The organism is Haloferax marisrubri (assembly GCF_001469875.2).
GTDB lineage: Archaea > Halobacteriota > Halobacteria > Halobacteriales > Haloferacaceae > Haloferax > Haloferax marisrubri.
Genome location: NZ_LOPW02000017.1, coordinates 485,410 through 541,121, shown reverse-complemented (window position 1 = coordinate 541,121; position 55,712 = coordinate 485,410). Strand labels below are relative to the sequence as shown.

At 67.7% G+C, this 55,712-nt stretch carries 54 protein-coding genes and 1 pseudogene; 34 read left to right on the top strand and 21 right to left on the bottom strand.

Annotated elements, in window-relative coordinates:
• Positions 1-54: 54 nt before the first annotated feature.
• From AUR65_RS14920 to AUR65_RS14890, 7 genes are all read left to right on the top strand, one after another.
• Positions 55-750, top strand: a complete 696-nt coding sequence (locus AUR65_RS14920) for a nucleotide exchange factor GrpE (RefSeq protein ID WP_058567615.1) — start codon at positions 55-57, stop codon at positions 748-750.
• Between the two features lie 134 nt (positions 751-884).
• Positions 885-1,664, top strand: a complete 780-nt coding sequence (locus tag AUR65_RS14915) for an alpha/beta hydrolase (RefSeq protein WP_199180617.1) — start codon at positions 885-887, stop codon at positions 1,662-1,664.
• Positions 1,665-1,853: 189 nt separating this feature from the next.
• A complete protein-coding gene (gene dnaK, locus AUR65_RS14910) occupies positions 1,854-3,725 on the top strand; it encodes a molecular chaperone DnaK (RefSeq protein WP_058567613.1) in 1,872 nt (623 codons plus the stop codon).
• A gap of 151 nt (positions 3,726-3,876) precedes the next feature.
• On the top strand, positions 3,877-5,016 hold the full coding sequence (dnaJ, locus tag AUR65_RS14905) for a molecular chaperone DnaJ (protein WP_058567612.1): 1,140 nt from the start codon (positions 3,877-3,879) through the stop codon (positions 5,014-5,016).
• 52 nt (positions 5,017-5,068) lie between these two features.
• Positions 5,069-5,389, top strand: coding sequence for a cupin domain-containing protein (locus AUR65_RS14900; protein WP_058567611.1), 321 nt, complete (start codon positions 5,069-5,071; stop codon positions 5,387-5,389).
• Positions 5,390-5,488: 99 nt separating this feature from the next.
• Entirely contained in the window at positions 5,489-6,202 is a 714-nt protein-coding gene (locus AUR65_RS14895) for an AMP-binding protein (protein WP_058567610.1), read from the top strand.
• A gap of 39 nt (positions 6,203-6,241) precedes the next feature.
• On the top strand, positions 6,242-6,778 hold the full coding sequence (locus AUR65_RS14890) for a GNAT family N-acetyltransferase (RefSeq protein ID WP_058567609.1): 537 nt from the start codon (positions 6,242-6,244) through the stop codon (positions 6,776-6,778).
• A gap of 16 nt (positions 6,779-6,794) precedes the next feature.
• On the opposite strand, the gene AUR65_RS14885 is transcribed toward AUR65_RS14890, so the two are convergent.
• On the bottom strand, positions 6,795-8,801 hold the full coding sequence (locus AUR65_RS14885; protein WP_058567608.1) for an AMP-binding protein: 2,007 nt from the start codon (positions 8,799-8,801) through the stop codon (positions 6,795-6,797).
• 123 nt (positions 8,802-8,924) lie between these two features.
• Between AUR65_RS14885 and AUR65_RS14880 the strand changes: the two genes are divergently transcribed.
• Positions 8,925-9,506 (top strand): GNAT family N-acetyltransferase, encoded by a 582-nt coding sequence (locus tag AUR65_RS14880; RefSeq protein WP_058567607.1) that lies wholly within the window; start codon positions 8,925-8,927, stop codon positions 9,504-9,506.
• A 26-nt stretch (positions 9,507-9,532) separates the two neighbouring features.
• On the opposite strand, the gene AUR65_RS14875 is transcribed toward AUR65_RS14880, so the two are convergent.
• Together AUR65_RS14875 and AUR65_RS14870 are read right to left on the bottom strand one after the other, a co-directional pair.
• Positions 9,533-9,802 (bottom strand): hypothetical protein, encoded by a 270-nt coding sequence (locus tag AUR65_RS14875; RefSeq protein WP_004976836.1) that lies wholly within the window; start codon positions 9,800-9,802, stop codon positions 9,533-9,535.
• Between the two features lie 126 nt (positions 9,803-9,928).
• On the bottom strand, positions 9,929-10,183 hold the full coding sequence (locus AUR65_RS14870; RefSeq protein WP_058567606.1) for a DUF7520 family protein: 255 nt from the start codon (positions 10,181-10,183) through the stop codon (positions 9,929-9,931).
• 144 nt (positions 10,184-10,327) lie between these two features.
• Between AUR65_RS14870 and cdd the strand changes: the two genes are divergently transcribed.
• From cdd to AUR65_RS14850, 4 genes are all read left to right on the top strand, one after another.
• Positions 10,328-10,759, top strand: a complete 432-nt coding sequence (gene cdd, locus AUR65_RS20510) for a cytidine deaminase (RefSeq protein ID WP_058567605.1) — start codon at positions 10,328-10,330, stop codon at positions 10,757-10,759.
• Between the two features lies 1 nt (position 10,760).
• On the top strand, positions 10,761-11,999 hold the full coding sequence (locus AUR65_RS14860; RefSeq protein WP_058567604.1) for a zinc metalloprotease: 1,239 nt from the start codon (positions 10,761-10,763) through the stop codon (positions 11,997-11,999).
• Positions 11,996-12,814 (top strand): nucleoside phosphorylase, encoded by an 819-nt coding sequence (locus AUR65_RS14855; protein WP_058567603.1) that lies wholly within the window; start codon positions 11,996-11,998, stop codon positions 12,812-12,814. The genes AUR65_RS14860 and AUR65_RS14855 overlap by 4 nt, the downstream gene beginning before the upstream one ends.
• Before the next feature lie 114 nt (positions 12,815-12,928).
• The gene (locus tag AUR65_RS14850; RefSeq protein ID WP_058567602.1) at positions 12,929-14,122 is read left to right on the top strand and encodes an NAD(P)/FAD-dependent oxidoreductase; all 1,194 of its coding nucleotides are present in this window, start codon (positions 12,929-12,931) and stop codon (positions 14,120-14,122) included.
• Positions 14,123-14,389: 267 nt separating this feature from the next.
• On the opposite strand, the gene AUR65_RS14845 is transcribed toward AUR65_RS14850, so the two are convergent.
• Positions 14,390-14,923 (bottom strand): Rrf2 family transcriptional regulator, encoded by a 534-nt coding sequence (locus AUR65_RS14845; protein WP_058567601.1) that lies wholly within the window; start codon positions 14,921-14,923, stop codon positions 14,390-14,392.
• A gap of 165 nt (positions 14,924-15,088) precedes the next feature.
• Between AUR65_RS14845 and AUR65_RS14840 the strand changes: the two genes are divergently transcribed.
• Complete coding sequence (locus AUR65_RS14840) at positions 15,089-16,009, top strand: NAD-dependent epimerase/dehydratase family protein (protein WP_058567600.1); 921 nt, start codon at positions 15,089-15,091, stop codon at positions 16,007-16,009.
• 50 nt (positions 16,010-16,059) lie between these two features.
• Here AUR65_RS14840 and AUR65_RS14835 read toward each other — a convergent pair whose 3' ends face one another.
• Positions 16,060-17,370, bottom strand: coding sequence for a TIGR00341 family protein (locus AUR65_RS14835; protein WP_058567599.1), 1,311 nt, complete (start codon positions 17,368-17,370; stop codon positions 16,060-16,062).
• 156 nt (positions 17,371-17,526) lie between these two features.
• Between AUR65_RS14835 and rocF the strand changes: the two genes are divergently transcribed.
• Both rocF and AUR65_RS14825 read left to right on the top strand, forming a co-directional pair.
• Positions 17,527-18,426 (top strand): arginase, encoded by a 900-nt coding sequence (gene rocF, locus AUR65_RS14830; RefSeq protein WP_058567598.1) that lies wholly within the window; start codon positions 17,527-17,529, stop codon positions 18,424-18,426.
• Positions 18,426-18,896, top strand: a complete 471-nt coding sequence (locus tag AUR65_RS14825) for an NUDIX domain-containing protein (protein WP_042663302.1) — start codon at positions 18,426-18,428, stop codon at positions 18,894-18,896. Before rocF ends, AUR65_RS14825 begins: the two co-directional genes overlap by 1 nt.
• 3 nt (positions 18,897-18,899) lie before the next feature.
• On the opposite strand, the gene AUR65_RS14820 is transcribed toward AUR65_RS14825, so the two are convergent.
• From AUR65_RS14820 to gyrB, 3 genes are all read right to left on the bottom strand, one after another.
• Complete coding sequence (locus tag AUR65_RS14820; protein WP_058567597.1) at positions 18,900-19,313, bottom strand: hypothetical protein; 414 nt, start codon at positions 19,311-19,313, stop codon at positions 18,900-18,902.
• Positions 19,314-19,420: 107 nt separating this feature from the next.
• On the bottom strand, positions 19,421-21,976 hold the full coding sequence (gene gyrA / locus AUR65_RS14815) for a DNA gyrase subunit A (RefSeq protein ID WP_058567596.1): 2,556 nt from the start codon (positions 21,974-21,976) through the stop codon (positions 19,421-19,423).
• A gap of 1 nt (position 21,977) precedes the next feature.
• Positions 21,978-23,897, bottom strand: coding sequence for a DNA topoisomerase (ATP-hydrolyzing) subunit B (gene gyrB, locus AUR65_RS14810; protein WP_058567595.1), 1,920 nt, complete (start codon positions 23,895-23,897; stop codon positions 21,978-21,980).
• Positions 23,898-24,149: 252 nt separating this feature from the next.
• On the opposite strand from gyrB, the gene AUR65_RS14805 reads away from it, so the two are divergent.
• A complete protein-coding gene (locus AUR65_RS14805) occupies positions 24,150-26,546 on the top strand; it encodes a DNA topoisomerase VI subunit B (protein WP_058567594.1) in 2,397 nt (798 codons plus the stop codon).
• Positions 26,546-27,646, top strand: a complete 1,101-nt coding sequence (locus AUR65_RS14800; RefSeq protein WP_058567593.1) for a DNA topoisomerase IV subunit A — start codon at positions 26,546-26,548, stop codon at positions 27,644-27,646. The genes AUR65_RS14805 and AUR65_RS14800 overlap by 1 nt, the downstream gene beginning before the upstream one ends.
• 6 nt (positions 27,647-27,652) lie before the next feature.
• Here the strand turns inward: AUR65_RS14800 and AUR65_RS14795 are convergent, their stop codons facing one another.
• From AUR65_RS14795 to ligA, 5 genes are all read right to left on the bottom strand, one after another.
• The gene (locus AUR65_RS14795; protein ID WP_058567592.1) at positions 27,653-27,895 is read right to left on the bottom strand and encodes a hypothetical protein; all 243 of its coding nucleotides are present in this window, start codon (positions 27,893-27,895) and stop codon (positions 27,653-27,655) included.
• Positions 27,896-27,973: 78 nt separating this feature from the next.
• Entirely contained in the window at positions 27,974-28,807 is an 834-nt protein-coding gene (locus AUR65_RS14790; RefSeq protein ID WP_058567591.1) for an alpha/beta fold hydrolase, read from the bottom strand.
• Positions 28,808-28,887: 80 nt separating this feature from the next.
• Positions 28,888-29,595 carry an MBL fold metallo-hydrolase gene (locus tag AUR65_RS14785; RefSeq protein WP_058567590.1) on the bottom strand — a complete coding sequence of 236 codons (708 nt, stop codon included), beginning with the start codon at positions 29,593-29,595 and terminating at the stop codon, positions 28,888-28,890.
• A 93-nt stretch (positions 29,596-29,688) separates the two neighbouring features.
• Complete coding sequence (locus AUR65_RS14780; protein ID WP_058567589.1) at positions 29,689-30,039, bottom strand: hypothetical protein; 351 nt, start codon at positions 30,037-30,039, stop codon at positions 29,689-29,691.
• 73 nt (positions 30,040-30,112) lie between these two features.
• Complete coding sequence (gene ligA / locus AUR65_RS14775; protein ID WP_058567588.1) at positions 30,113-31,870, bottom strand: ATP-dependent DNA ligase LigA; 1,758 nt, start codon at positions 31,868-31,870, stop codon at positions 30,113-30,115.
• A gap of 118 nt (positions 31,871-31,988) precedes the next feature.
• On the opposite strand from ligA, the gene AUR65_RS14770 reads away from it, so the two are divergent.
• Both AUR65_RS14770 and AUR65_RS14765 read left to right on the top strand, forming a co-directional pair.
• Positions 31,989-33,518, top strand: coding sequence for a hypothetical protein (locus AUR65_RS14770; RefSeq protein ID WP_058567587.1), 1,530 nt, complete (start codon positions 31,989-31,991; stop codon positions 33,516-33,518).
• A 121-nt stretch (positions 33,519-33,639) separates the two neighbouring features.
• Entirely contained in the window at positions 33,640-34,017 is a 378-nt protein-coding gene (locus AUR65_RS14765; protein ID WP_058567586.1) for a hypothetical protein, read from the top strand.
• A gap of 138 nt (positions 34,018-34,155) precedes the next feature.
• Here AUR65_RS14765 and psmB read toward each other — a convergent pair whose 3' ends face one another.
• Both psmB and AUR65_RS20060 read right to left on the bottom strand, forming a co-directional pair.
• Entirely contained in the window at positions 34,156-34,887 is a 732-nt protein-coding gene (psmB, locus tag AUR65_RS14760) for a proteasome endopeptidase complex subunit beta (RefSeq protein ID WP_004976882.1), read from the bottom strand.
• Positions 34,888-35,035: 148 nt separating this feature from the next.
• Complete coding sequence (locus tag AUR65_RS20060) at positions 35,036-35,209, bottom strand: hypothetical protein (protein ID WP_198526065.1); 174 nt, start codon at positions 35,207-35,209, stop codon at positions 35,036-35,038.
• Positions 35,210-35,549: 340 nt separating this feature from the next.
• Between AUR65_RS20060 and AUR65_RS14755 the strand changes: the two genes are divergently transcribed.
• Positions 35,550-35,909 carry a DUF555 domain-containing protein gene (locus tag AUR65_RS14755; RefSeq protein WP_004041438.1) on the top strand — a complete coding sequence of 120 codons (360 nt, stop codon included), beginning with the start codon at positions 35,550-35,552 and terminating at the stop codon, positions 35,907-35,909.
• Between the two features lie 165 nt (positions 35,910-36,074).
• Entirely contained in the window at positions 36,075-36,614 is a 540-nt protein-coding gene (locus AUR65_RS14750; protein WP_004976886.1) for a CBS domain-containing protein, read from the top strand.
• An 80-nt stretch (positions 36,615-36,694) separates the two neighbouring features.
• Here the strand turns inward: AUR65_RS14750 and AUR65_RS14745 are convergent, their stop codons facing one another.
• Entirely contained in the window at positions 36,695-37,999 is a 1,305-nt protein-coding gene (locus AUR65_RS14745; RefSeq protein ID WP_084816468.1) for a cytochrome P450, read from the bottom strand.
• 72 nt (positions 38,000-38,071) lie between these two features.
• Positions 38,072-39,046, bottom strand: a complete 975-nt coding sequence (purM, locus tag AUR65_RS14740; protein WP_058567584.1) for a phosphoribosylformylglycinamidine cyclo-ligase — start codon at positions 39,044-39,046, stop codon at positions 38,072-38,074.
• A 403-nt stretch (positions 39,047-39,449) separates the two neighbouring features.
• On the opposite strand from purM, the gene AUR65_RS14735 reads away from it, so the two are divergent.
• Positions 39,450-39,686 (top strand): hypothetical protein, encoded by a 237-nt coding sequence (locus AUR65_RS14735; protein ID WP_058567620.1) that lies wholly within the window; start codon positions 39,450-39,452, stop codon positions 39,684-39,686.
• Positions 39,687-40,186: 500 nt separating this feature from the next.
• On the opposite strand, the gene AUR65_RS14730 is transcribed toward AUR65_RS14735, so the two are convergent.
• Positions 40,187-40,810 (bottom strand): zinc metalloprotease, encoded by a 624-nt coding sequence (locus tag AUR65_RS14730; RefSeq protein WP_058567583.1) that lies wholly within the window; start codon positions 40,808-40,810, stop codon positions 40,187-40,189.
• Positions 40,807-42,486, bottom strand: a complete 1,680-nt coding sequence (locus AUR65_RS14725) for a TraB/GumN family protein (protein ID WP_058567582.1) — start codon at positions 42,484-42,486, stop codon at positions 40,807-40,809. Before AUR65_RS14725 ends, AUR65_RS14730 begins: the two co-directional genes overlap by 4 nt.
• Positions 42,487-42,539: 53 nt before the next feature.
• Between AUR65_RS14725 and AUR65_RS14720 the strand changes: the two genes are divergently transcribed.
• The 12 genes from AUR65_RS14720 (at position 42,540) to dhaM (ending at position 54,755) form a co-directional block, all read left to right on the top strand.
• Entirely contained in the window at positions 42,540-43,868 is a 1,329-nt protein-coding gene (locus AUR65_RS14720; protein ID WP_058567581.1) for a glycerate kinase type-2 family protein, read from the top strand.
• A gap of 63 nt (positions 43,869-43,931) precedes the next feature.
• Positions 43,932-44,552, top strand: a complete 621-nt coding sequence (locus AUR65_RS14715; protein WP_058567580.1) for an ArsR/SmtB family transcription factor — start codon at positions 43,932-43,934, stop codon at positions 44,550-44,552.
• Positions 44,553-44,633: 81 nt separating this feature from the next.
• Positions 44,634-45,077, top strand: a complete 444-nt coding sequence (locus AUR65_RS14710; protein ID WP_058567579.1) for a bifunctional nuclease family protein — start codon at positions 44,634-44,636, stop codon at positions 45,075-45,077.
• 60 nt (positions 45,078-45,137) lie between these two features.
• Entirely contained in the window at positions 45,138-45,623 is a 486-nt protein-coding gene (locus tag AUR65_RS14705; protein ID WP_058567578.1) for an acyl-CoA thioesterase, read from the top strand.
• 48 nt (positions 45,624-45,671) lie between these two features.
• Complete coding sequence (locus AUR65_RS14700; RefSeq protein ID WP_058567577.1) at positions 45,672-46,124, top strand: hypothetical protein; 453 nt, start codon at positions 45,672-45,674, stop codon at positions 46,122-46,124.
• 185 nt (positions 46,125-46,309) lie between these two features.
• Positions 46,310-47,713 carry a DUF4397 domain-containing protein gene (locus AUR65_RS14695; protein ID WP_058567619.1) on the top strand — a complete coding sequence of 468 codons (1,404 nt, stop codon included), beginning with the start codon at positions 46,310-46,312 and terminating at the stop codon, positions 47,711-47,713.
• A 130-nt stretch (positions 47,714-47,843) separates the two neighbouring features.
• Positions 47,844-48,149, top strand: coding sequence for a hypothetical protein (locus AUR65_RS14690; RefSeq protein ID WP_058567576.1), 306 nt, complete (start codon positions 47,844-47,846; stop codon positions 48,147-48,149).
• Between the two features lie 26 nt (positions 48,150-48,175).
• Positions 48,176-48,778, top strand: a complete 603-nt coding sequence (locus AUR65_RS14685) for a hypothetical protein (RefSeq protein WP_058567575.1) — start codon at positions 48,176-48,178, stop codon at positions 48,776-48,778.
• A gap of 435 nt (positions 48,779-49,213) precedes the next feature.
• Positions 49,214-52,345, top strand: coding sequence for an isoleucine--tRNA ligase (ileS, locus tag AUR65_RS14680; RefSeq protein WP_058567574.1), 3,132 nt, complete (start codon positions 49,214-49,216; stop codon positions 52,343-52,345).
• Positions 52,346-52,528: 183 nt separating this feature from the next.
• A complete protein-coding gene (gene dhaK, locus AUR65_RS14675; RefSeq protein ID WP_058567573.1) occupies positions 52,529-53,527 on the top strand; it encodes a dihydroxyacetone kinase subunit DhaK in 999 nt (332 codons plus the stop codon).
• A gap of 146 nt (positions 53,528-53,673) precedes the next feature.
• A complete protein-coding gene (gene dhaL / locus AUR65_RS14670; protein WP_058567572.1) occupies positions 53,674-54,372 on the top strand; it encodes a dihydroxyacetone kinase subunit DhaL in 699 nt (232 codons plus the stop codon).
• Positions 54,369-54,755: a dihydroxyacetone kinase phosphoryl donor subunit DhaM gene (dhaM, locus tag AUR65_RS14665; protein WP_058567571.1), complete on the top strand. Its 387-nt coding sequence runs from the start codon at positions 54,369-54,371 to the stop codon at positions 54,753-54,755. Before dhaL ends, dhaM begins: the two co-directional genes overlap by 4 nt.
• Positions 54,756-54,840: 85 nt before the next feature.
• Here dhaM and ptsH1 read toward each other — a convergent pair whose 3' ends face one another.
• Both ptsH1 and AUR65_RS20295 read right to left on the bottom strand, forming a co-directional pair.
• Positions 54,841-55,116: a phosphocarrier protein HPr gene (gene ptsH1, locus AUR65_RS14660; RefSeq protein WP_058567570.1), complete on the bottom strand. Its 276-nt coding sequence runs from the start codon at positions 55,114-55,116 to the stop codon at positions 54,841-54,843.
• A gap of 100 nt (positions 55,117-55,216) precedes the next feature.
• Positions 55,217-55,712 (bottom strand): annotated as a pseudogene (locus AUR65_RS20295) (hypothetical protein); the annotation flags it as partial.

The following is a 55,712-nucleotide window of genomic DNA, read 5'->3' as shown; positions in this document are numbered from 1 at the left end:
TTCGGCCGACCCGCAGTCTACACGTTTAAGCCGCGTCGGACACTTCTCCCGCCCATGAGCGACGACCCCGCCGAGTCGGCCACGGACGCGAACGTAGAACCCGAGGCCGACGCGGCATCCGACGCAGCGGCGCAGGCGGCCGAAGACGCGGCGACCGACGCCGACGGCGAGGCGTCGAGCGCCGAGGCGGCCGGCGAGGAACCCGACGCGGCGGACGACGGGCCGACCGTCGCCGACCGCGTCGCCGAGTACGACGACGACCTCGCGGCCGAGGTCGCGGCGCTCGAAGCCCGCGTCGCCGACCTCGAAGCCGAGCGCGACGAGGCCGAAGCGACGGCCGAGGAACTCCAGTCTCGCCTCAAGCGCACGCAGGCCGACTTCCAGAACTACAAGAAGCGCGCCAAGAAGCGACAGGATCAGATCAAAGAGCGCGCCACCGAGGACTTCGTCGAGCGCGTCGTCACCGTCCGCGACAACCTCGTTCGCGCGCTCGACCAGGACGAGGACGCCGACATCCGCGGCGGCCTCGAATCGACGCTCAAGGAGTTCGACCGCATCCTCGAAGACGAGAACGTCGAAGTCATCGACCCCGAACCGGGGACCGACGTGGACCCGAACCGCCACGAGGTGATGATGCGCGTCGACAGCGACGAACCGGCGGACACCGTCGCCAACGTGTTCCAACCCGGCTACGAGATGGCCGACAAGGTCATCCGCGCCGCGCAAATCACGGTCAGTAAGGGCGAATAGCGCGCGAGCGGTGCGACCGTCTCCCCGCGGTCGGCCGCGAGTCGCCCGACGCGCCACCGACCCGGGGAGGACTTTTGTTCTCACCTCGCAATCAGTACGGCATGCGACTTCGTTCCCGTCGGCGGCGGCCAACCGTGCGCGTCACCCAACACGGCGACCCCGGCGACGACGACCTGCTTTTCGTCCTCGGGTGGGGGAATAAGCCGGGTCACCGGAGCGTCGAGTGGCTCCTCGACCGCCTCACCTACGAGGGCTATCACGTCCACGCCGTCGAACTCCCGACGAACGGCTGGGAGTTCGAGCGCCAGTACGTGAACCCGGTGCGGGCGTACGCGGTCGACCGCGACATCGACCTCGTGCTCAGCCACAGCACCGGCGGCCTCGTCGCCGCCCACCTCGACCTCGCGGTTCGGAACGTCTTCCTCAGCCCGTGGTGGGGGATGGCGGCGTCCGGTCTCGACCGCCTCCTCCTTCCCCTCGTCAGGCGACTGCCGACGACCAGACCGCTCGTCCCGTCCGGCATCTCCCGCGAGGACCTCGGCGAGTTGAAACTCGCCGCCGAACTGGCCGACGGGCCGGCCAACGCCTCGCCCGCGTTCCTCCGCATGATTCACGGGGCACAGGAGTCGTTGCCGCCGTTCAACCCCGACGACGTGGTGTTCGTCTCGCTGTCGGACCGGGTCGTGGACGTTCGCGCCATCGGCGACCGAACCCCGTCTGCGAACCTCGTTCCGTACGACGGCGGCCACGAGTTCTTCGCCAGCGAGCGCCGCGAGCGGACGCTCTCGATGGTGTTCGACGCGCTCGACGGGGCCGACGCGTCGTCGCTCCGGTCCGGCGGGTCCGACGCGCCCGGTTCGACCGGCCCCGACGACTCGGCCGACGGAACACAGCGACCACAGTCGATGGACTGAGTCGCCACCGGACCCGACGGTGACCCCCTGGATTCGTCCGCGGCGACGCGGTCGGCGGTTCTACATAAATCGACCGACCTGTTTCGACGCGAGAACTCGAAATCGCAAGACAGCGTAGACCTCTGTGTGCGCCGTGTGTCGCAGTATCTAGTAACCTTTAACCGGCAAAAGACGGTATTTGCGGGCAAGATGGCGAGCAACAAGATTCTGGGTATCGACCTCGGCACCACGAACAGCGCGTTCGCGGTGATGGAGGGCGGCGACCCGGAGATTATCGTGAACGCAGAAGGCGACCGAACCACCCCGTCCGTCGTCGCGTTCACCGACGACGGTGAGCGGTTGGTCGGCAAGCCGGCGAAGAACCAGGCCATCCAGAACCCAGAGCGCACGATTCGGTCCATCAAGCGCCACATGGGCGAGGACGGCTACTCCGTCGATATCGAGGGCGAGGAGTACACGCCGGAGCAGATTTCGGCGATGATTCTCCAGAAGATCAAGCGCGACGCCGAGGACTACCTCGGCGACGAACTGAAGAAGGCCGTCATCACCGTCCCCGCGTACTTCAACGACAAGCAGCGTCAGGCGACGAAGGACGCCGGCGAAATCGCGGGTCTCGAAGTCGAGCGCATCGTCAACGAGCCGACGGCGGCCTCCATGGCCTACGGCCTCGACGACGAGTCGAACCAGACCGTGCTCGTCTACGACCTCGGGGGCGGCACCTTCGACGTGTCCGTCCTCGACCTCGGCGGCGGCGTCTACGAAGTGGTCGCCACGAACGGGGACAACGACCTCGGCGGCGACGACTGGGACGAGGCCATCATCGACTGGCTCGCCACCGAGTTCGAGAACGACCACGGCATCGACCTCCGCGAGGACCGACAGGCCCTCCAGCGCCTCAAGGACGCGGCCGAGGAAGCCAAAATCGAACTCTCCTCGCGCAAGGAGACGACCATCAACCTCCCGTTCATCACGGCGACGGACTCCGGTCCGGTCCACCTCGAATACGACCTGACCCGCGCGAAGTTCGAGTCCCTCACGTCCGACCTCATCGACCGCACGGTCGAGCCGACCGAGCAGGCGCTCGAAGACGCCGGCTACGACAAGGGCGACATCGACGACGTCATCCTCGTCGGCGGTTCCACCCGGATGCCGCAGGTCCTCGACAAGGTCGAAGAGCTGCTCGGCTCCGAGCCGAAGAAGTCCGTCAACCCCGACGAGGCCGTCGCGCTCGGCGCGGCCATCCAGGGCGGCGTTCTCGGCGGCGAGGTCGACGACATCGTCCTCCTCGACGTGACGCCGCTGTCGCTCGGTATCGAGGTCAAAGGCGGCCTCTTCGAGCGCCTCATCGAGAAGAACACGACGATTCCGACCGAGGAGTCGAAGATATTCACCACCGCGGCCGACAACCAGACGACGGTGCAGGTCCGCGTCTTCCAGGGCGAACGCGAGATGGCCGAGGACAACGAACTCCTCGGCGAGTTCACGCTCTCCGGCATCCCGCCGGCCCCCGCGGGCACCCCGCAGATCGAAGTCGGCTTCAACATCGACGAGAACGGCATCGTCAACGTCTCCGCCGAGGACAAAGGCTCCGGAAACGCCGAGTCCATCACCATCGAGGGCGGCGCGGGCCTCTCCGACGACGAGATCGACCGCATGCAGCAGGAGGCCGAACAGCACGCCGAAGAGGACAAAGAGCGCCGCCGCGCCGTCGAGGCCCGCAACGAGGCCGAGGGCGCGGTCCAGCGCGCCGAGACGCTCCTCGAGGAGAACGAAGAGAACGTCGACGACGAACTCCGAACCGACATCGAGGCGGCCATCGAGGACGTCGAAGCGGTCCTCGAAGACGACGACGCCTCCACGGACGAACTCGAAGACGTGACCGAGGACCTCTCGAAGGAACTGCAGGAAATCGGCAAGCGCATGTACCAACAGCAGGCGCAGGCCGGCGGTGCCGGCGGCGCTGGCGCTGGTGCGGGCGCGGCCGGCGGTCCCGGCGGTGCGGACCCCGAGGACTTCGTCGACGCCGACGCGGACTTCGACGAGGACGACGAGGACAACTAACGCTTTCCGACTGACCGACTCTCGGCTCGCCGAGGAACCCGACGCCGGCGGTCGAATCCGGTCGAAACCCCGGGTTTGACGCCGCTCGCGCTCGCCGCGATACGAGAGACGGACTTTTCAAATACCTTCACCGGCTACAAGATATCAACTGATGAGCGAGGACTTCTACGACGTACTCGGGGTCTCGCGGGACGCCTCGAAAGACGACATCAAGAACGCGTACCGCAAGAAGGCCGCGAAGTACCACCCCGACGTTTCCGACGAGGACGACGCCGAGGAGAAGTTCAAGAAGGTCCAGAAGGCGAAGGAGGTGCTCACGGACGACGAGAAGCGGCAGATGTACGACCAACTCGGTCACGAGCGCTTCCAGCAGTCCCAGAAACGCGGCGGCGGCGGTGGCGGCGGCCGCGGACAGGGCAACCCCTTCGGCGGCATGGGCGGCGGCGGTGGCGGCTTCGAGGACATCTTCAACAACCTGTTCAACGGCGGCGCGGGCGGCCAACAGCGTAACCGCCCCCAGCAGGGCCGCGACGTGGCCCAGCGCATCACCATCGACCTCGAAGACGCTTACCACGGCATCGAGCGCGACGTGACGATTCGCCGCCGCGAGGTCTGTCCCGAGTGCGACGGCGAGGGCCACCCCGACGACGCCGACGTGAACACCTGTTCGGAGTGTAACGGCTCGGGCCAGCAGACGACGGTCCAGCAGACGCCCTTCGGCCGCGTCCAGCAGACGACGACCTGCCGCGCCTGCGGCGGCGAGGGCGAGACGTACAGCGAGGACTGTTCGGAGTGTCGCGGCAGCGGGCGCGTCCGCCGCACCCGCGACGTGACTATCACCATTCCCGCCGGCTTCCGCGACGGCCAGCGCCTCCGCTACCGCGGCGAGGGCGAACCCGGCGAGAACGGCGGCCCCAACGGCGACCTGTTCGTCGAGGTCAACGTCCGCGACCACGAGGAGTTCGAGCGCGACGGCGACGACCTCCGCTACACCCATCCCATCTCCTTCCCGCAGGCCGTCTTCGGCGCGACCGTCGAGGTGCCGACGCTCGACGGCGAGGAAGAACTGAAGGTGCCCGCGGGTACCCAAAGCGGGTCGACGTTCACCGTCTCCGACGCGGGGATGCCGCACCTCGACGGTCGGGGTCACGGCGACCTGCACGTCGAGGTCCACGTCGTCACGCCCGAGGACCTCAACAGCGAGCAGCGCGAGGCGCTCAAGGAGTTCGCCGAGGCCGGCGGCGAGGAAGTCAAAGAGGGCCTCTTCCAGAAGTTGAAGAACTCGCTGTAACGGATTTCCGGCACCACCACGTTCTCTTGTCCGGCGGCCGTCAGTTCAGGCGATGTCCTACACGAAAGCGAACTACGAGGACGTAGACGCGGTCGGCGGCGGTCTCCACTTCCTGCGGGACGAACTCGACTGCGTCGAACTCGGCTTCAGCGTGTTGGAGGCGGACCCAGACTGGTCCGGCAAGCCCCACGACCACGCCGAGCAGGGCCACGAGGAAGTGTACTACCTCGTCTCCGGCGAGGCGACGCTCGTCGTCGAGGAAAAAGCACTCGACCTCGAACCGGGCGATGCCGTGCGCGTCGCACCCGAAGACACCCGCGAACTCCGCAACGGTCCCGAGGAGAGCACGTTCGTCATCGCGGGCGCACCCTGACTCGTCGCGCTGGCGTCGCCCGCTCGTACACCCCGTCGCGTTCTCGACCCGCGAGAGCGCCTCGGGGGCTTTTTTCGCCCCGACTCCCTACGACCGGCCATGGACGTTATCGGCGACCTCATGGCCCGCGACCGGCGGAGCGACCGACTCGCCCTCCGGGTCGACGGCCCCGGCCGGACCTACACGTACCACGACCTCATCACGACCTCGTACAAGGCCGGGAACGTCCTCCGCTACCTCGGCGTCCGCAAGGGCGCTCGCGTCGCGGTCGCCCCGGTGTCGCTTCCCGAACCGCTGTTGACGTTCCTCGGGGCGGCCCAACTCGGCGCGGTGACCGCGTTCGACCCGGTGGTCGAGGCGCGTGCGACCGTCGTCCCCGTCGGCCGCGAGGCGGCGTTCGAGGACCTGCCGCCGGGGCAGAAACTCGCCGTGTTCGGCGGCCCGCCGAGTTCGCCCGCGACGACGCACTGGGAACAGGAAGTCTGGAGCGAGAACCCCGCGGTCCACCCGGAGGTCGTCGCGCCCGCCGACCCGGCGCTCGTCGCCGACGACCGCGAGTTCACCCACGGCGACCTGCTCGACGCGGCCCGTGAGGTCGTCGCCGACTTCGACCTCGAAGCGGACGACACGGTCGCGGTCCGGTCGTCGCTCTCCCACCCCGGCACCGTCGTCGCCGGCGTACTCGCCCCGCTTCTCGCGGGCGGCACAATTCGGATTCCCGCAGACGACGAGGCGGTCGAGGCGGCGCTCGCGGTCGGTGTCGGGGTTCCCGAGTCGGTCGCGCTCGCGCCCGACGACGCGCCGGTTCGATGAGTGGGAAAGTACTTAGCCGCGACTGTACTGCGGTCGGGCATGACCGAGACGGCAGTCGTCGAAAGCGAACGCGTCGCGCTTCGTCCCGTCGAACGCGACGACGCCGACCTCCTCCAGCGGTCGACGACCGACCCCGAGATTCGCGTCCCGCTCGGAGCACCGCACCCGCAGAACCGACACCAGGCGGTCGAGTTCGTCGAACAGACCGTCGAAGCCGGCGACGACATCGCGTTCGTCGCCGAGGCGAACGGCGAGGCCATCGGGTTCCTCATGGCCGAGCGGCGGGAGTACGGCCGTCCCGAACTCGTCTACTGGCTCCTCCCGGAGTACCACGGACGAGGATACGGCTCGGAAGCCGTCGGCTGTCTGGTCGATTACGTCTTCGAAACCGTCGAGTGCCACGGCGTGCAGGCCGTCACGTTCGAGTTCAACGAGGCGTCTCGCGGCGTTCTCGACGGACTCGGGTTCGTCCACGAGGGAACGCTTCGGGAGGCGGCGTTCGTCGGCGGGTCGTACGTGGACGTGTTGCGGTTCGGCCTCTTGCGACGCGAGTGGGAAGCAACGCGGTCCGCCTGACCGCGAGCGAGGCGCTTTAAGACGCGTTTTCTATCTTCTCCAGCGACTCGGGGTTCTCGATACTGCTCATGTCGCCGAGGTCTTCGCCCGCGTAAATCGAGGCGATGGCGCGGCGGATGATTTTGCCCGACTGCGTCTTCGGGAACTCGTCGACGAACAGGATTTCGCGCGGGCGGAACGGCTTGCCCAACTCGTCGCCGACGACGCCGCGAAGCGCCTCGCGGAGGTCGTCGCTCTCCTCGACGCCGTCTTCGAGGACGACGTAGGCGACGACGGCGGTCCCGGTGGTGTCGTCGGGGACGCCGACCGCGGCGGCCTGATTCACCGCGTCGTGTTCGATGAGCGCGCCTTCGACCTCGGCGGGGCCGACCTTGCGGCCGGCCACGTTGAGGGCGTCGTCGGCGCGGCCGTGGAGGAACCAGAAGCCGTCTTCGTCTTTCTGCGCCCAGTCGCCGTGATCCCAGAGGTCGTCCCACGACGACCAGTAGGTGTCGAGGTAGCGCTCGTCGCCCTCCCAGAGGCTCTTGGTCATCGACGGGCAGGAGTCGCGGGCGACGAGGAAGCCGCGCTCGTGGGTGTCGGCGATGGACTCGCCCGACGAGTCCACGATGTCGATGTCCATCCCGAGGCCGGGGCCGCCGAGCGAGCAGGGCTTGAGCGGCTGGGTCGGCATCGGCATGAGGAAACAGCCGCAGATTTCGGTGCCGCCGGAGATGTTGATGATGGGGGCGTCGCCGCCGCCGACGTGTTCGTAGAACCACTGCCACGACTCGGGGTCCCACGGCTCGCCGGTCGACCCGAGCAGGCGGAGGCTCGACAGGTCGTGTTTCTCGACTTCCTCGTCGCCGTACTTCCGCAGGGCTCGGATGGCCGTCGGCGAGATGCCGAAGGTGGTGATGCGGTGGCGCTCTATCATGTCCCAGAAGCGGTCCGGGTTCGGGTAGTCGGGCGCGCCCTCGTACATGAAGATGGTGCCGGCGAACGTGTGGTTCCCGATGAGCGTCCACGGGCCCATCATCCAGCCGATGTCGGAGACCCAGAAGAAGCGGTCTTCGGGCTTCTGGTCGAAGCCGAAGTGAATCTCCTTCGCGGTCTGCATCTGGACGCCCGCGTGGGTGTGGACGATGCCTTTCGGCTTGCCGGTCGTCCCCGAGGAGTACAGGAGCATCGACTCCGCGTCCGACGGCAGGCGCTTCGTCTCGTACTCCGGGGCGGCCTCGCCGACGGTGTCGTCCCACCACTCGTCGCGGCCCTCGGTCCACGGCACGTCGGCGTCACTATCCTCGCTTTCGTCCCCGAACCGCCGGTAGACGACGACGTTCTCGACGCAGTCCGCCTCAGCCATCGCCTCGTCGGCGGTCGGTTTCAGTCGGACCTCGGAGCCGCGGCGGTAGAAGCCGTCGGCGGTGAAAAGCACCGAGCACTCGGGGTCTTCGAGGCGGGTCGCGGTGGCGTCGACGCCGAAGCCGGAGAAGATGGGGACGGCTATCGCGCCGACCTTGAAACAGCCGTAGAGGATAGAGATGACCTCGGGGACCATCGGCATGTAGAGGCCGACGGTGTCGCCGGTCTCGACGCCGTACGATTCGAGGACGTTGGCGACGCGGTTGGCCTCGCGGTAGAGGTCGTGGTAGGTCCGCTGGACGGCCTCGCCGTCTTCGCCCTCCCAGATGCAGGCGACGCGGTTCCGGTTCCCGGAGCCGACCGCGGCGTGGCGGTCGAGGGTGTTGTGGGCGACGTTGATTTCGCCGCCGGGGTACCAGTTGGAGAACTGCGGCCCCTCCGAGTCGTCGCGGACCGCGTCGTACTCCTCGTAGAAGTCGATGTCGAGGTAGTCGACGAGTTCGTCCCAGAACCACTCGACGCCCGAGGCACCGACGCCCGGCATCTCGGTCGTCGTCCGCTCGATGAGTTCGTCGTAGTCCTCGATGTCGTGTTCCCGCATGAATCGGGTGACATTGGCGTCCTCGACGAACGCCGGGTCCGGTTCGTGCACCACGGTGTCGGTGTCGGGTACGTCCATGAATCGAGGTACCGCGACCGCGACCATGAATCTTTACTGTTCTTTCGTTGAGTTCGACGGACGCGACGGGAATCGCCGTACCGGCCCGAGGCGTTTTTGTCGGCCGGTGTGCTAGGTGTAGGCATGTACGTCCGAGACGCGAAGAACCGAGACGAGGTCTGGTTGCTCGACTCGCTGGAGGAACTCGGACTCGACGACGGCTCGTTCCGGTCCCGCGATTACGTTATCGCGCTCGACGAGGAGTCCGGCGAGAAGGCCGGATTCGGGCGCATTCGGGTCCACAAGACCGACGAGCCGTTCTGCGAACTCACCTGCGTCGGCGTCTCGGAGCGGTGGCGCGGACAGGGCGTCGGTGCGCACGTCGTCGAGCGACTGGTGGACCGCGCCGCGGCCGAGGCGTTCGACACCGTCTACGGCTTCACCTCGGACCACGGCTACTGCGCGCAGTTCGGGTTCGAGGCGGTCGACGCCGAGGACCTCCCGGAGGGGCCGCGTCAGCGACTCGACCGGGTCAGAGAGGTCGACGGCGACGCCATCGCGCTCCGACTCGACCGCGAGGCGTTCTCGATGCCCGAGCGCCTCCGCGAGCGGTTCAAGGTCGCCGCGCCCGCGAGCGCCGGGGACGCCGAACCGGAACTGACGGCCGAGGATTTCGGCTACGACGAGGAGACGCCGACGAAGTACTCCACGAACCTGCGACGCTGACCCTCCGGCGCTGAGCTGATTCCGACTCAGGTCCGGTCGTCGAGGAAGTCGGTGCTGAAGACGATCCAGGTCAGCACGCTACAGAACAGAATCGGCGGGAGGATGGCGAAGCCCCAGAGCGGTTCGAGTCCCTGCAGGAGGATGAGCACCACGTCGGCCAGTCCGAGCGCGAGGAACGGCGCGGTCGCCAGCGCGGCGCGCTTTCGGTTCTTGCCGCCCGTGTCCTCCGGGAGCGGGCCGGGCGAGGCGTCGCCGGCCGAGGCGTCCGAGGTCGAGGTCGACGAGGGCGCGTCCATGCGGGTCCGTCGGGGCCGGACGAGCAAAAACGGTCCGCCTTCCGGTCGCGGTTCCCCGGCCGATACGACGCCCTCCGCGCACCGAACCACCGCGAGCGCGACTTCACCGAGTCGTGAGCCGCGGCGTTATCGCGCGTCTTCCACGCGCGAGGCGTACTCGACGAGTCCGAACAGCACTCCGAGGAGCGCGGCCGAGAGCACCATCCCGTAGAGGCTGAACGCGAGCGGCGTGGTCGGAAGCGAGAGGAAGCCGAACAGCGATATCTCGGCGGCGACTTGTCCGCCGTTCTCGCCGATAAAGACGCCGAGGATGCCCGAGATGACCACGACGCTCGCGCCGACGATGAACAGGATTCGTCGTCCGCCGGATGTGTCGTTCACGACGCCGCGTTAGGGCCGAACCGTATAGTCGCTTGCGGGACGACGCGATGGGGGCGACACCCAGAAACCCGCCGTGTCCGTCGGCCGACACGACAGTCTCGGAGAGCCGAACGAACTAAGCCACCCCACGCGAATGAGCGCCCAATGCCCGAAGCACTCGTCGAACGCGCCCGCGAAGCGCTCGACAACGCCTACGTTCCCTACTCGGAGTACACCGTCGGAGCGGCGCTCAGGACCGCCGACGGCGAGGTTTACGTCGGCTGTAACATCGAGAACGCGAACTACTCGAACAGCCTCCACGCCGAGGAGGTCGCCATCGCGGAGGCCGTGAAGAACGGCCATACTGAGTTCGACCGCCTCGTCGTCACCTCGGGGGCGCGCGACGGCGTCACCCCCTGCGGGATGTGCCGCCAGACGCTCGCCGAGTTCTGCGACGAGGACCTCCCGGTCGTCTGCGACCTCGGGGGCGACGACGTCGCCGAGTACACGCTCGGTGAACTCCTCCCGAACACCATCTCGCTGGACACGCTCGAAGCCGCCGCGGCGAAGCGCGACGCCGCCGACACCGACGAGTAACGTGTCGCTCGCCGCCGACCGCGGAACCGCCGCCCTCGCGCTCGTCCTGCTCGTCGTGCTTTCGGGGTGTACGTCCCTGTCGCCGTCCCCACCGGTCGTGGACGCCGCCCTCGGGGCCCCCTCGGCCGACGCGAGCGACGGCGACGATGGAGCCGTCTCGGCCGCCATCGGCGGACCCGAGTCGGTGGCGATGCCGGAGACGCGACCTGCCGACAACCCGTGGGGGCACGCGCCCGTCGTCGTCGGCATCGACGCGCCCGCGGACGGCCGCGACTACGTTTCGCTCGTCGAATCGGCGGTCGCCTACTGGCGGGCGAACGCGTCGGCGGTCGCCTACGACCCGGCGTTCGTCGTGGTGCCGAACGCCTCGGAACCGGACGTGACCGTCTCGGTCGTCGAGCGAATCGACGGCTGCGGCGACTACGCCGGCGCGGACGCGGTCGGCTGTGCGCCCCTTCTCGACGGCGACGAGCCCACCGCGCCGACGGGGCCGGTTTCGGTGGTCGTCGCCGCCGGGTACGACGACGAGACGACTCAGACGGTGCTGAGCCACGAGTTCGGCCACCTGCTCGGGCTGACTCACGACGACGCCGACGCGTTCCCCGTGCTGTCCGAGCGCATCCAGACGACGCGACTCCCCGAACCGGACGCCGCCGACCGGGAGACGCCCTTCCGCGAGCGCACCGTCGCGGTCCACGTCGACCTCTCGAACGTCTCGCCCGGCGAGCGGGCGACCTACGAGGCTGAAATCGATCACGCGCTGTCGTACTACGAGGGCGGAGCCGACGGCGTCGCGCCCGCGGACCTCTCGTTCGAACGCGTCTCCGACCCGTCGATGGCGGACGTGACCGTCTCGGTGTCGGCGTTCGGCGACGGCGACTCGGGCGTGCGCTGGCGGCGGACCGGCGTCGACGCAGACGAGGACGAGGCGCTGGAGTGGTACACCGGCGGCGACCTCGTCGTGGACGCCGACCTCGGCCCGTCGCTGGTGGACTGGTACGTCGGCGCGGGGCTCGGCTACCTGCTGGCGGCCGACGAGCGCGCGGACCTCCCGCCGCCGTTCCGCGACGGCGACCTCTCCGACGACCCGGCATGGCGCGGTCTCGCGGGCGAGGCGGCGGCTAACGCGACGACCGACCGCGCGACGGCCACGACCTCGTACGAGAACGCGACGACGCCCGCGGGGGCCTCCTCGGAGAACGCAAGAATTTCCACCGCCCACCCGCGAGTAGAGTCATGAACGATAGTGAGGACCCGAACGACGAGGTCCAGTACCACCTCGAAGTCGGTCCCGAGGACCTCGCCGACGCGGTGTTGCTCCCGGGGAACCCCGAGCGCGTGGACAAGGTGACGGCGCTGTGGGACGACCACGAGGAGAAGGCCTACCACCGCGAGTACCGGACGGCGACGGGCAGTTACGACGGGACGCCGATTTCGGTCACGTCGACGGGTATCGGCAGTCCCTCGGCGGCCATCGCCGTGGAGGAACTCGCTCGCGTCGGCGCGGACACCTTCATCCGCGTCGGCTCCTGCGGCGCGATTCAGCCCGAGATGGACGTGGGCGACCTCGTCATCACCTCGGGCGCGGTCCGACAGGAGGGAACCTCCAAGGAGTACGTCCGCGAGGACTACCCCGCCGTTTCCGACCACGAGGTCGTCTCGGCGCTCGTTGCGGCCGCCGAACGCCTCGGCTACGACTACCACGTCGGCCTCACGATGAGCGCCGACTCCTTCTACGCGGGGCAGGGTCGCCCCGGCTTCGAGGGCTTCCGCGCCGCCGGCTCCGACTCGCTGGTCGAGGAACTCCGCGAGGCGAACGTGAAGAACATCGAGATGGAGGCCGCGGCGCTCCTGACCATCGCCAACGTCTACGGCCTCCGCGCGGGGGCCGTCTGCTCGGTCTACGCGAACCGGGTCACAGGCGAGTTCCGAACCGAAGGCGAGTCGCGCGCGGCGGAGACCGCCAGCCTCGCGGTCCACCTCCTCGCCAAGATGGACGCGGTCAAGCGAGACGCGGGCGTCGACCGCTGGCACGCGGGTCTCAGCCTCGACTAATCCGACAGCCGTCGAACCCGGATTTCGACGCTCTGGGGGCGTGGAGGCCAAAATTACCACAGTCGTGGAGACGGTTTCAAAGCCCCTTTATCGGATGACTGCGCAGACGACGACATGAGCACGCAGGTCGTCGTTCTCGGCTCGGGGTACGCCGGGGCCGGCGCGGTCAAAACCCTCGAAGAAGAGCTCGGTCACGACGCACAACTCACGTGGGTCGCCGAACACGACTACCACCTCGTCCTCCACGAGGTCCACCGCTGTATCCGCGACCCGAGCGTCGAGTCCAGCATCGCCATCCCCGTCGATGACGTCAAGGAGGACTCGACCGACTTCGTCAAGGGTCGCGCGACCGACGTGGACGTCGACGAGCGCGTCGTCGAACTCGAAGGCGGCGACACCGTCGACTACGACTATCTGCTCGTCGCCATCGGCTCTTCGACCGCCTTCTTCGGCATCGAGGGCCTCGAGGAGTTCGCCCACCAGCTCAAGGGCCTCGACGACGCCCGCGAGATTCACCAGGACATCAAGGAGGCGGCCGCCGACGCCTCCCGCGACGACCCCGCGCAGGTCGTCATCGGCGGTGCGGGCCTCTCCGGCATCCAGACGGCCGCTGAAGTCGCCGAGTACCGCGACACTAACCGCGCGCCCATCGACATCAAACTGGTCGAGGGGATGGACGAAATCTTCCCCGGAAACGACCCCGAACTGCAGGGCGCGCTCCGCCGTCGCGTCGAAGACCTCGACATCGACATTCTCACCGGCGACTTCATCTCGAAGGTCGACGAGGAGACCGTCTTCATCGGCGGCGGCGAGGACGAAGAGCCCGAGGAACTCGACTACGACGTGCTCGTCTGGACCGGCGGCATCACCGGTCAGCCCGAGGCGTCCGACGTGGAACTCGAACAGGACGAGCGCTCCCACCGCTTCTTCGCCGAGGAGGACTTCCAGACCAGCGACGACCGCGTCTTCGCGGTCGGCGACTGCGCCCTCGTCGAGCAGGGTCCCGACAGCGTCGCGCCGCCGACGGCGCAGGCCGCCTGGGACGCCGCGGACGTGGCCGGCGAGAACATCGCCCGCGCCATCGCCGGCAAGCCGCTCAAGCGCTGGACGTTCACCGACAAGGGGACGGTCATCTCCATCGGCCACGACGCCGTCGCTCACGGCGTGAAGTTCCCAGTCGTCGGCGAGTTCCCCGTCAACGTCTTCGGTGGCCCGCTCGCGCGGACGCTGAAGAAGGGTATCGCCGCGAACTGGATTGCGGACGTGACGTCGCCGAAGCGCGCGCTCTCCGCCTGGAACGACCTCTAACACGGACGCCGCGCTCGACCGCCGGGTGACGCGACGCCCGACGCTCGCCGACTCGACTTCGGTTTCTCCGTTCTTCACGCTTCGAGCCGCGCGTCGCGTCGCCACTCGCGGTGTTCGATTCAGTCACTCGCGGCGTTCAGCGCGTCCGCACGCTCGTTTCTCGTGCCGTCCGACCGCCCGCTGGCCGACCGTCCGCCGGCCGAACGCCGGTCCCGCTGGTCAGGCCGTGTGGAGAGTGCCCGGAAAAAGACGAAGAGAGGAGCGTGGTTAGTGCTGGGGTTCGCCGACGGGTGCCTTCATGTCGTCGATGCGGAGGATGAGGATGTTGCTCGTGTCGTCCTTGCCGTCGAGGGTGCCGTCGATGACGAGCTTCGAGAGGGGCGTCGGTCCGACGCGAATCTTGTCGCCCTCGTGGAAGTCGCGGACGGAGCCCTGGACGTGAATCTCGGCGCGGCACAGTTCGGGGTGGTGGACGCTGGAGAGGTCGATTTCGTCCACGTTGACGCCCTCGACTTCCTCGTCGTTGTGGAACAGGGGAACGAACGCGGGCTCGTCCATCTTGTCCACGTCGAGCGCCTCGTAGGCGTTCGCGGTCGGCTTGTAGCCACCCTTCGGGCCGGGTACGCCCTCGACCAGTTGAAGCGCCTTCAGGCTCTGCATCTGGTTTCGGATGGTGCCGGGGTTTCGGTTGACTTCGGTCGCGATATCCTCACCCTTCACGGCGTCCTCGGAGTCCCGATAGAGGTTGATGAGGGCGGTTAAGATAGTTTTCTGACTCGAAGTGAGCTCGATTGATGACATGGAGAGTGGTTCGCTACATACGTCCTTAAATCCGATGGATGACGCCTCGAATCTGCCGTTCGTCTACTTTGTAACCACGACTCACTCATGAATGTTCATTTTGAACCCTAATTCGGCCTCGATGCTGTCGATAGCACTATACGGCTCACGAGAGTTCGGTAGCACATGAACGGGAAACGAGTCCTCGTCACCGGCGGTGCCGGCTTCATCGGCTCGAACCTCGCGAACCATCTCGCGGCGGAAAACGAGGTCGTCGCGGTCGACGACCTCTATCTCGGGACGCCCGAGAACCTCGACGACGCGGTCGAATTCCACGACGCGAGCGTCCTCGACGACGACCTCCCGACTGAGGGCGTGGACGTGGTGTTCCATCTGGCGGCGCTGTCGTCGTACAAGATGCACGAGGAGAACCCGAGGAAAGGCGCGCGGGTCAACGTCGAAGGCTTCGTGAACACGGTCGAACAGGCCCGAAACGACGGCTGTGACACCGTCGTCTACGCCTCCACCTCCTCGATTTACGGCTCCCGGACCGAACCCTCGCCGGAGGACATGCCCGTCGAGGCGCGCACGGGGTACGAGGCGTCGAAACTCGCCCGCGAGCGCTACGCCGAATACTTCCACCACCACTACGACATGCGGACGGCCGGGCTCCGCTTTTTCTCGGTGTATCAGGGCTTCGGCGGCGCGGAAGAACACAAAGGCGAGTTCGCCAACACGGTCGCGCAGTTCGCCGACAAAATCGCGGACGGCGAGTCGCCGGAGCTGTTCGGCGACGGCACCCAGACCCGCGACTTCACCCACGTCGACGACATTGTCCGCGGCATCGAACTCGCCGCCGACCACCGGCTTCAGGGTATCTACAACCTCGGCACCAGCGAGAGCTACTCGTTCAACGAGATGGTCGAGTTGATAAACGAGACGCTCGGAACCGACGTCGACCCGGTCTACATCGAAAACCCCCTCGACGTGTACGTCCACGACACGATGGCCGACTGCACGAAGATTCGCGAAGCGACCGGCTGGGAACCCCAGATCTCCTTCGAAGAGGGCGTCCGGCGCGTCTGCGAACCGTACCTCGACGAGTAGCCTACTGGTTCGGTCTCCCGACGTTCGTCCCCGTCTTCGGCCTCAGGCGGTCACGACGGCCCCGACCGACTCCGCTGTTCGAAGTTCACAGTCACGACGACGTCTCTGCCCGTCGTCTCGCGTATTCGGTCTTCGATTCGCGACGACAACTGCGGGTACTGGCGACCGACCGGGTGTTGGACCGCAACCGTCACCCGCCGGGGTGCGTCGTCGAGTCCGACGGTTCCGAACTCGACGCTGACCGACAGCAGTTCGAGCGCGTCGTACTCCGGGTCGTCGAGAACGGTTTGGACGCTCCCGGTCGCACCGTTCTCGAACGCGATTTGCGAGGTGAGGAGCGACCCCGGGCCGAGCACGGTGAGGCCGAGAAAGACGAGCGCCACCCACGTCGCTCTGGTCCCGAAAAACGAGCGAAGCCGCCGTCTCGTCGACCCCGACGAGTCCCAGTAGCTCGGCCGATAGCCGAGGTACCAGAGCGCGAGCGTCCCCGCGAGGACGATGCTCGCGACGTTGACCGCGAGGAGGGTGAGCGCGCCGACGGCGACCGCCGGAATCGCCCACGCGACGCCGATACCGACGGCCGCGGCGGCGGGGACGGTCGCGGCCGCGACCGCGACGCCGACGATTGAAACGGGGAGTTCGGTCGCCAAGCCGACACCCCCGGCCGCGCCCGCACAGAGTGCGACGACGAGCGTCAACAGCCCCGGCGACGACCGACTCGCTATCTGCTGGACCGTGGTCACGTTCAGCGCCGACGGCACGAACTGCGCCGTCTTGAGCCCCCATCCCAGCGCCGCGGCGGCGACGATGGCAACGGCGAGGCCGGCGACCGTCGAACGAACCCCGTTGGTGAACATCGCGTCCTCTCCGAGGGCCGCGCCGACGCTGGCCATGAGCGCCGCGCCGATTTGCGGGGCGATGACCATCGACCCGACCACGAGAGCGGGCGAGTCGAGCAACAGTCCCGCCGTGGCGACGAGCGCGCTCAACACCGTCATCCCGTAGTACGCCGTCGGCTGGGGGTTGAGGTCGTGCGCCTTCGTCAGAATCTCCTCGTTCGAGACGCGTTCTTCTTCCTCGTCGCCCTCGACGTACCGCTCGACGAGTCGGTCGTAGTGCGGCGTCGTCGCCGACTCGATGTTGCCGATGACGAGGTAGCGCTCCTCGAATCCCGCCTCCGAGAGCGTCTCTCTGATTCTGTCCACCGCCTCCGTCGGCAGCGGGAACTCGACGAGGTACGACCGAGAGTCGGCGTCTGACTCGCCGAGCGGGAGGACGACCGGGTCGACGTCCTCGCTTCGGAGCGCATCGACGACCGCGTCGAGTTCCCCCGCCTCGACGCGAATCTGCAAGTGCCGCATGGCACTCGATACGACACGGTCGCGGAAAAGCGAGATGGCCTTGCACGGGCCGGAGTCCACGTCGCCACACGGCGGCCTCCTCGGAGACGACGGAGCGCATTATCAATAAGGGTGTTTTTCCGATGCCACTAAACACCCCGAACGAGTTGGTCTACTATGGAACGGAACGTCAGGATTCTCGGTGCACCGACGGACTACGGTGCCAATCGACGCGGGGTGGACATGGGTCCCTCCGCGATTCGATACGCCGGACTCGCGGGGGAACTCGAGTCCGCGGGCGTCTCGCCGACTGACGCGGGCGACTTCGCGGTCCCGCACCACGCGACGCGGGACGCGGACGCCGGCGCGGCGAACGCCAAACACGTCCAGGAGGTCGAAGAAGTGACGACGAGCCTCGCCGACGCCGTCTCGACCGCGCTCGCGGAGGGGACGACTCCGCTCGCGCTCGGCGGCGACCACTCAATCGCCATCGGTTCGATGGTGGGAAGCGCCCGCGACGCCGACATCGGCGTCATCTGGTTCGACGCCCACGGCGACTTCAACACGCCGAGCACCTCGCCGTCCGGCAACGTCCACGGCATGCCGCTGGCCGCCGCGCTCGGTGTCGGCGACTTCGAGGGCGTCGAGTGGGCGAACGCCGACGGCCTGAAAGAAGAAAATGTCGCCATCGTCGGGCTCCGCTCCGTCGACGGCGCGGAGGCCGAGGAGATTCGCGACACCGACGTCACGGTCTACACGATGTCGGACATCGACGAGCGAGGCATCACCGACGTGACGAACGACGCCCTCGACGTGGCGACCGACGGCACCGACGGCGTCCACATCAGCCTCGACCTCGACTGGCTCGACCCCCGCGAGGCCCCCGGCGTCGGGACGCCCGTCCGCGGCGGCGTGACCTACCGCGAGGCTCACGCGGCGATGGAACTCGTCGCCCGCTCGGAGGCCATGCGCTCGTTCGAACTCGTGGAGGTCAACCCCATCCTCGACGAGCACAACGAGACCGCGACGCTCGCGACCGAACTCGCCGCAAGCGCCTTCGGCAAGCGTATCCTCTGATGTCGACGCCGAGAGAAGCCCCCGCCCCGCACGACCTGGCCGCCGGCGTCGTCGTCCTACAGGAGAACTCCGTGCTCGCGGTCTACGAGAAGGACCGCTGGGGACTGCCGAAAGGCGGCTCCGAACCCGGGGAGTTCTTCTTCGAGACCGCCGCCCGCGAGGCCGCAGAGGAGACCGGCGTCGAAGTCGAAATCCAGTCGCTCGCCTTCACGAGCGAGATTCGCGCCCCCGACCGCCGCATCTATCTCCAGCGGTTCTACCACGCGACGCCGGTCGCCGACGACCCGACGCCGTCGCCGAGCGACCCCGACGACGAAATCGAGGCGGCGAAGTTCCTCCCGCTCACCGCGCTCGGGTCGACGCTCACCTACCGCCCGCGGGTCGAACCGCTCCGCGACTGGCTCCGGGACCGCAAGCCGCGGCACTACACCTACGACCTGACCAGAGAGCCGTCGGACGTGGAGAAATAGGAGCTACGACGCGCTGTTACTGGTCTTCCTCGCTCTCACGACTCGAACGACGTACCCGATACCCGCACCGACACCGCCGAGCGCGAGCGCGAGCATCGCGCCGGCGACGAGCGGGTACGCGACCCACAGCGGCGACTCCATCGTCGAAACCGGGACGAACAGGTTGACCGCGAACCCGAGACACGGACCGAGCGCGAGGACGAATCCCTCGCCGATTCGCGTGCCGACGGTCTCGCCTCGGGCGACGTGAGACGCGACACCACCGACGACGAGGACCGCGCCCGCATCGACGACGAGCGACTGCACGTGCGTCGGCGGTTCGAGGTTCCACGCCCGAAGCGCCGTCAGGCCGCCGAGGACGACGACGAAGGCGAGCGTCGAGACGCCGACGACTCTCGACCGCGGTCGTACTCTCATGCCGAGACGACCCCTCGGCCGAGGTAAATGCCTTCGGGGAGGGACGGTCGGAGCCGCGGCTCTCCGGTGGGGTCACAAAAAGAAATCCGTCGTCGGGGAGAGCCGACTTACTCGTCGTCCGCGTCGGTTTCCGCGTCCCCTTCCACGTCGTCCAGTTCCTCGTCTTCGGTCGTCATCGCGGCCGGAATCACGTCGACGGAGGCCACGTCGTCGCCCTCGTCGAGGTCCATCACGATGACGCCCATCGTGTTGCGGCCGACCGTCGAGATGTCCTCGACGGGGGTTCGGAGAATCTGGCCCTCGTCGGACATGACGACGAGGTGGTCGCCCTCGCCGACGGTGTTGATGGCGCAGACCGGGCCGTTCCGCTCGTTGGTCTTGATGTCGATGAGCCCCTTGCCGTTTCGGGACTGCTTGCGGTAGGCGTCGAGGTCCGTGCGCTTCCCGTAGCCGTTCTCGGTGACGGTGAGAATCCAACTGTGGTGGTCCTCGTCGATGGCGGCCACGCCGGCGACCACGTCGTCGCCGGTCAGTTTGATGCCGCGGACGCCGCGGGCCGAGCGACCCATCGCGCGCACTTCGTCCTCGTCGAAGCGGATGGACATCCCCTGTTCGGTGCCGATGACGAGGTCGCTTTCGCCGTCGGTGACCTCCACGTCGACGAGTTCGTCGCCCTCGTCGAGTTTGGTGGCGATGATGCCCGTCGAGAGGATGTTCTGGAACCGGTCGGTGCCGGTCCGCTTGATGTAGCCGTTCTGGGTCACCATCGTCAGGTAGCCCTCGATGTCTTCGAGGTCGTCGCAGTTGACGACGGCCGTAATCTCCTCGCCGTCGTCGAAGTCGAGCAGGTTGACCGCCGACTTCCCGCGGGCGGTCCGCGACATCTCGGGCACCTGGTAGGCCTTGAGTTGGTAGACCTGTCCGTGGTTGGTGAAACAGAGCAGGTCGTCGTGGGTGTTCGTGACGAACACCGACGAGACGTTGTCGCCCTCCTTGAGGTCCGTCCCGATGATGCCCTTGCCGCCGCGGTGCTGGGCGCGGAACCGGGAGACCGGCATGCGCTTGATGTAGTCGTCCTCGCTGACGACGACGACCACGTCCTCCTCGGGGATGAGGTCGGCGCGGGTGACCTCGCCGGTGTTGGCGACAAAGGAGGTCCGCCGGTCGTCGGCGTACTCGTCTTTGATGTCGAGCAGTTCGGACTCGATGACGGCGTCGAGTTCCGACTGGTCGCCGAGGATGGTTTCGAGGCGCTCGATGGTCGCCTGTACGTCCTCGTACTCGTCTTCGATTTCGGCCGCCTCCATCGAGGTGAGCGAGCCGAGCTGCATCGAGACGATGTGGTTCGCCTGCTCTTCGGAGAAGTCGAACGTCGGCAGGGGTTCGCCGTCGACTTCGACTTCGACCTCGCCGCGGAGCGCGGCCTTCGCGTCGTCGCGGCTCTCGGAGTTCCGGATGGTCTCGACCACGTCGTCGATGTTGTCGAGGGCCTTCAGGCGGCCTTCGAGGATGTGCGCGCGGTCTTCGGCCTCGGCGAGTTCGTACTCGGAGCGCCGGCGGACCACGTCGCGGCGGTGGTCGAGGTAGTGTTCGAGCGTCTCCTTGAGCGTCAGCACCTGCGGCTGACCGTCGACGAGCGCGAGGTTGATGACGCCGAACGTGGATTCGAGGTGGTTGTCGAGCAGCTGGTTCTTGACGACCTCGGCCATCGCGCCGCGCTTGAGTTCGATGACGACGCGGATGCCGTCGCGGTCGGACTCGTCGCGGATGTCGCGGATGCCCTCTATCTTGCCCTCGTTCACGTCGTCGGCGATGCGCTCGATGAGGCGGGCCTTGTTCTCCTGATACGGGAGTTCGTTGATGACGATGCGGCCTTCCTCCTCGAACACGTCGTAGTCGGCGCGGACGCGGACGCGACCGCGACCCGTCTTGTACGCCTTGTGGACCGCGTTGCGGCCGACGATGTTCGCGCCGGTCGGGAAGTCCGGGCCCTTGATGTGTTCCATCAGGTCCGGGATGGTCGCCTCGGGGTTCTCGATGAGTTCGACCGTGGCGTCGATGACCTCGCCGAGGTTGTGCGGCGGGATGTTCGTGGACATCCCGACCGCGATGCCGGACGACCCGTTGACGAGCAGGTTCGGGAACGACGACGGGAGGACCGTCGGCTCCTCCTTGCGGTCGTCGTAGTTCGATTGGAAGTCGACGGTGTCCTTGTCGATGTCGTCGAGGAGTTCCTCGGCGATGGGGGACATCCGAGCTTCCGTATAGCGCATCGCGGCCGGCGGGTCGCCGTCGACCGAGCCGAAGTTACCCTGGCCGTCGACGAGCGGGTAGCGCATGGAGAAGTCCTGCGCCATGCGCGCGAGGGTGTCGTAGATGGCGGAGTCGCCGTGGGGGTGGTAGTCACCCATCGTCTCGCCCACGATGGACGAGGACTTGCGGTGCGACGAGTTGGAGGTCACGCCGGCCTGGTGCATCGCGTACAGGATGCGCCGGTGAACCGGCTTCAGACCGTCGCGCACGTCGGGCAGCGCCCGACCCGCGATGACCGACATCGCGTAGTCGATGTACGACTGCTCCATCTCGTCTTCGATGCGCGCGTTCTTGACTTCGGCCGCGATACCCGCGCCCGGTTCGAAAGAATCTGGTGCGTCAGAACTCATATTAGATGTCTACCCATTCGGCGTCGTTCGCGTGGTCCTTGATGAACTGCTTTCGCGGCCCGACGGCGTCGCCCATCAGGATGTTGAACATCCGGTCGGCGGCGGCGGCGTCCTCGACGGTGATGCGCTTGAGGACGCGGTTTTCGGGGTTCATCGTCGTGTCCCACAGCTGGTCGGGGTTCATCTCGCCGAGCCCCTTGAACCGCTGGACCTGCGTGGGGTTGCCGTTGCATTTCTCCTCGATGATGCGGTCCCGCTCGGCCTCGTCCATGGCGTCGTAGGTGTTGCCGCGGTAGCGAACGCGGTACAGCGGCGGTTGGGCCGCGTAGACGTAGCCGGCCTCGATGAGGGGGCGCATGTGGCGGTACAGGAGCGTGAGCAGCAGCGTCCGGATGTGCGCGCCGTCGACGTCGGCGTCGGTCATCAGGATGAGCCGCTGGTAGCGCGCCTTCTCGATGTCGAACTCGTCGCCGACGCCGCCGCCGATGGCGGTGATGAGCGCCCGTATCTCGTCGTTTTCGAGGATGCGGTCGAGGCGGTGTTTCTCGACGTTCAGAATCTTCCCCTTGAGGGGTAAAATCGCCTGGAACTTGCGGTCGCGGCCCTGCTTGGCCGAGCCGCCCGCGGAGTCGCCCTCCACGATGAACAGTTCGGACTCGGCGGGGTCGCGGCTCTGACAGTCCGCGAGCTTCCCCGGAAGCGAGGTGGATTCGAGCGCGGACTTGCGGCGGGTGAGCTCCTCGGCCTGTTTCGCGGCCTTGCGGGCGCGGGCGGCCTCGACGGCCTTCGAGATGATGGCCGTCGCCGTGTCCGGGTTCTCCTCGAAGAACGTCCCGAGCTGTTGGTGGGTGACGCTCTCGACGATGCCGCGGACCTCGGAGTTACCGAGCTTCGTCTTCGTCTGGCCCTCGAACTGCGGGTCGGGGTGCTTGACGGAAATGACGGCGGTGAGTCCCTCCCGGACGTCCTCGCCGCGGAGGTTGTCGCCGTCGAGGTCGTCCAGCATGTCGTGGGTGTTCGCGTAGTCGTTGACGACGCGGGTGAGCGCCGTCTTGAACCCGGTCAGATGCGTGCCGCCCTCGCGCGTGTTGATGTTGTTGGCGAAGGCGTGAATCGACCCCTGCAGTTCGTCGGTCGCCTGCATGGCGATTTCGACCTCGATTCCCTCCGACTCGTCGTCGTAGTAGATGATGTTGTCGTGGAGGGCCGTCTTGGTCTCGTTGAGGTACTCGACGAACTCGCGGATGCCGCCCTCGAAGAGGAACGTGCTCGACTCGTCGGTCCGCTCGTCGGCGAGCGAAATCTCGACGCCCGAGTTGAGGAACGCGAGTTCGCGCAGGCGGTTTTCGAGCGTCTTGAAGTCGAACTCGGTCGTCTCGAAGATACCGTCGTCCGGCCAAAACCGGATGGTCGTCCCGGTGTCTTCGCCGGGTTCGAGGTCGCGCACGCGCTCGAACTCGTCGACCTGTGGCTCGCCGAACTCGAAGCGGTGTGTCCACACCGCGCCGTCGCGTTTGACCTCGACTTCGAGTTCGCTCGACAGCGCGTTGACGACGGAGACGCCGACGCCGTGGAGGCCGCCGGAGACCTGGTAGGACTTGTTGTCGAACTTCCCGCCGGCGTGGAGGACGGTCATGATGACTTCCAGCGCGGGTCGGTCGTACTGTTCGTGCGTATCTACCGGAATCCCGCGGCCGTTGTCGGTGACGCTGACGGAGCCGTCCTCGTGGACGGCGACCTCGATGGCGTCGCAGTGCCCAGCAAGCGCCTCGTCGATGGAGTTGTCGACGACTTCGTAGACGAGGTGGTGGAGTCCGCGAGAATCGGTGGACCCGATGTACATCGCCGGACGCTTTCGAACGGCTTCAAGCCCTTCGAGGACCTGAATCTGTCCGGCCCCGTACTCGTTATCCTGTGACATCTGAACTGGCCTAGGATAGCCCGTCCCTTAAAGGCTCGCACGCGCGGGCGCGTACTACTTACTGGAGTCCCGCGTAGCGGTTTTCGCGTCCGGCGATTCGACCGGCTGACGCGCGTTTCGTGGGTGACTCTGTGTAACAGGATTCGTCGTTCCGTTGTGGACAGCCATCGAAGCGCGTCAACGCCGGGATTTCACTTTCACTCCGTTGCCGGTGAGTACTTAACGCGGGACTGGGTAGATGCGCATCAGGAAATGACCTCGTTCCAGTCGACACTCGGTGACGAGCCGGGGATCGCAGAGGAGCTGGCGAAGGGCCAGCGGGAGATCTCCATCGCCGAGTTCTTCGAGAAGAACAAGCACATGTTGGGCTTCGACAGCGGAGCCCGCGGGTTGGTCACCGCCGTCAAGGAGGCGGTGGACAACGCGCTCGACGCCACGGAGGAGGCGGGCATCCAGCCCGACATCTACGTGGAAATCGCCGAGGCGGGCGACTACTACCGCCTCGTCATCGAGGACAACGGGCCGGGCATCACGAAAGAGCAGGTGCCCAAAGTGTTCGGGAAGCTCCTCTACGGCTCTCGCTTCCACGCGCGCGAACAGTCCCGCGGTCAGCAGGGTATCGGTATCTCCGCGGCGGTCCTCTACTCGCAGTTGACGAGCGGGAAGCCCGCCAAGGTGACGAGCCGGACGCAGGGCTCGGAGGACGCCGAGTACTTCGAACTCGTCATCAACACGGACCAGAACGAACCCGAGATTCGCACCGAGAAGACGACCTCGTGGGACCGCCCCCACGGCACGCGCATCGAGTTGGAGATGGAAGCCAACATGCGCGCCCGCCAGCAGCTCCACGACTACATCCTCCACACGGCGGTCGTCAACCCGCACGCCCGCATCGAACTCCGGGAACCCGGCCTCGACGAGCCGATGAAGTTCGAGCGGGCGACCGACCAACTTCCGAAGCAGACGAAGGAGATTCGTCCCCACCCCCACGGCGTCGAACTCGGGACGCTCCTGAAGATGCTCTCGGCGACCGAGTCGTACTCCGTCTCCGGCTTCCTCCAAGAGGAGTTCACCCGCGTCGGCGCGAAGACCTCCGACAAGATTCACGACGCCTTCCGCGACCGGCACTTCGGCCGCGAGATGACGTGGCGGACGCCCGGCGCGACCGAGGCGGACGACCTCGCCGCCGTCGTCGAAGACGCCGTCGCCAACAAGGGCAAGGAGGCGACCGCGGCGTTCGCGGACGAACTGGTGGACATCGTCGTCGGCAAGGACCGCATCGCCCACGGCGAACTCGTCACCATCGTCGAAAACGTCGCCGAGACGGTCGGCGAGGAGACCGACACCTCGTTCGGCGAGACGGTCCGCGAGAACGTCGTCGAGGCGCTGTGGCCCGCCCTCACCGACGACCGCGAGGGCGACGTGTACGCCATCGTCGACGACGTGACCACCACGCAGAAAGACGACGCCGGTAAACTGTCGATGGCGCGCTCTATCGCCACGCAGTTCGCCGAGACGACCGGCCCGGCCGACCGCGCCACCCGCGACGACGTGGCCGAGTTCGTCGCGTGGGCGGCCGACCGAACCAAAGAACGCGAGGACGAGACGTACGGCGAGACGGCACAGGAGAACATCGCCGACGCCGTCTGGTCGCGGATGCGCACCGTCTCCGACGAGGTGCCGAAGGTCCGCGAGGTCGCCGACGACCGCGACGTGGCCCGCGACCTGCTCGACGCGATGCGCGAGACGGACATCCTCGCGCCGCCGACGGACTGCCTCTCTCCCATCTCCGCCGACCTCGTGGAAGCCGGCCTGAAAAAGGAGTTCGACGCCGACTTCTACGCCGCGGCGACCCGCGACGCAGAGGTCCACGGCGGCGACCCGTTCATCGTCGAGGCCGGCATCGCCTACGGCGGCGAACTGAAGTCCGAGGGGAAAATCGACCTGCTCCGCTTCGCCAACCGCGTCCCACTCGTCTACCAGCAGGGGGCGTGTACCATCACCCACGTCGTCAAGGACATCGGCTGGCGGAACTACGGCCTCGACCAACCGGGCGGCAGCGGCATGCCGAACGGTCCCGCGGTCCTCATGGTCCACGTCGCCTCCACGAACGTCCCCTTCACGAGCGAGTCGAAGGACGCGCTCGCGGACGTGCCGGCGATTCAAGACGAGGTCGAACTCGCCATCCGCGAGGCGGCCCGCGAACTCAAGTCCTACCTCTCGAAGCGGCGGTCGCTCCAGAAGCGCCGCAAGAAACAGGACGTGCTCGGGCGCATCCTCCCGCAGATGGCGACGAAGCTCTCGGAGGTCACCGGCCGACCGGAGCCCAACATCGACGGCGCGCTCGGCCGCATCATGAACAACCTGACCGTCGAGCGGGCCGTCGAAGACGGCGAGGTGACGCTCACGGTGAAGAACTACTCCAACACGAACGAGTCGCCGGACATCACGGACATCGTCTCGGCGGAGCCGGCCGGCCTCGACGGCGAGGCGACGGTGGTCGACCTCGACGGGGAGTGGTTCGTCAAGTGGAACCCCGAGGTGTCGTCCGGTGAGACGGCGACGCTCACGTACTCGGTCGCACAGGACGCGTCGTTCGACATCAACGTCGACGGCGTCGAGACGGAGAAACTCACGGTGAACGTATAATGGCATCCGAACGGAAGATATCCGACGAACGTGCCCGCGAGCGTCTCATCGACCTCGCGGCGGAGTTCTACGACCAGTTCGACGCGGGGGAGATTCCGCACATGACGCTCCCGACACGGACGAAAAGCAACATCAAGTACGACGAGGACTCCAACGTCTGGGTGTACGGCGACCGGACCTCAACGCGCTCTGCGAACAGCGTTCGGGGGGCACGAAAGCTCCTGAAGGCCTCCTACACCATCGAGTTCCTCGCGCGACAGTTAGAGGAGGACCGCTCGTCCACCCTGCGTGAGCTGTACTACATCTCCGAGTCGTGGGACAACGAGGAAGCGCACTTCTCCGACCAAGACGAGTCCAACAAGCTCATCGAGGACTTGGAAATCGTCAGCGAGGTCAAGCGCGAGGACTTCCACATGCGCCCCGAAGAGTCCGGCGCGAAACTCATGGGGCCCCTCAAAATCCGCGAGCAGACGAACCGCGGTGACCGCGAGATTCACTGCCAACTGGACGTGGGACAGGGCGGCTACCAGATTCCGAACAACCCGGACACCATCGAGTTCCTCGAACACGACGTCGAGTTCGTCATGTGCGTCGAGACCGGTGGTATGCGCGACCGCCTCGTCGAGAACGGCTTCGACGACGACTACAACGCGCTCGTCGTCCACCTCGGCGGCCAACCGGCGCGCGCCACTCGGCGTATCACGAAGCGCCTGCACGACGAACTCGACCTGCCGGTCGTGGTCTTCACCGACGGCGACCCGTGGTCCTACCGCATCTTCGGCTCCGTCGCCTACGGCTCTATCAAGTCCGCGCACCTCTCGGAGTATCTCGCCACGCCCGAGGCGAAGTTCGTCGGCATCCAGCCGCAGGACATCGTGGACTACGACCTCCCGACCGACCCGCTCGCGGACTCCGACATCAACGCGCTCCAGTCGGAACTGGAGGACCCGCGGTTCATGAGCGACTACTGGACCGAACAGATAGAGCTCCAACTCGACATCGGCAAGAAGGCCGAACAGCAGGCGCTCGCCTCCCGCGGTCTCGACTTCGTGACCGACGAGTACCTGCCGACGCGTCTCGACGAGATGGGCATCATCTAACCCCGTTCACTCCCGGTCGCCGCTTTTCTCCCGCTCCGTTCCGGTCCGATTGAACAGCGCTACGATAGTGTAGCCGCCGTAGAAGCCGAGGGTGTGAATCGCCACCTCGGTCGCGAAGTCCGCGGCGGTTCGAATGGGTTCGAGATGGAGAAACAGCACGTCGGTCGCCACGACGACGAGCGTGACGACGAGACAGATGAGGAGTCGGCGACCGCTGAAAAGCGGGCTCGACCGGAGGGCGTCGCGCATGGCGGTTCGACGGCCGCCCGCTGTATGTGTCTGTTGCCGCGAAGGGTGTTCGGGGACGTCGCGGCTCTCGGAGGACGCTTACGGATACAGTCCGTCGCCGCGGAACCCGTCGAAATAGCGCCTGACGACGCCGTTCAGCGTTCGCGGCTCGCTCGTGGCGAGGTTGTGGCCCGACCCGGAGAACAGCGCGAGCGTCGCGTCCGCGACGCCGTCTTTGAGTTCTCGAACCCGCGGTTCGGGGAAGAGCCGGTCGGACTTCCCGGCGGCGACGAGCGTCGGCGCGTCGATGTCGCCGAGTATCTCCCGGGAGTCGTGTTCGAGACAGGCCGTACAGGAGACGACGGCGTCGGCGGGGACGGCGGGTCGGAGGTCGACGAACCGGCCGGTCGCCTCGATGAGCGCCGGGGCGACAGTCGCTTCGAGGCCCGTCGCCGCCTCTCGCTCCGTGTCGGCGATGACTTCGGCCCAGTTGCCCTTCCCCGCCAGCGAGCGCCAGCGCGTCACGACGTTCTCGCCGTGGCCGCCGAGTCGCGTCCCGGCGGAGACGACCGCCAGCGAGTCCACGTAGTCGCCGTAGTCGGCGGCGAGGTGCTGGGCGACGAGGCCGCCCATCGAGACGCCGATAACGTCGGCCGGCCACAGGTCCTGTTCGTCGATGACGCCGGCGTAGCCCGCGGCCATGTCGCGCGTGGTCGAGCCGACCGGGAGGTGTCGCGGCCGGCCGACAACCCACACGTCGCGGTCGTCGAACTCGCGGAACAGTCCGGCGAGGGCCGCCGCAGTCCCGCGGTTCGGGTCGATGCGCTGGAAGGCGTCGGAGAGGCCGGGAAGCACCACGAGCGGGTCGGCGTCGGCGTCGCCGAAGCGGTAGTAGGGCCGCCGGCCGCCGAGCATGCCGTAGTCGAGGTCCATACGCCAACCGACGGCCCGGCGCGGCAAAATCGTTCTGTCCGTTCGTCAGTCCGTCCGACTGTCCGCCCCGCGGTTCCGCCTCAGACTTGGTCCGGGTCGTCGAGGACGACCGGGATACCGCGGTTCGCCACGTCCACGACGAAGGCGTCGGGGTCGGTTTCGAGAAGCGGGATGGTGTTGTAGTGAATCGGGAGCACGAGGTCCGGGTCGAGCGTCTCCGCGAGGTCGGCGGCCTCGTGGCGGTCCATCACGACAGAGCCGCCGATGTTGGCGAGAAACAGCGAGACTTCGAGGTGCTCGTGACCCGCCAGCACGTCGGAGTCGCCGGGCCAGAAGACGGTCCGGTCGGCGATCGAGATGTGGTAGCCACAGCCGAACCCGCGGGGGTGGACGACGTCGCCGTCGCGGAGGTGCGGGCCGTCGGGGTCGTTGAACGCCGGGAGCGACCACACGTCGACCTCGCCGACGGTGAGGTGGTCCTCCTCGCCGACGCGGACCGTCTCGTAGGGGAGGTCTTCGACCGGCACCACGTCGCGGTCGATGGTCGCGGCGTCGACCCCCTCGAAGGCGACGACGGTCGCGTCGGCGTCGGCGACCTGCTCGATGGCGTCGGAGTCGTAGTGGTGGTTGTGCGTGACCAAAATCAGGTCGCCGTCGCGGGCGTAGTAGTCGTCGAGGACGCCGTAGCGGCCGGGGTCGAAGTAGACGACGAAGCCGTCGGGCGACTCGATTCTGACGGTCGCGTAGCCGAGCCACGACACGTCGAGGCCGTCGTGTTTGATGGTCATACGCGACACCTCGAACCGAGGGGTAAAAAGCGCGGCTCTCGGGGCGAGGCGTCCGGTGCGACGGGCGACGGGGGCGGATGCGCGGGCCCTCGCTCAGACGAGCGTGTCGCGCAGGACGCCGAACACGACGAGGCTCCACAGGGACACGCCGGCCCCGTAGAACAGGTGGGTGAGGCGGAGCGAGGTGTCCGTCTCGACGGTCGACCACAGCCCCGCGTTCGAGACGACCCTGTTCGTCCCGCCCTTCTCGCCCGCGTGTTCGACGTTGCTGGGTCCCATCTGTCCCACGGCACCGCCGCCGAGCACGACGAGGAGCACGCCGACTCCCGTCAACCCGAGCATGTACAGCCCCGAGTGCGTGGCGAAATACACACTTCCGACCGTGAGCAGACCGAGGAGGCCCGTATAGAGGAAGAGCGGCTTCAGGAGGGCGTCAAGATTCACGTGTAGTCACCGTGGGGAAACGTCGAGGCACCGACAGTATATCTCTTTGGGCGTGGCTCGCGGCGAACGTCGCTTACTGCGAGTCGGCCAGTCGCTCGACGCGTTCCAGCGAGTCGGCCGTCTCGGCGGTCTTGTCCTCGCGGACGGTGACGAACCGCGGGAACCGAAGCGCGTAGCCCGAGGAGTACGTCGGCGACGCCTGAATCTCCTCGTAGCCGACCTCGAAGACGACCGACGGGCGGATATCGACCTCCTTGCCCGCCTCCCGTTCGATTTCGGGTTCGAGGAGGTCGGTCAACTCGGCCAACTCCTCGTCGGTGATGCCTGTGGCGACCTTGCCGATGGTCTCGAAGGCGTCGTCGCCGGACTCGGCTTCGACGCGGGCCGAAAGGAGGAACGTCCCGAGGAACTCCGCGCGGCGGCCCTCGCCCCACTCCGCGCCGGTGACGACGAGGTCCAGCGTCTCCACGTCGGGCTTGCGCTTCAGCCAGTTCTTCCCGCGGTCGCCCGGCGAGTACGGCGCGTCGGGGTTCTTCAGCATGATGCCCTCGTGGCCGGCGTCGAGGGCGTCGGCCTCGTAGGCGGCGATTTCGTCGGGGTCGTCCGAGAGGAGGAGGTCCGAGACGGCCGCCGACTCGTCGCCGAGGACCGCGGTCAGTCGGTCGTGGCGGGCGGCAAGCGGGTCGGTCAGGAGGTCGTCGCCGTCGGCGTGCAGGCAGTCGAACGCCCGGAGTTCGACCCGGACCTCCTCGCGCATCCGTCCCACGTCGTGCTTCCGGCGGAAGCGCCGGAGTATCTCCTGAAACGGGAGGGGTTCGCCGTCGTCGTCCATCGCCACGACCTCGCCGTCGAGGATGACGGGTTCGTCGACCGCGTCCGCGACGAACTCGACCACCTCGGGGAGCGCGCCGGTCACGTCCTCCATGTTGCGCGAGAACAGCGAGACCTCGCCGTCGGCGTCGCGGTGGACCTGCACGCGCGCGCCGTCGAACTTGGTCTCGACCGCGGCGGTCTCCCACTCGTCGAGCGCGTCGGCGGCGGTGCCCGCCTGCGCCAGCATCGCCTGTACGGGGCGACCGACTTCGAGGCGAACCCCGTCGAGGCCGGCTTCGCCCTCGTCGCGGGCGAGTTCGGCGACCATGCCGTAGTCGTTCGACACCTGTAGGGCGCGGGCGACGGCGGCGATGGCCTCGTTCCGGCGGTCGCGGGCGGCGTCTTCGGTCTCCGAGTCGGCGTCGTCGTCGCGGATGGCGGCGGCGTCCGCGGGGTCGACCAGGAACGCCTCCGCGACGGCGTCGCGGACGGTCCCCTCGCCGACGCCGATTCGCATCTCCGAGAGGACGAGGCGGGCGAGGAAGCGCGCCTCGTCGGGGTCGGTCCGGTTGAACAGGCCGTAGAGCGTCTTGAGCTTCGTTTCTTCGCTGCCGGAGCCGGAGGCGGCCGCGAGGGCGCGGAGTTCCGAATCGACCTCGGCGACGGTCAGGCCGTCCTGTCCGCCCGAGCCGAAGGCGGCGAGGCCGCGCTGGCCGCCGAAGTCGTAGCTCGCGGCGACCGCACCGATTTCGCCGCGGTCGGCGAGGCGGTCTTCCACGTCGTCGGCCGAGACGTTCGGGCCGGCGGCGCGGGCGATGGCCTCGTGGCAGAGCCGCGGGCCGATGTCGAGCGTGGTCGAGTCCCACGCCGGGAAGACGCGACCTTGGACGAACCGGGCGACCGTCGGGAGGTCGTCGCCGGCGTCAGAAAAGAGGTCTGAGAGGAGCGAGACGACCGCGAGGTCCGCTGGCTCGGCTTCTATCTCGGCGGCGCGGGCGGCGAACTCGGCGAACTGCATCGTCCGTGGGTATCGCCGCGCGGGGCAAAAGCGTCTCGACAGTCGTCGGGGATGTGATTCGCTGCCGAACGACCGCGGTGCCGGGAAGTTGAAGGCGCTTGACGCCGGAACGCCGGGTATGAGCGACGACCTCGCAGAGCGCGTCGAAGACGTGCTCGCGGTCGACGCGGCCGAGTTCGAAGCGCAAGCGAAAGCCGACGCCGAGGTGCTCAAGCGCGAACTGCGCGAGGGGACCTTCGACAACCACCAGTCAATCGTCGGCTTGGAGTACGAGTTCTACGCCGTCTCCGACGGTCGCTGGTCCGCGAGCGAAGACGACGTGCACGCGCTCATGCGGGTCCCGCGCCGACTGCTCGGCCTCATGGGCTTCGAGAAGGAACTCGGGCTCCACAACGCCGAGATGACCACGAGCCCCCAGCCGCTGAACCCCCACGGGCTCCGCGCGCAGGAGTCCGAGGTCCGCGCCCGACTCGACGCCGCGCTCGACTGCGCCGCCGCGGAGGGGATGCGCCTCGTCTCCGACGGGATGTGGAGCATCCCGCCGGCCGGCGAGAGCGCCCGCGAGTACCTGACCGACTCCGTCACCGACGGGGGCGTCCGCCTCGCGACGAACATGAGCAACTCCGTGCGCTACCACGCGATGGCGAACGGGCCGACCGCCCCAGCGTCGTTCACGCTCGACGCACCGCACGTCTCGCTCGAAGCGGACACCGTGATGCCCGAGGCGCTCATCACGTCCATCCAGCCGCACTATCAGGTCCCGCACGCCGACGACCTGCCGTACCACTTCAACTACGCGCTCCGGGTCGCCGGCCCGCTCCTCGCGCTCGGCGTCAACTCGCCGTTCTTCCCCGCCGACCTCTACGACGAGGACGCGACGGCAGACGAGATTCTCGGCGACGGCTGGGACGAAAACCGCATCGCGGTGTTCGAGTCGGTGCTCAACTCCGGCGACCACGAGAAGGTCGCCTTCCCCGGCGACCTCGACACCGTCGAGGACGCGGTCGACCGCGTCGTCGAGGACTCGACGATGGTTCCCATGTCGGTCGAACGCGGCGACCGATTCGACGACGACTTCGCCACGCTCCGCCGGAAGCACGGCACCTACTGGCGGTGGGTGCGCCCGGTGTTCGACGGCGCGTCCCGGTCGTCGGCCAACGCCCGCATCGAGTTCCGCCCCATCGCGGGCCAGCCGACCGTCCGCGACTCGGTGGCGTTCCAAGCGGCCTTCGCGGGCCTCATGGAGCGGCTTCCCCGACTCGACCACCCCGTCATCGACCTCGACTGGGAGACCGCCGAAGAGAACTTCTACACCGCGATGCGCGAGGGCCCCCACGGCGACCTGCGCTGGATAGACGTCGACGGCGACGACGTGGTCGGCGCGAACCTCTACGAGGACCTGCTCGTCCACGCCCGCGACGGGCTCCGGCTCGCCGGCTGTTCCGAGGAGGAGGCCAACTACTACCTCGAACCCCTGCGCAAGCGCGTCGAGACGGGCGTCACGCCGGCCGACTGGAAGCGCGCCCGCGTCCGCGACGCCCTCGACGACGGCGGCGACTTCGGGGCGGCGCTCCGCGAGATGCAACGCGAGTACGTCGAGCGGCAGTCCGACTCGCTGCTCGAAGGCGCGTTCGCCGACTGGTTCTAACTCACCGCTCGCGCCCGTCGCCGACGACGCTCGCGGGCGTCCTCGTCGGCCGCTGACTCCCGCGCGTGCCACTCGTTCTTGTCGGAGGAATAACTATTATCGCGCCCTGCGAACATCGCGCATGGTCTCCCGTCGGACGAAAGCGGTCGCTCAACTCGGTATCGCAGTTCTCACCGCGCTCTGGATGGTGTCGATGCGCCGCCTGCTCCGCTCCAGCGACGACGAGTCGCACGAACCGACGTCGCTGTCGCCGGGTGGTATCGCCGTCGGCGGAGCCTGGGGAATCGGACAGGTGTGGGCGTACGACCGCGATAGCTGGCAGATTCGCACGAATCGGCGTCGCGGGATGGCCGTCAGCCTCGTCGGTATCGCGGTCCAGCGCCGACTGCTCCCCCGCACCGAGTCGTTCCGGTACAGTTTCGGGTTCGGGCGCGTCCTCGGCGTGGTCGTCTACCGGGCGTGGTACGGGCTCTTGCGGCCGCTTCCGGGCGGCGACTGAGTGAGAACTGCGGCCGCGAGGGTTCCGCTGCGGGAGCCCCACCGCGGGAGTCCCACCACGGGGCCTTCTTGCGGAGCCCGGCCAGTCCCGCCGGTCGCGAATCGCGAAAACGGAGAGAAACCGCCGACTGCGGGCGACTTATTCGAGGCCTTCGAAGTTCTGGTGGCGCTGGATGTCGACGCCGTCCTCGGTGACGACGGCGATGTTGATGCCGTTACCCGAGGCGAGGTCGCGCTCGACCGCCGAGCGGATGGCCTTCGTGGCGACCTGCTTCGCCTCGTCGATGCTGAGGCCGTCTTCGAACTCCTGTTCGAGCACACCGAGGGCGTACTGGCTGCCGGAGCCGGTGACGGTGTACTCCTCTTCGAGGATGGAGCCCGCGGGGTCGATGCTGTAGATGTGGGGGCCGGTCTCGTCGACGCCGCCGAGGATGGGCTGGACGACGTAGAACCCGCCCGAGCGGAGGAAGTTGCCGACGAGCGTCGACAGCGCCTGCATGCTCATGTCCTCGCCGCGGCGGGCCTCGTAGAGTCGGACCTCGGCGCGGAGGGAACTGATGAGCGACTGGGCGGCCGAGACGGAGCCGGCGATGGTCAGCGCGCCCGTCGGGTGAATCTCTTCGACCTTCTGGACGTCCTTCGAGGAGACCATGTAGCCCATGCTCGCGCGCATGTCGGTCGCGAGGACGACGCCGTCTTCGGTCTTGATACCGACGGTGGTCGTTCCGGTCTTCGTCTCTTTGTCTCCGAGCGAGTCGGCGCGACGCTCGGCGTGCGGGAACTCGCCGAGTTCGGGGCCGAACACGTTCGAGCGGTCGCCGTTCAGCGAGTCGAGACGGCCGGAGAACTCGTCGTGAGTCGGGGTACGCATTGTCAGCGATTGCACTTCGGCGCTGATAAATGCAACCCTTCACCTCGCCGTTGCCGGTGCCAAAGCGTCAGACGCGCGTCGGCGGCGGCCGCGCGATGCGGTCGCTCGCGGCGAGTTTTGTCGGGAGGAAGGAGTCGCGCGAGTCGCGTTAGCGAGTCGCGGCGCGTTCGTAGGCGGTTCCGGTCGTTTCCACGAGCCGGCGAATCGGGAGGGTCACACCCATCCGGCGAGCGGCGAGCGCGACGGGGAGGAGCGCGATACCCATCGCGACCGATAGCTGGTAGGCGGCGAACAGGACGTACTTCGTTAGGCGGGGAATCATCACCGTGTCCTCAGTCGAGGCTCGCGCGGTGCCGGTATATAAATCTTCTCTCAGACGACCGCACTCCACCTCGACGCTGTCTGCCGATTAAAGCGCACTTGTCTCTACTCCAACTAGACCGACTATTCGACGTGAGTCGCGCGTGACCCGCGGAGCGCTTTTCCATAAGTTATAGCGATAATCGCCGTGGCATGCGCGGCCCGTGCGCGCTCCGGTCGGGCGGCGGGACTGTCGCGGATTCAGACGCGTCGCGGTCGCTGCGCGCGCCGGGCGTGTGAATCCCACGCGCCCCGACGCTCGAACCACAAGACACGAAACCCCACCGGCGCGTAACGTGTGTATGAGCAACTATCTCGTCGCGATGGAGGCGGCCTGGTTGGTCCGGGACGTAGAAGACATCGACGACGCCATCGGCGTCGCGGTCAGCGAGGCCGGCAAGCGACTCAACCAGAAGGACAAGGAGTACGTCGAGGTCGAAGTCGGCGCGACGCCCTGTCCCGCCTGTGGCGAACCGTTCGACTCCGCGTTCATCGCGGCCAACACCGCGCTCGTCGGCCTGCTCCTCGAAATCAAGATTTTCAACGCGGACGGCGAGAAGCACGCCTCCCGCATCGCGAAAAGCGAGGTCGGCGGCGCGCTCCGCGACGTCCCCCTCGACGTCATCGACATCCGCGAGTTCGACTCCGACGAAGAGCAGTAACCCCGCGCCGTCGCGCCCGGCCGCGTCGGGTCGTGCCAAACCGCACCCACCGGTGTAGTTGGGGCGACCGCTCGACCCGAGCGAGCGATTTTCGCGGCACTTGCGAACTCCTGCCCCGATGAGCGACCGGAACACTTTTTCATAACTATGGGTTATTACCCCGGCATGGAACTCCCCACGCCGCAGGACCTCAGGGAACGGCGGAACTCCCTGGAGTTGACGCAGAGCAAACTCGCCGACATGGCCGGGGTCTCACAGCCGCTTATCGCCCGCATCGAGGGCGGCGACGTCGACCCGCGCCTCTCGACGCTCCGGCGCATCGTCGAGGCGCTGGACGAGGCCGAGGGTCGCATCGTGCGCGCGGAAGACATCATGAACACGACCGTCCGAAGCGTCGCCCCCGACAACTCCGTCCGCGAGGCGCGCGACATCATGCTCGACGCCGGCTTCTCACAGTTGCCGGTCATCGAGAACGGCCGCCCGCTCGGCATCATCTCGAACGCCGACATCCGGCACGTTCAGGAGGACGACGTCACCGACCGCCCGGTCAACGAGGTCATGTCCGAGGGCGTCACGACCGTCGAACCCGAGACGACGCTGGACGAAATCGGCGTCTACCTCGACCACAACTCGGCCATCATCGTCGTCGAGGGCGGCGAGACGGTCGGCATCATCACCGAGGCCGACATCGCGGCCCACATCTGAGGTCGAGTCCTGCGACCGGCGACCGGCAACGACAACCGGCGGTCCGCCGTCCGAAACTCCGGCACTCCCACGCGACGGACTCAGCGCCGGCGGACGACGAGCGGCGTCTCGCCCTTCGGTTGGGTCGTCATCTCGGGCGTGATCGCTAACTCTCCGTCGCCGCCCCAGTCGAGGTCGAAGTCGCGGAGGACGGTCGCGAGCACGATTTTCGCCTCCGTGAGCGCGAACGCCCGACCGAGACAACTTCGCGGCCCGGCTCCGAAGGGGAGATAGGCGTAGGCGGGTCGGTCGCGCTCGCGGTCCCACCGCTCGGGCCGGAACGCGAGCGGGTCGTCGTACCACCGCTCGTCGCGGTGGATGCGGATGATAGAGAGGTGGATGTCCGTGCCCGCCGGGATGACCCCGTCGCCGGTCGGAAACGGCTTCGCCGTCTCCCGCGGAAGCGTGTGGACCGGCGGATAGAGCCGAAGCGTCTCCTTGATGACGCGTTCGAGCACCGGAAGTTCCCCGGTCGCGTCGGCGGTCACGGGGCCGTCGCCGACGACGCGGTCGACCTCGGCGGCGGCGCGCTCGCGGGTCTCGGGGTGCGTCGCGAGCAGGTACAGCGCGTACGTGAGCGCGAGCGCGGTCGTCTCGTGGCCGGCGAAAATCATGCCCACGAGTTGGTTCTCCAGCGACTCGACGGTCTCCGGGTAGCCGGAGTCAGTCCCGAGCGCGTCGGCGAGGCGGCGCGTCAGGCTCTCCTCGTCGGCGGTCTCGACCAGTTTTCGGACCTCCTCGCGGAGGACTCGGTCGGCCCGGTCGAACCGGCGTCTGCTCGGCGTCGGCACCCACGAGGGGAGTACCCACGAAGCGGGCGCGAAGCGGCCGTTGAGACCGTCGGCGGCCGAGCGAATCCGCTCGTCGCCGTCGGGGTCGAGTTCCCGGCCGAGGATGGTGGCGAAGATGATGTCCAGGGTGACGGCCTTCATCTCGGATTCGAGCGACAGCGTTCCCGAGTCCGGCCACGTCCGCAGGCGGCGCTCGACCTGTCGGCGCATCACGGACGCGTACTCGTCGACGCGCTCCCAGCGGAAGAAGGGGTCTAGCTCGTCGCGCTGTCGCCGCCACTCCTCTCCTTCGGCGGCGATGACGGCGTCGCCGAAGGCGGCCTCGAACTCGCCGCCTTTGACGATGGAATCGCGGTCGGTCACGAACGCCCGCTCGAAGTGGTCGGGGTGGGCGAGGACGTACAGGTCGTCCATCCCAACCACGTCGAGTCCGACCGCGTCCTCGACGCCGTGGTCCGCGAGGAGGTCGGCGACGAAGCCGAACGGGTCGGCCGCGAAGCCGACGGAGTGTCCCACGAGCGGGAGGCCGCTCGGTGTCGGTGGCGGTGAAGTCACACCTCCACTATGGCGAACATCGATAAAATAGTGCTTCTCATCGAACAGTTCGACTCGGCGAGCTGTCCACGTTCAGAGGTCGAGTCCGCGAATCGAGACGCCCGCGCCCGATTCGACGTGCCCGATGACGCGGCCGTCCGTGGCTTCGACCAGCGCCTCGGCGTTCTCCTCGGGGACGGCGGCGACGAAGCCGGTGCCCATGTTGAACGTCGTGTGCATCTCCTCGTCGGAGACGCCGCCGCGTTCCTGGACGAACTCGAAGACCGGCTGTGGGTCGAAGGCGTCGTCGACGACGTAGCGGAACTCGCCCATGCGTTCGAGGTTGGTCCAGCCGCCGCCGGTGACGTGGGCCGCGGCGTTGGTCTCGGCGGCGCGAAGGTCGTCGAGCAGGTAGGTGTAGAGCCGCGTCGGTTCGAGGAGCGCCTCGCCGACGGTGTCGTAGTCGTCGCCGTCCCAGGCGTCGTCGTAGTCGCCGTCGGCCGTCGCGGCCTTGCGGGCGAGCGTGAGACCGTTCGAGTGGATGCCCGACGACGGGAAGCCGACGAGCGCGTCGCCCGCTTCGGCTTCGCCGGGGAAGATGGCATCTTTCTTCGCCAGTCCGGCGCAGGTGCCCGCGAGGTCGAGACCGTTGATGACCTCGGGCATGACCGCCGTCTCGCCGCCGACGAGTTCGATGTCGGCTTCCTCTGCGCCCGCGGAGAGGCCCCGTCCGACCTGCTCGGCGAACGTCTCGTCGGGGGCGTCGACCGCGAGGTAGTCCACGAACGCGACGGGTCGGACGCCGGCCGCGACGAGGTCGTTGGCGTTCATGGCGATGCAGTCGATGCCGACCGTCGAGTAGTCGCTGAGCGCCTCGGCGACGAGCAGTTTGGTGCCGACGCCGTCGGTGGCGAGTCCGAGGTAGCGGTCGCCGATGTCGAGGAGGCCGGCGTAGTCGCCCGACCCGCCGCCGACCTGCGCGACGAGCGCGGCGGTCGCGGCCTCGCTCGCTTCGATGTCGACGCCCGCGTCGGCGTAGGTCATCCCTTCGGAGTCGTCGTTTGTCATGTTCGTGTACGAGATAGGCCGAAATATAAAATCACAGGGTACGAATCATACACGTTCTCGCATAAGTGGCCGTTCGCCGGCGGTCGGTCGTCGGTCGTGTCGGGGCCGGCCCTCCGGTTACGCGCGTCCTGCCGGTCGCGCGCGCTCTCTGACGACCCCGCTACGACCCTCCTAATCGACGACGCTCCACGCCTATTATATTGAATAATCTATAAGTTTTGCAATATTTGCCAAAAAGCTCCAGAGAGCAGTATAAAATTTCTCGGCGGATTTGGTTGCTTCGTAAAACGTTACGAAAGAAGAATGTTCGCCCTAAGCCGGGTCTGAACAGTCGAAAAAGGAGCGAATTCACGGTAACGCTCGACCCCTTATATGATGGTCCCCGTCGTATGCAGAAGTGACGATGTCCGGAATCCCCTCCACGACCGATTCGATCGCACTCGACTTCGCATCGACCATCGGCCGCCTCGCGTACGCCCCTCTCGAAACCGTCGCGTTCTGGTCGGCAGTCGCGTTGCCCCTCGCGTACCTGCCCGTCCTCAGCGGCGGTCTCACCGCCGGTGAACTCCCCCTCTTCGCCGGCCTCATCGCCTTCCACGCCATGGCGCTCGTCCTCGGGCGCGACCACGGCCAGCAGTAACGCGGTCCCCGACGCGTACGACCAACCCGGATTCGTCTCGGTCCCCCGCTGACGCTTTCCCCTCCCACGGCGCGCGTCTGCCCCTGCCCGACCGCGAACCGTCTGCAAATCAGCCCACCTGACACCAACTCCAACCGGAACACCAACCTCAGCCCAAATCCAACCGGAACACCAACCTCAGCCCAACTCCAACCGGAACACCAACCTCAGCTAACCGCTGCCCACACCCGACACAGCCCAACCCAACCTCGCGTCCCGAACTGCACTCCACGGCCGCAACTACCCCGAATCCCGACCTCGACGGCGACCGGTCCCCGCCGCACTCGTACGGTCCCCTTCTCCCTCCATTCGTCCCTGTCGCGCCCCGAGTACCGTCTGTGTCCCGAGCCCACCGAGTGCTCTCCGGCCCGCGTCTCGACGTTAGCGGTCGCTCGCGACTTCGAGAACGAGACGAACCAGCGATAGCGCGGTTGGGGTCGTCCGAAACCCCGTCGGTCGGGTCAGAACCCGACGAACAGGAACAGGCCGACGGTGAGGAGAATCGACAGGGCGAGCACGCCGGCGAACACCGGCGTGCTCCACGCCTTGACCGTCTTGCCGTCCAGAGAGCCGAACGGGAGCATGTTGAACGCCGCGAGGAAGGCGTTGATGATGAGCCCGCGCGAGCCGACGAGTTGGACCACGTCGGAACCGACGAGGACGCCAACGACGAGTATCGGCGCAAACGCGACGAGGAGCAGCAGGTTCGTCACCGGTCCCGCGAGGGCGATGAGGCCGTGTTCGCGCTCCGTGAGCACGCCGCGGTGGTAGACCGCGCCGGGCGCGGCGAAGATGAACCCGACGAGCGCGCTCATGATGGCGACCGCGAGCATGCCGTAGTCGGCACGGAACTCGGCGACCTGATTGTACCTGACGGCGACCACCTTGTGGGCGACCTCGTGGAGGAGAAAGCCCACGCCGGCCGTCAGGAGGCTCACGACGAGCGCGAGGCCGAACGACCCGCTCGTCAGCAGTTGAAGCGTCCGGTTGCCGCCGCCGGCGAAGAAGATGGCGAAGGCGAGGCCGAGCGCGACCCACGCGACGAGCAGGTCGCGGAGTTCGCGCGACGAAAAGGAGACGTTCACGTCAGGGACCTCCAGATGAGGTCGGCGCTGTTGCGCGCGCCCTCGAACATCAGGTTCGTCACGCCCGCGATGCCGCCGAGGTCGGAGGCGATGACGGGGATGACGTAGGTGACGAAGAGGAAGCTGGCGATGATGCTCCCGATGTTCGTCATGGCGACGACCATGATGAGCTTGAACAGCGGCACGTCGAACATCTGGCCGACGAGTTCGATGATGGGCGTCTCCTCGTCGGAGAGCAGTTCGTTCAGTTTGCCGATGTCGCCGACGTTGACCGGCGTGTGGCGGAGTTCGACGTAACCGGTGAACCAACCGGGCGCGAGAAGCGGGTTGATGGAGGTCATCCACGCGACGAGGCCGCCGACGAGGGCGGAGGTCCACCGCGCGCCGGCGACCTTGGCGAGCGCGGCGGCGAACACGCCGTTGATGAGGAACCACGCGCCGAAGATGGTCAGGAGTCGTTCGTTGCCGACGCCGGCCATCGCGAGGAGGACGAAGAAGGCGACGAACACGGCGGTGACGCCGAATCCGAGCAGTTTGCCCCACGGGAAGCCGTCCTTTTCGGCGACGCCGACGAGCGACTCCATCGGCGGGAGGGTCTCGGGGTGTTCGAGGTAGTTCTCGATGCCCTCGCGGTGGCCCGCGCCGACGATGGCGACGACGTGCCGACCGGACTGCCGGAGCGCGACGAGCTGGTGGGCGATGTAGGCGTCGCGCTCGTCGATGAGCGCCTCAGCGCCGCCGGGGCTGAACCGGCGGAACTCCTCCATCATCGCCGAGACCACGTCGCCGTCTGTCAGTTCGGCCATGTCGAACTCCTCGTAGTCGGCGTCGCCCTCGGCGGGCGCGAACAGGCCGAAGGCGTTCAGGACCGCGCCGGCGGTGACGCCCACGACGACGCCCGCGAGGACGCCGATGACGAGGCTCCCGACGATGGCGGTGCCGAGGCTCCCGAGGATTCCAGAGACGAGACCGGTTCCGAGTCCGAGGCCGAAGCCGGCGACGATACCGATTGCCGCGCCGCCGCCGAGGCCCGCGAGAACCGCGTCGTCGCCGTCGAGAGAGAACGAGGCGATAGTGTAGAGCATGTACGCGGCCGCGGCCCCGAGGACCGCGGCGGTCGCGGTGCGCGTCAACAGGAGGTCGGTGACGCCGACCGCGCCCCCGAACAGGCCGACGAGCGGCCCGAGGAAGACGCCGACGGCGATGCCCAACACCGCGCCGACCCCGCGGGCGTCGGCGACCCCGAACAGGAGGTCGCCGGCCATGCGCATCTTTTCGAGCGTGCCCATCCGCCGCCAGAAGCGCTGGATGGTCACCTGGATGTCGCGGTCGACGAGCGCCACGTCGAGACCTTCCTCTTCGGCGGTCTCGACCGCCGCGAGCATGTCCGCGCCGGGCTTCACGTCGAACTTGTCTCCCATCCGCGACTGGACGTACGAGAGCATCCAGTAGGCGATAAACTGGAAGACGGTGTTGCCGCGAAGCAGGTCGCGCGCTTCGATGTCGTCGGGCGTTCCGCCCTTCATCTGCCGGTAGCGCCCCTCGTCGAGTTCGACCGCGACGACGTCGGGACGCTCCTCCCTGACGGTCTCTTCGACCTCTCTGACGCTGTCGGCCGAGACGTGGGCCGTGCCGACGACGCGGACGTGACCCTCGCCGGGCGACGAATCGTTCATCGCCGGGTTTACCGCCCCACGGTTTTTATCCGTGTCGGCATCTCCCACGAACTATGCAGGATTTCGACGCGCGAACCCCGACGCCCGCCCACGAGACGGCCATCGACTGCCTGCAGGCCGGCGTCGAGGCCGTCCTTCCCGACCGCGTCGTCCGCGAATCCGTGTCGCTCGACGGCGACACCCTGACCGTCGCGGACGAGACCTACGACCTGACCGCCTACGACCGCATCCTCGTCGTCGGCGGGGGCAAAGCCGGCGACGGTGTCGCGGACGCCCTCGAAGCCGTCCTCGGCGACCGAATCGACGACGGCGTCGTGGTGACGCCCGACCCGACGCCGAGCCCCGACGGGCGCATCGAGCGACTCCCCGGCGACCACCCGGTCCCCTCCGCGCGCGGCGTCGAGAGCACCCGGAAACTCGTGGACCTCATCTCCGACCTCGACGACCGGACGCTCGTCCTCGCCGCCATCACCGGCGGCGCGAGTGCGGTTCTCCCGGCCCCCGCCGAGGGCGTCTCGCTCGCCGAGTTGCAGGAGACGACCGATAGACTGCTCGAAAGCGGCGCGGAGATTCACGACCTCAACGCGGTCAGAAAGCACGTCTCGACGCTGAAGGGCGGCGGTCTCGCGCGCCTCGCCGCGCCCGCGACAGTCGTCGGCCTCGTCCTCTCGGACGTGGTCGGAAACGACCTCGGCGTCATCGCCTCCGGCCCGACCGCGCCCGACGAGACGACCTACGACGACGCCCTCGACGTGCTGGACCGCTTCGACCTCGACGTGCCGAAATCGGTCCGCACGCGCCTCGCCCGCGGTTCGGCGGGCGACGTTCCGGAGACGCCGAAGCCCGGCGACCCGGTGTTCGACCGGGTGACGAACCACATCCTCGCGGACACCTTCACCGCGCTCGACGCCGCCCGCGAGGTGGCCGACGAACGCGGCTACGACCCGCTCGTCCTCTCGTCTCGCGTGCGCGGCGAGGCGCGCGAGGCCGCGAAGACCCACGTCGCCGTCGCGGAGGAGTCGCTGGCGACCGGGAACCCGATTGCCGCGCCCGCCGTGGTCCTCTCGGGCGGCGAGTGCACCGTGACGGTCCGCGGCGACGGCGACGGCGGCCCGAACCTCGAATTCTGTCTCGCGGCCGCCGCGGAACTCCCCGACGAGGCCGTCCTCGCCAGCATCGACAGCGACGGGAAAGACGGCGGAACGGAGGTCGCGGGCGCGGTCGTGGACTCGTCGTCGGTCGACGCCGGCGACGCCCACGCCGCGCTGGCGAGAAACGACGCGCTCCCGGTGCTTCGGGAGGCCGACGCGCTCGTCGAGTCCGGCGCGACGGGGACGAACGTCAACGACCTGCGCGTCGTCGTGGTCGGCGAGGGCGTCTGAGCGTCGACAGTTCCGCGCGCGACGGACAACAGGTTTGTATCCTCCGGCGGAGTACCTCACTCCATGGCCGGTTTGTTGCCCTCCACCCCCGACACCTCCGCCGCGGACGAATCCTCCCCGCGGGTCATCGGACTCGACGACGACGAGGCGTCGGACCTCCTGTCGGCGCTCTCCTCGGAGACGGCCCGCCGCGTGCTCGCCGCGCTCCACGAACAGCCGACGAACGCCGCGGACCTCGCCGAGCGCGTCGACACGTCGCTCCAGAACGTCCAGTACCACCTCCGAAAGCTCGACGACGCGGGCCTCGTCGAGGTGGTCGATACCGTCTACTCCGAGAAGGGCCGCGAGATGAAGGTGTACGCGCCCGCCGACAGGCCGCTGGTCGTCGTCGCGGCCGGCGAGGAGACCCGGACGGGCCTCGCGTCCATGCTGTCGAGTCTGCTCGGCGGCGTCGCCGTGTTGGCCCTGCTCTCGGCGTTCGTCCAGTGGGTCGCCACGCGCGGCCTCGGCGTCCTCGGCGGGTCTGGCGGTGCCGCGGAGTCCGCCGACGCCGGGGCGGTCACGACGATGGCCGCGGAGGCCGCGCCCGCGGCGGCACAGAGCATTCCGCCGGGGCTCGCCTTCTTCGCCGGCGGCCTCGTCATCCTGCTCGTCATCGCGGCCGTCCAGTTCGCCAGACGCTGAGGCTCCGCGGGAGCGGACGGCGGCCGCGTCGGCGACTCGTTCTGGGGTAACTATTCGTACTCCGACCAACTACAGCATAGCATGAAACACCGTGCCGTGGTCCGCGGTATCGGGGTCGGCGTCGGCGAGGACGGCTCGAACGTCCCGGCGGTCGTCCTCGAAGCGCGCGACGAGTTCCTGCCCATCGTCATCACGTCGGACCAGGCTCAGGCCATCCAACTCGGTCTCTCCGGCGAGCAGTTCGAACGCCCGCTGACCCACGACCTCCTGGTCGAGATGGTGACGGAGTTCGGCGGGGCCATCGACAGCATCCGCATCGACGACCTCTCGAACGGCACGTTCTTCGCCAAAGTCGACGCCGAGCGGTACCACGACGGCGAGGCGCGGACGTTCGTCTTCGACGCGCGCCCGAGCGACGCCATCGCGCTCGCCATCCGCGTGGACTGCCCGATTCTCGTCTCCGACGAGGTGCTCGACGCCGCCGGGCAGTCGCCCGAGGCGTTCGACGCCGACTTCGACGAGTGAACCGGGGCCGTCGCCGCCGCGCCCCACGATTTCAAGCCCCCTCGGCGTGACCCTGCTCGCATGAGCGAATCCACCGCGACGCTCGACGAGTCGCGAACCGAGATGACCGAGCTCCTCCTGCCGAACGACACCAACAACCTCGGGCGAGCCCTCGGTGGGGCGGTCCTCCATTGGATGGACATCTGCGGGGCCATCGCGGCGATGCGATTCTCGAACCGGCAGTGCGTCACCGCGTCGATGGACCACGTCGACTTCATCAGCCCCATCGACCTCGGCGAAGTCGCCGTCATGGAGGCGTACGTGTTCAACGTCGGCCGGACCAGCGTGGACGTGAAAGTCGACGTGCACGCCGAGAACCCGAAGACCGACGAGCTACGGAAGACGACTACCTCGTTCCTGACGTTCGTCGCCCTCGACGACGACGGGAAGCCGACGCCAGTGCCCCGACTCGTCTGCGAAACGGACGAAGAAGAGGAACTCCGCGCCGAGGCGGTCGCCGCCCGCGCCGACCAGCTCGAATCCGTCATCGAGCGCATGGAGAACTGAGACGACCAGCGCCGAACCCTTTTCCCGGACCGCGACCGACTGACGAGCATGCTCGACGTTCCCGTTCCGGCCCCGCCGTCGCTCCCGACGGTGGACCCGAACCAGTACGACGACGCGCAGGTGGCGGCCGACGCCGACTTCAAGCGCGCCGAGTTGGAGGAGTTCCTCGAAGCCGGCGCGTGGGCCGACGCCTTCGAGGCGTGGGCCGCGGAGACGCCCGTCACCGAGGCGCAGTGGGAAATCGTCCTCGACCTCGACCTCCTTTCCCACTTCGACTTCTTCTGGGACGACTTCGCGGACCGCGTCGGCTACCACGCGCCGGGCATCCCCGAGGACTGGAAGGAGCGCGAACTCCACCCCGAACTCACCTCGTGGGGCGAGGTGTCGTCTATCAACGCCGGCCTCACCGAACTCGGACAGGACGTGTGCGACGTGCTCAAAGACGACTACATCGACTGGGAGTCCGAGTACGAAGCGCCCGACGACCTGCCGGACTTCTGAGGCCGGACTCTCCTCCCTTCGTTGGCTTTCGTCCCGACTCGCTGGCTGGAGTCCTGAACCGAACATTCACAAAATACCGACAATATATTCGTACATTCCCGCGAGAAAGACATATTTATGGAAATATTGTGGTGGAATTTGGGAAAACGGTGATGTTCCAATCGCCGCTCTCATCTCTCGTCGCTATGACGAACATGAAACGCCGCGACGTACTCCGTGGATTCGGTGGCGTCGCCATCGCGGGCGGACTCGCAGGTTGTATGGGCGGTGGCGGGACCGACGACGAGACGGAGACGACCACGACGGCGACTCCGACTCCCACCCCAACACCGACGCCGGAACCCGAGACGGCGATGCTCCGCGTCGCCCACCTCTCGCCTGACGCGCCGAACGTCGACGTGTACGTCGACGGCTCGGCGGCCCTCTCTGACGTGCCGTTCGGCGCGGTCAGCGACTACCTCTCGGTTCCCGTCGGCACCCGGACGGTGAAAGTCACCGCCGCCGGCGACGAGTCCACCGTCGCCTTCGAGGGCGACCTCGACGTCGCCGAGGCGACCTACACCGTCGCCGCGGTCGGCGAACTCACCGAGGAGACGTTCGAACCCCTCGTCCTCGAAGACGACGTGTCGCTCCCCGACGACGACACGGCCCGCGTCCGCGTGGTCCACGCCTCGCCCGATGCCCCCGCCGTCGACGTGACCGCCGGCGACACGGTGCTCTTCGACGGCGTCTCGTTCACCCAGTCCGGCAGCGCCGAGGTGCCGGCCGACACCTACGCGCTTCAGGTCCGGGGCGATACCGAGTCGAACGACGGCGACGCGGTCGCCGAATTCGACGTGGAACTGGCCGGCGGCACCGTCTACACGGTGTTCGCGGCGGGCTACCTGTCACCCGACGACGAGCCGACCGACGTGGCCTTCCGGCCCGTCGCGGCCGTCGACGCCGGGTCCGGCGGCGGCGGACTCGTCGAGCGCGACGTGTCGCTCCGCGCCGCGCACCTCTCGCCTGACGCGCCGAACGTCGACGTGCTCGTCGACGGTGCGGTCGCGCTCTCGGACGTGCCGTTCGGCGCGGTCAGCGACTACCTCGCGCTGACCGCCGGGTCCCACCAGGTGACGATTCGCGCGACCGACGCGCCCGACACGGTCGTCTTCGACGAGACGCTCGACCTCGCGGCCGGCGCGTACACCGCCGCGGCGCTCGGCGAACTCGACTCGGCGGCCGAAAACGGCTTCGCCGTCTCTCTCCTCGAAGACGACCGCTCGGCCCCCGCGGACGACATGGCCCGCGTCCGGGTGCTACACGCCTCGCCGGACGCGCCCGCGGTCGACGTGACCGTCGCGGGCTCTGGGGACGCTCTCGTCGACGGCGCGGCCTTCGGCGATGCCGCGGCCGTCGAGGTCCCCGCCGGGGACTACACGCTCCAGATACGGGGCGATACGGAATCCAACGACGGCGACGTGGTCGCCGAGTTCGACGTCACCGTCGAGAGCGGTCGCGCCTACACCGCCATCGCGCTCGGCTACCTGACGCCCGACGACGAGCCGGCGGACGCCGCGTTCGACCTCAGCGTCGTCGCGGACAACTGACCCGGAGCGAGCCGTCCATCCGCCCTTCGGTCGCCCCCGCTCCGGCACCGCATTCGAGCGACCCACCTCCCGAACGAATGACGCCGACGCGAACCCAACGACGTGACCCGCCTCGCGCCCAGCGACGGCCATGAGCGTCTGGGTCGACGCCGCGCGGTTCTCGCTCGGCGCGAGCGTCGTGTTCCTCGTCGTCATGCTCGGCATCTGGGGGCGCAACTACCTGCTGTTCCGGTCGAAGCACGCGCTCGGCCTCGTCGTCTTCGGCGTCTTTCTGCTCGCACAGAGCCTCTTTGCGCTCTACTACTACCTCGTCGACCCGACGCTGTCGGTCTGGTTCGCCACAGCCGTCCCTGCCGCGGCGTGGCGGGTGCTGATGGGAATCCACGTGCTCCAAGCGGTCGCGCTGGGGGTCCTCCTGTGGATTACGTGGGATTAAACCGATAGCCGCCGTCAGCGCCGACCATGCACCGCCGAGCCCTCCTTTCGAGCGCCGCCGCGCTCTCGCTTGCCGGTCTCTCGGGTTGTCTCGCCGACGCCCGACGAACCACAAGCGGTCGCATCCGCGCCGACACCGGCCACTCGAAGCTCCACCCGGCAGACGAGCAGTACGTGAACGGGTCGTTCCCCGACGACGCCGACTTCCGCGGGTGGCTGTTCGCCGACCCGCCGGACGACCAGACGGACGTGTTCACCGACCGCGCGATGCAGGGTCAGTACTCGAACGACCTGCTGTGGGCCGACGGCGACTCGTTCGTCCTCCTGTTCGAGGTCCGGATGCCCCGCGAGGACGCCGCGTTCTACAACGTCGCGCAGTCGCCGTCGTGGACCGGCTGGCGCGACGCCGAACTCCCGATTCGTCGGTCACCGCCCGCCGACCTCGAACCGTTCGAGGCCGACACGCTCGTCTGCACTCACCTCTCGAAGTTCGACGTTGCGAGAGGGGCCGCACCGACGAACGCCACGCTCCGGATGTTCGAGCGCGGCGACGAGTCCGGAACCACGCACGGGTCGGCTGCCGAGTCAATCGTGGGCACCCACCGCGTCGGTCGCTGGTCGGACCGGTAGCGTCGGCGTCGGTGGTGGCGGTGGCGTCGGGCCGCGAGTCGGCGTCGGAGTAAGCGTTATGTCGCTTCCGAGACTTCGTTCGAACAGCATGCGACGACGACGGACTGTCCCCCGCCCGCCCGCGGTCGGCCAGTCCCGACGCTCGGTCGTCGCCTCGTCGCCCATTATTGCGGGGCAGTAGCCTCGCATCTCACTCATCCTCGACTCCCGCCCGTATCGACTTCCGAGCGACAGCGGTCTCCCGTCCGGTGTGACCACGACCACCGGAACCCAACATGGAGCGACACACGACCCACACCCGACAGGCGTATCGACAGCGACCAGCAGACCACCGACAGCGGAGGGTCTCCCGTGTCTGAGTCCGACCCGGCGGCACGTCCCGCCGACGCGGACCAGACCCGCCGTTTTGATATATATCCACGAGAAGGACGGGGTATGGAAGACATCGCAGACCAGTACACGCCGTCGGACGTGGAGTCCGTCGTCGGCGAGTACTGGGACGAGAACGACGCGTACGAGGCGACGAAGGAGGCACACGCCGACGACCCGTCGTTCTTCTTCGTCGACGGCCCGCCGTACACGTCCGGCCAGATGCACCTCGGCACGGCGTGGAACAAGACGCTGAAGGACGCCGTCATCCGGCACAAGCGCATGACGGGGCATCAGGTCACGGACCGCCCCGGCTACGACATGCACGGCCTCCCCATCGAGGTCAAAGTCGAGGAGGAACTCGGCTTCACCTCGAAGCGCGACATCGAGGAGTTCGGCATGGAGCAGTTCATCCAGAAGTGCAAGGAGTTCGCCGTCCGCAACCGCGAGGCGATGGACGAGGACTTCCAGTCTATCGGCGCGTGGATGGACTGGGACAACCCCTACCAGACGCTGTCTCCGGAGTACATGGAGTCCGCGTGGTGGGCCTTCTCGAAGGTCGCCGAAAACGGGTTGGTCGAACAGGGCAAGCGCAGTGTCAACTACTGCCCGCGCTGTCAGACCGCCATCGCGGCCAACGAGGTCGAGTACGACGAAATCACCTCGCCGTCTATCTACGTCAAGTTCCCGCTGAAGGGCCGCGAGGGCAACCTCGTCATCTGGACGACGACGCCGTGGACCATCCCCGCGAACACGTTCGTCGCCGTCGACGGCGAGATGACGTATCAGGAGGTCCGCGCCGAGAAGGACGGCGAGAGCGAAGTGCTCTACCTCGCCGAACCCTGCGTCGAGGAGGTCCTGAAGAAGGGCCGCTACGAGGACTACGAGGTCCTCTCGGAGGTCTCGGGCGAGGAGATGGTCGGCTGGGAGTACGACCACCCGCTCGACGGCGTCGTCGCCGAGTACGCCGACTTCGAGGGCGCGGGACAGGTGTACACCGCCGACTACGTCGAGGCCGACCGCACGGGCCTCGTCCACTCCGCGCCCGGTCACGGGCAGGAAGACTTCGCCCGCGGGCAGGAACTCGGCTTAGACGTGTTCGTCCCCGTGGACGACAAAGGCGAGTTCACGGAGCAGGGCGGCGACTACGCGGGCACGTTCGTCCGCGACGCCAACCCCGAAGTCATCGAGGACCTCGACGAACTCGGGCACCTGCTCCACGCCGGCGAGCACGACCACCGCTACGGCCACTGTTGGCGCTGTGACACGGACATCATCTTCCTCGCCACCGACCAGTGGTTCATCACGGTCACCGACGTGAAAGAGCAACTCCTCGACAACATCGAGGAGTCCGAGTGGCACCCACAGTGGGCCCGCGACAACCGCTTCCGCGACTTCGTGAGCGACGCGCCCGACTGGAACGTCTCCCGACAGCGCTACTGGGGCATCCCGCTTCCCATCTGGGTTCCGCAGGACGCCGACGCCGAGGGCGCAGAGGAGATGATTGTCGTCGGCACGCGCGAAGAACTCGCCGAGCGCGCCGACCAGGATATCGACCCCGAGACGGTGGACCTCCACCGGCCCTCGGTGGACCCCATCACCATCACCGAAGACGGCGTGACCTACGAGCGCGTCCCCGACGTGTTCGACGTGTGGATCGACTCCTCCGTCGCCACCTGGGGCACGCTCGACTTCCCCGGCGAGACGGACGCCTACGACGAACTGTGGCCCGCCGACCTCATCATCGAGGCGCACGACCAGACCCGCGGCTGGTTCTGGTCGCAACTCGGCATGGGCACCGCCGCGACCGGCGAGTCGCCGTACAAGGAGGTCATCATGCACGGCTTCGCCAACGACAAGGACGGTCGCAAGATGTCCAAGTCCGTCGGCAACATCGTGACGCCCGAGGAGGCCATCGACCGCGCCGGCCGCGACCCGCTTCGCGCCTACCTCCTCAGCCACGACCAGCAGGGCGTGGACCTCTCGTTCGAGTGGGACGGCCTCGCCGACACCCAGTCGACGCTCAACATCTTCTGGAACGTCTTCCGCTTCCCGCTTCCGTACATGGACCTCGACGGCTACGACCCCGCCGAGGCCGACCTCTCGGCGGGCGAACTCACCGTCGTCGACGAGTGGGTGCTCTCGCGGCTCCAGACCGTCGAGGCCGAGATGGCCGACGCGTGGGACGACTACGAGGTCTCCACCGCGCTCAACACGCTTCTGGACTTCATCACGCAGGACGTGTCGCGCTTCTACGTGAAGGCCATCCGCGAGCGCATGTGGGACGAGGAGGACTCGGCGTCGAAGCTCGGCGCGTACGCCACGCTCTCGACGGTGCTCTCGGAGTCCATCCGGCTCATCGCGCCCTACGCGCCCTACATGGCCGAGCGGATGTACCAGCGACTCGACGGCTCGGAGACGTCCGTCCACATGCTGTCGTACCCCGAGGCCGACGAGGAGCGCCGCGACGAGGAACTGGAGGCCAACATGGCCGTCCTCCGCGACGTGGAGGAGGCCGCGGCGCACGCCCGCCAACTCGGCGGCCGCAAGCTCCGCTGGCCCGTCTCGCGCATCGTCGTCGAGTCCGACGACGAGAACGTCGCCGACGCGGTCGAAGCCCTCTCGGACCTCCTCGCGGAGCGCGTGAACACCCGCGACGTGCAGGTCGTCGAGGTCTTCGACGAACTCGTCGAGACCGCAGAGCCGCAGATGAGCGTCATCGGGCCGGAGTTCGGCGCTGACGCCCAGAAAATCATGGAGGCCGTCGAAGGCCTCTCGCGCGCCGAAGTCGAGTCCGGCGTCGAGGTCGACGGCGAGACGTACGACCTCACCGACGAGATGGTCTCGTACCGCGCGGAGCCGCCGGAACACGTCAGCGGTGCCGACTTCGAGGGCGGCACGGTCTACGTCGACACCGAGCTCACCGACGACATCGAGTCCGAGGGCTACGCCCGCGACGTCATCCGCCGCATCCAGGAGATGCGCAAACAGCTCGACCTCGACGTCGAGGCCGAAATCGACGTGTCGCTCGCGGTCGATGACGAGCGCGTCGCCGGCTTCGTCGAGGAGAACCGCGACCTCATCGCCGAGGAGGTCCGCGCCCGCGAGTTCGACCTCGGAAGCGCCGAGGGCGAGACGGTCGAGACGTGGGACGTCGAGGACGTGTCGGTGACCATCGCGGTCACGCAACTCGACTGAGACGGCTCGCGCGCCCCCCCAACTGCTGGTCGGCGCGTCGGTCGGCGTGCCGACCGGTACTCGGCCGCCATCGACCCCCGTGAAATGGGGGGTGACGTGCCCCGATTTTTCGCAGACGACGCCGGCTTCGACTTCCGGCTGACCAACACTTTTGGCCTTATCGAACGTGATGGACGGTGAGTCATGAAGAAACTCATCAACGAACCCGGAGCGGTCGTAGACGAGATGCTCGACGGGATGGTCGCGGCGCACCCCGAACTGCGCCGGCTCGACGGCACGAACGTCCTCGTCCGCGACGACGCGCCGGTCGAGGGGAAGGTCGCGGTCGTCTCCGGCGGCGGGTCGGGTCACGAGCCGACGCACGCGGGCTATCTCGGCGAGGGGATGCTCGACGGCGCGGCGGCCGGTGAGGTGTTCACCTCGCCGACGGCCGACCAGTTGAACGAGATGATTCAGGCGACCGACGCGGGCGAGGGCGTCCTCTGCGTCGTCAAGAACTACGAGGGCGACGTGATGAACTTCGACACCGCCGCCGAGATGGCCGCCATGGAGGGCGTCGAGGTCGAACAGGTCGTCGTCAACGACGACGTGGCCGTCGAGGACTCGCTGTACACGTCGGGCCGGCGCGGCGTCGCGGGCACCATCTTCGTCCACAAGTGCGCCGGCGCGAAGGCCGCCGCGGGCGGCGACCTCGGCGAGGTCACGGCGGTCGCAGAGAAGGTCGTCGACAACGTGCGCACGATGGGGATGGCGCTCACCTCCTGTGTCACCCCGGAGAAGGGCGAACCGACGTTCGACCTCGGCGAGGACGAAATCGAACTCGGCATCGGAATCCACGGCGAGCCGGGCACCGAGCGCGCGGAGGTCATGAGCGCCGACGAGATAACCGAACACCTGACCGAGAACGTCCTCGACGACCTCGAACTCGACGAGGGCGAGGAGGTCGTGACGATGGTCAACGGCATGGGCGGCACGCCGCTGTCCGAGCTGTACATCGTCAACCGCAAGCTCCAGTCCATCCTCGGCGACCGCGGCATCGAGACGTGGGACGCCTGGGTCGGCGACTACATGACCTCGCTCGACATGATGGGCTGTTCGGTCTCCGTGCTCCGCGTGGACGACGAACTGAAGGAACTGCTCGGCGCGCCCGCGGAGACGCCCGGACTGACCGTCACCGAGTAAGCGGCGACCCGCGTCGTCGGCCGGCTGAGTCGCGCGGTGACGACCGCCGAAAACCAGCCACGACGACCCCCGACACGTCCGCCGATTTTTCCGGCAGAACAGTCCCGCGGGACAAGGGATTAACGACAGGCCGACGAAGGACAGCCATGGCTGACGCAGAGACACAACGCGAAGCGGTGCTGGACGCGCTCGACAACGTCGCCGAGCGCCTCGCCGAGGAGAAGGAGTATCTCACGGACCTCGACTCCGCCATCGGCGACGCCGACCACGGCGCGAACATGGAGCGCGGCTTCGGCAAGGCCGCCGAGAAGCGCGACGAGTTCGCCGAGATGGAGCCGAACGAGGTCGTCAAGAACGTCGGGACGACGCTCATCTCGAACGTCGGCGGGGCCTCCGGCCCGCTCTACGGCGGCTCTATCATGTTCGCCAGCCAGGAGTTCGAAGACGGCATCACCGCCGAGACCTCGGTGGCGTTCGCCGAGGCGTACCTCGATAAGGTCAAGGACCGCGGCGGCGCGCAGGTCGGCGCGAAGACGATGGTCGACGCGCTCGTCCCCGCCGTCCACACGTACAAGAAGTCCATCGAGCAGGACGACCTCCCGCCGCTCGAAGCCCTCGCCAAGGCCGTCGACGCGGCCGAGCGCGGCGTCGCCTTCACCGTTCCCATCAAGGCGATGAAGGGCCGCGCGTCGTTCCTCGACTGGCGCTCTGTCGGCCATCAGGACCCCGGCGCGACGAGCACGCTGTTCATTCTCGAAGAGCTACTGGAGACCGCCGAGGAGTACCTCGACGGCGAGGTCGACCGCGACGCGCGGGCCGAAGACGCCGTCGGGAGGGACGAATGATTGGCCTCGTCGTCGTCTCGCACAGCGCGAAGGCGGCCGAGGGAATCGCGGAGGTCGCGGCGCAGATGGGCGGCGGCAACGCCCGAATCGTCCCCGCCGGTGGGGACGAAGACGGCATCGGAACCTCGCCGGACCGCATCCGCGACGGCATCGAGGAGGCCGACGACGGCGACGGCGTCGTCGTCCTCGTGGACCTCGGCAGCGCCGTGATGAACGCGGAGCTGGCCATCGAGATGGCGATGGACTCCGAGGCGGTCATCGCGGACGCGCCGGTTCTGGAGGGGACGCTCAACGCGGCCGTCGAGACGACGAGCGCGAAGGCGACGCTCGACTCGGTCGTCGAGCGCGCCGAGGACGCCCGCGACTACCGGAAACTAAACTGAGCCGGCCGGGGACGACCCGGTTTCAGAGCCACCGACCCGACCGGAAAAGAGACCGCCGCGGGACGCGGCGGACCGCCGTTTCGTTTTATTCTTCGTCGCCGGCTTCGGGCGTCGAGAGCACTTCTTCGAGCGCGTCGAGGGCGGCCTCCGCGTCGTCGCCGTCGGCGACGAGGCGAATCTCCTCGCCGTGGCCGACGCCGAGTCCGGTGACGGCGAGCATGCTGGCGGCGGGGACGAGGTCGTCCCCGTCGGCGCGGCCGAGTTGGATGTCGGCGTCGAAGGAGTTCGCGGTCTCGACGAACTGGGAGGCGGGACGAGCGTGCAGGCCGTCTTTCGGGACGACGGCGACGATGCGTTCCATACGTCGGGTATCGACCGCGGAGCGTTATCGCTACCGGTTGCGGAACGCGGCAAAGAAAAAATCGTGAACGACGTGTGCGGGGCCGGGGGCGTCCGGGCGGTTAGAGCCCGAGGTACGCCGCGTTGGGGATGACCCCGAGGAGGAACAGCACGCCGAGGAGGAGCGAGTAGATGGTAATCGACATCGCCGGCGGGTCCACGTGGGTCCCGGAGTGCGCGTAGGCGACGCGCTGGGTGAGTTCACCGAGGAGCGCGCCGACGAGACCGCCGATTGCGCCGGCCACGAGGATGAGCGGTTCGCTGCCGCCGACCATCGGCGCGGCGACCGCCGCGAACGACGAGCCTCCGAGCGTGATGTGGTGGGTGACGGGGAAGTTCTCGACGCCGAGCTGCAGGAACAGCAGGCTCGCCGCGGAGATGCCGTAGCCGAGGAAGAAGCTCCCGGTGACGAGCCACGCCCAGCCGCCGAGGATACCGGCCGCGAGGCCGATTGCGGAGACGTTAGCCCACTTGTACTGCTGGGGGAGCCACGGTTCGACGGCCATCCGACCGCTGCCGTCGCCGCGGAGCGTACCCTTCTCGAACGGCGTCATGTCG

What these genes read in the sequence shown, in the direction of transcription:
- AUR65_RS14920 (WP_058567615.1), top strand. Translation starts at nt 55, where the DNA reads ATGAGCGACGACCCCGCCGAGTCGGCCACGGACGCGAACGTAGAACCC.
- dnaK (WP_058567613.1), top strand. Translation starts at nt 1,854, where the DNA reads ATGGCGAGCAACAAGATTCTGGGTATCGACCTCGGCACCACGAACAGC.
- dnaJ (WP_058567612.1), top strand. Translation starts at nt 3,877, where the DNA reads ATGAGCGAGGACTTCTACGACGTACTCGGGGTCTCGCGGGACGCCTCG.
- AUR65_RS14900 (WP_058567611.1), top strand. Translation starts at nt 5,069, where the DNA reads ATGTCCTACACGAAAGCGAACTACGAGGACGTAGACGCGGTCGGCGGC.
- AUR65_RS14895 (WP_058567610.1), top strand. Translation starts at nt 5,489, where the DNA reads ATGGACGTTATCGGCGACCTCATGGCCCGCGACCGGCGGAGCGACCGA.
- AUR65_RS14890 (WP_058567609.1), top strand. Translation starts at nt 6,242, where the DNA reads ATGACCGAGACGGCAGTCGTCGAAAGCGAACGCGTCGCGCTTCGTCCC.
- AUR65_RS14885 (WP_058567608.1), bottom strand. Translation starts at nt 8,801, where the DNA reads ATGGACGTACCCGACACCGACACCGTGGTGCACGAACCGGACCCGGCG.
- AUR65_RS14880 (WP_058567607.1), top strand. Translation starts at nt 8,925, where the DNA reads ATGTACGTCCGAGACGCGAAGAACCGAGACGAGGTCTGGTTGCTCGAC.
- AUR65_RS14875 (WP_004976836.1), bottom strand. Translation starts at nt 9,802, where the DNA reads ATGGACGCGCCCTCGTCGACCTCGACCTCGGACGCCTCGGCCGGCGAC.
- cdd (WP_058567605.1), top strand. Translation starts at nt 10,328, where the DNA reads ATGCCCGAAGCACTCGTCGAACGCGCCCGCGAAGCGCTCGACAACGCC.
- AUR65_RS14855 (WP_058567603.1), top strand. Translation starts at nt 11,996, where the DNA reads ATGAACGATAGTGAGGACCCGAACGACGAGGTCCAGTACCACCTCGAA.
- AUR65_RS14850 (WP_058567602.1), top strand. Translation starts at nt 12,929, where the DNA reads ATGAGCACGCAGGTCGTCGTTCTCGGCTCGGGGTACGCCGGGGCCGGC.
- AUR65_RS14845 (WP_058567601.1), bottom strand. Translation starts at nt 14,923, where the DNA reads ATGTCATCAATCGAGCTCACTTCGAGTCAGAAAACTATCTTAACCGCC.
- AUR65_RS14840 (WP_058567600.1), top strand. Translation starts at nt 15,089, where the DNA reads ATGAACGGGAAACGAGTCCTCGTCACCGGCGGTGCCGGCTTCATCGGC.
- AUR65_RS14835 (WP_058567599.1), bottom strand. Translation starts at nt 17,370, where the DNA reads ATGCGGCACTTGCAGATTCGCGTCGAGGCGGGGGAACTCGACGCGGTC.
- rocF (WP_058567598.1), top strand. Translation starts at nt 17,527, where the DNA reads ATGGAACGGAACGTCAGGATTCTCGGTGCACCGACGGACTACGGTGCC.
- AUR65_RS14825 (WP_042663302.1), top strand. Translation starts at nt 18,426, where the DNA reads ATGTCGACGCCGAGAGAAGCCCCCGCCCCGCACGACCTGGCCGCCGGC.
- AUR65_RS14820 (WP_058567597.1), bottom strand. Translation starts at nt 19,313, where the DNA reads ATGAGAGTACGACCGCGGTCGAGAGTCGTCGGCGTCTCGACGCTCGCC.
- gyrA (WP_058567596.1), bottom strand. Translation starts at nt 21,976, where the DNA reads ATGAGTTCTGACGCACCAGATTCTTTCGAACCGGGCGCGGGTATCGCG.
- gyrB (WP_058567595.1), bottom strand. Translation starts at nt 23,897, where the DNA reads ATGTCACAGGATAACGAGTACGGGGCCGGACAGATTCAGGTCCTCGAA.
- AUR65_RS14805 (WP_058567594.1), top strand. Translation starts at nt 24,150, where the DNA reads ATGACCTCGTTCCAGTCGACACTCGGTGACGAGCCGGGGATCGCAGAG.
- AUR65_RS14800 (WP_058567593.1), top strand. Translation starts at nt 26,546, where the DNA reads ATGGCATCCGAACGGAAGATATCCGACGAACGTGCCCGCGAGCGTCTC.
- AUR65_RS14795 (WP_058567592.1), bottom strand. Translation starts at nt 27,895, where the DNA reads ATGCGCGACGCCCTCCGGTCGAGCCCGCTTTTCAGCGGTCGCCGACTC.
- AUR65_RS14790 (WP_058567591.1), bottom strand. Translation starts at nt 28,807, where the DNA reads ATGGACCTCGACTACGGCATGCTCGGCGGCCGGCGGCCCTACTACCGC.
- AUR65_RS14785 (WP_058567590.1), bottom strand. Translation starts at nt 29,595, where the DNA reads ATGACCATCAAACACGACGGCCTCGACGTGTCGTGGCTCGGCTACGCG.
- ligA (WP_058567588.1), bottom strand. Translation starts at nt 31,870, where the DNA reads ATGCAGTTCGCCGAGTTCGCCGCCCGCGCCGCCGAGATAGAAGCCGAG.
- AUR65_RS14770 (WP_058567587.1), top strand. Translation starts at nt 31,989, where the DNA reads ATGAGCGACGACCTCGCAGAGCGCGTCGAAGACGTGCTCGCGGTCGAC.
- AUR65_RS14765 (WP_058567586.1), top strand. Translation starts at nt 33,640, where the DNA reads ATGGTCTCCCGTCGGACGAAAGCGGTCGCTCAACTCGGTATCGCAGTT.
- psmB (WP_004976882.1), bottom strand. Translation starts at nt 34,887, where the DNA reads ATGCGTACCCCGACTCACGACGAGTTCTCCGGCCGTCTCGACTCGCTG.
- AUR65_RS20060 (WP_198526065.1), bottom strand. Translation starts at nt 35,209, where the DNA reads ATGATTCCCCGCCTAACGAAGTACGTCCTGTTCGCCGCCTACCAGCTA.
- AUR65_RS14755 (WP_004041438.1), top strand. Translation starts at nt 35,550, where the DNA reads ATGAGCAACTATCTCGTCGCGATGGAGGCGGCCTGGTTGGTCCGGGAC.
- AUR65_RS14750 (WP_004976886.1), top strand. Translation starts at nt 36,075, where the DNA reads ATGGAACTCCCCACGCCGCAGGACCTCAGGGAACGGCGGAACTCCCTG.
- purM (WP_058567584.1), bottom strand. Translation starts at nt 39,046, where the DNA reads ATGACAAACGACGACTCCGAAGGGATGACCTACGCCGACGCGGGCGTC.
- AUR65_RS14735 (WP_058567620.1), top strand. Translation starts at nt 39,450, where the DNA reads ATGTCCGGAATCCCCTCCACGACCGATTCGATCGCACTCGACTTCGCA.
- AUR65_RS14725 (WP_058567582.1), bottom strand. Translation starts at nt 42,486, where the DNA reads ATGAACGATTCGTCGCCCGGCGAGGGTCACGTCCGCGTCGTCGGCACG.
- AUR65_RS14720 (WP_058567581.1), top strand. Translation starts at nt 42,540, where the DNA reads ATGCAGGATTTCGACGCGCGAACCCCGACGCCCGCCCACGAGACGGCC.
- AUR65_RS14715 (WP_058567580.1), top strand. Translation starts at nt 43,932, where the DNA reads ATGGCCGGTTTGTTGCCCTCCACCCCCGACACCTCCGCCGCGGACGAA.
- AUR65_RS14710 (WP_058567579.1), top strand. Translation starts at nt 44,634, where the DNA reads ATGAAACACCGTGCCGTGGTCCGCGGTATCGGGGTCGGCGTCGGCGAG.
- AUR65_RS14705 (WP_058567578.1), top strand. Translation starts at nt 45,138, where the DNA reads ATGAGCGAATCCACCGCGACGCTCGACGAGTCGCGAACCGAGATGACC.
- AUR65_RS14700 (WP_058567577.1), top strand. Translation starts at nt 45,672, where the DNA reads ATGCTCGACGTTCCCGTTCCGGCCCCGCCGTCGCTCCCGACGGTGGAC.
- AUR65_RS14695 (WP_058567619.1), top strand. Translation starts at nt 46,310, where the DNA reads ATGACGAACATGAAACGCCGCGACGTACTCCGTGGATTCGGTGGCGTC.
- AUR65_RS14690 (WP_058567576.1), top strand. Translation starts at nt 47,844, where the DNA reads ATGAGCGTCTGGGTCGACGCCGCGCGGTTCTCGCTCGGCGCGAGCGTC.
- AUR65_RS14685 (WP_058567575.1), top strand. Translation starts at nt 48,176, where the DNA reads ATGCACCGCCGAGCCCTCCTTTCGAGCGCCGCCGCGCTCTCGCTTGCC.
- ileS (WP_058567574.1), top strand. Translation starts at nt 49,214, where the DNA reads ATGGAAGACATCGCAGACCAGTACACGCCGTCGGACGTGGAGTCCGTC.
- dhaK (WP_058567573.1), top strand. Translation starts at nt 52,529, where the DNA reads ATGAAGAAACTCATCAACGAACCCGGAGCGGTCGTAGACGAGATGCTC.
- dhaL (WP_058567572.1), top strand. Translation starts at nt 53,674, where the DNA reads ATGGCTGACGCAGAGACACAACGCGAAGCGGTGCTGGACGCGCTCGAC.
- dhaM (WP_058567571.1), top strand. Translation starts at nt 54,369, where the DNA reads ATGATTGGCCTCGTCGTCGTCTCGCACAGCGCGAAGGCGGCCGAGGGA.
- ptsH1 (WP_058567570.1), bottom strand. Translation starts at nt 55,116, where the DNA reads ATGGAACGCATCGTCGCCGTCGTCCCGAAAGACGGCCTGCACGCTCGT.